The 45,232-nt window shown below is 35.3% G+C and carries 42 protein-coding genes and 1 pseudogene; 14 read left to right on the top strand and 29 right to left on the bottom strand.

Going from position 1 to position 45,232, the window contains the following annotated elements:
* Positions 1 to 529: 529 nt before the first annotated feature.
* From PY093_RS09410 to PY093_RS09385, 6 genes are all read right to left on the bottom strand, one after another.
* Entirely contained in the window at positions 530 to 1,813 is a 1,284-nt protein-coding gene (locus PY093_RS09410) for an IS110 family RNA-guided transposase (protein ID WP_275645258.1), read from the bottom strand.
* Positions 1,814 to 2,008: 195 nt separating this feature from the next.
* Positions 2,009 to 3,442 carry a protoporphyrinogen oxidase gene (hemY, locus tag PY093_RS09405; protein WP_275645632.1) on the bottom strand — a complete coding sequence of 478 codons (1,434 nt, stop codon included), beginning with the start codon at positions 3,440 to 3,442 and terminating at the stop codon, positions 2,009 to 2,011.
* Between the two features lie 126 nt (positions 3,443 to 3,568).
* Complete coding sequence (gene hemH, locus PY093_RS09400; protein ID WP_275645631.1) at positions 3,569 to 4,501, bottom strand: ferrochelatase; 933 nt, start codon at positions 4,499 to 4,501, stop codon at positions 3,569 to 3,571.
* A gap of 31 nt (positions 4,502 to 4,532) precedes the next feature.
* A complete protein-coding gene (gene hemE / locus PY093_RS09395; RefSeq protein WP_275645630.1) occupies positions 4,533 to 5,570 on the bottom strand; it encodes a uroporphyrinogen decarboxylase in 1,038 nt (345 codons plus the stop codon).
* 34 nt (positions 5,571 to 5,604) lie between these two features.
* A complete protein-coding gene (locus PY093_RS09390) occupies positions 5,605 to 5,790 on the bottom strand; it encodes a hypothetical protein (RefSeq protein ID WP_275645629.1) in 186 nt (61 codons plus the stop codon).
* Between the two features lie 18 nt (positions 5,791 to 5,808).
* A complete protein-coding gene (locus PY093_RS09385) occupies positions 5,809 to 7,950 on the bottom strand; it encodes a transglycosylase domain-containing protein (RefSeq protein ID WP_275645628.1) in 2,142 nt (713 codons plus the stop codon).
* Positions 7,951 to 8,106: 156 nt separating this feature from the next.
* Here PY093_RS09385 and PY093_RS09380 point away from each other — a divergent pair, with 156 nt between their 5' ends.
* Together PY093_RS09380 and PY093_RS09375 are read left to right on the top strand one after the other, a co-directional pair.
* Positions 8,107 to 8,619, top strand: coding sequence for an antibiotic biosynthesis monooxygenase family protein (locus PY093_RS09380; RefSeq protein ID WP_275645638.1), 513 nt, complete (start codon positions 8,107 to 8,109; stop codon positions 8,617 to 8,619).
* A 301-nt stretch (positions 8,620 to 8,920) separates the two neighbouring features.
* Positions 8,921 to 9,073, top strand: a complete 153-nt coding sequence (locus tag PY093_RS09375) for a hypothetical protein (protein WP_275645627.1) — start codon at positions 8,921 to 8,923, stop codon at positions 9,071 to 9,073.
* Here the strand turns inward: PY093_RS09375 and PY093_RS09370 are convergent.
* Positions 9,065 to 9,625 carry a peroxiredoxin family protein gene (locus PY093_RS09370; RefSeq protein WP_275645626.1) on the bottom strand — a complete coding sequence of 187 codons (561 nt, stop codon included), beginning with the start codon at positions 9,623 to 9,625 and terminating at the stop codon, positions 9,065 to 9,067. The genes PY093_RS09375 and PY093_RS09370 overlap by 9 nt on opposite strands.
* Before the next feature lie 143 nt (positions 9,626 to 9,768).
* On the opposite strand from PY093_RS09370, the gene PY093_RS09365 reads away from it, so the two are divergent.
* Entirely contained in the window at positions 9,769 to 10,017 is a 249-nt protein-coding gene (locus PY093_RS09365; RefSeq protein ID WP_275645625.1) for a hypothetical protein, read from the top strand.
* A 40-nt stretch (positions 10,018 to 10,057) separates the two neighbouring features.
* Here the strand turns inward: PY093_RS09365 and PY093_RS09360 are convergent.
* A pseudogene (locus PY093_RS09360) lies at positions 10,058 to 10,687 on the bottom strand (LysE family transporter).
* Between the two features lie 142 nt (positions 10,688 to 10,829).
* On the opposite strand from PY093_RS09360, the gene PY093_RS09355 reads away from it, so the two are divergent.
* The gene (locus PY093_RS09355; RefSeq protein WP_275645624.1) at positions 10,830 to 12,188 is read left to right on the top strand and encodes an amino acid permease; all 1,359 of its coding nucleotides are present in this window, start codon (positions 10,830 to 10,832) and stop codon (positions 12,186 to 12,188) included.
* A 200-nt stretch (positions 12,189 to 12,388) separates the two neighbouring features.
* Here the strand turns inward: PY093_RS09355 and PY093_RS09350 are convergent, their stop codons facing one another.
* Positions 12,389 to 12,520, bottom strand: a complete 132-nt coding sequence (locus PY093_RS09350) for a hypothetical protein (RefSeq protein ID WP_275645623.1) — start codon at positions 12,518 to 12,520, stop codon at positions 12,389 to 12,391.
* A 162-nt stretch (positions 12,521 to 12,682) separates the two neighbouring features.
* Between PY093_RS09350 and PY093_RS09345 the strand changes: the two genes are divergently transcribed.
* Complete coding sequence (locus PY093_RS09345) at positions 12,683 to 14,809, top strand: GDYXXLXY domain-containing protein (protein WP_275645622.1); 2,127 nt, start codon at positions 12,683 to 12,685, stop codon at positions 14,807 to 14,809.
* Between the two features lie 899 nt (positions 14,810 to 15,708).
* On the opposite strand, the gene PY093_RS09340 is transcribed toward PY093_RS09345, so the two are convergent.
* Entirely contained in the window at positions 15,709 to 16,389 is a 681-nt protein-coding gene (locus PY093_RS09340) for a phosphatase PAP2 family protein (RefSeq protein WP_275645621.1), read from the bottom strand.
* A 166-nt stretch (positions 16,390 to 16,555) separates the two neighbouring features.
* Between PY093_RS09340 and PY093_RS09335 the strand changes: the two genes are divergently transcribed.
* On the top strand, positions 16,556 to 17,767 hold the full coding sequence (locus PY093_RS09335) for a M20 family metallopeptidase (RefSeq protein ID WP_275645620.1): 1,212 nt from the start codon (positions 16,556 to 16,558) through the stop codon (positions 17,765 to 17,767).
* A gap of 72 nt (positions 17,768 to 17,839) precedes the next feature.
* Here PY093_RS09335 and PY093_RS09330 read toward each other — a convergent pair whose 3' ends face one another.
* The 3 genes from PY093_RS09330 to PY093_RS09320 form a co-directional block, all read right to left on the bottom strand.
* Positions 17,840 to 18,553, bottom strand: coding sequence for an EcsC family protein (locus PY093_RS09330; RefSeq protein WP_275645619.1), 714 nt, complete (start codon positions 18,551 to 18,553; stop codon positions 17,840 to 17,842).
* A gap of 191 nt (positions 18,554 to 18,744) precedes the next feature.
* Positions 18,745 to 19,962, bottom strand: coding sequence for an ABC transporter permease (locus tag PY093_RS09325; protein WP_275645618.1), 1,218 nt, complete (start codon positions 19,960 to 19,962; stop codon positions 18,745 to 18,747).
* Positions 19,955 to 20,695 carry an ABC transporter ATP-binding protein gene (locus tag PY093_RS09320; RefSeq protein WP_275645617.1) on the bottom strand — a complete coding sequence of 247 codons (741 nt, stop codon included), beginning with the start codon at positions 20,693 to 20,695 and terminating at the stop codon, positions 19,955 to 19,957. Before PY093_RS09320 ends, PY093_RS09325 begins: the two co-directional genes overlap by 8 nt.
* Before the next feature lie 731 nt (positions 20,696 to 21,426).
* Here PY093_RS09320 and PY093_RS09315 point away from each other — a divergent pair.
* The 3 genes from PY093_RS09315 to PY093_RS09305 all read left to right on the top strand — a co-directional run bounded on the left by PY093_RS09315 (position 21,427) and on the right by PY093_RS09305 (position 23,798).
* Positions 21,427 to 21,852, top strand: coding sequence for an HIT family protein (locus PY093_RS09315; protein ID WP_275645616.1), 426 nt, complete (start codon positions 21,427 to 21,429; stop codon positions 21,850 to 21,852).
* A gap of 199 nt (positions 21,853 to 22,051) precedes the next feature.
* Positions 22,052 to 23,134: a 3-phosphoserine/phosphohydroxythreonine transaminase gene (serC, locus tag PY093_RS09310; RefSeq protein ID WP_275645615.1), complete on the top strand. Its 1,083-nt coding sequence runs from the start codon at positions 22,052 to 22,054 to the stop codon at positions 23,132 to 23,134.
* A gap of 133 nt (positions 23,135 to 23,267) precedes the next feature.
* Positions 23,268 to 23,798, top strand: a complete 531-nt coding sequence (locus tag PY093_RS09305; protein WP_275645614.1) for a tryptophan transporter — start codon at positions 23,268 to 23,270, stop codon at positions 23,796 to 23,798.
* Between the two features lie 43 nt (positions 23,799 to 23,841).
* Here the strand turns inward: PY093_RS09305 and yhzF are convergent, their stop codons facing one another.
* The gene (gene yhzF, locus PY093_RS09300) at positions 23,842 to 24,036 is read right to left on the bottom strand and encodes a membrane protein YhzF (protein WP_275645613.1); all 195 of its coding nucleotides are present in this window, start codon (positions 24,034 to 24,036) and stop codon (positions 23,842 to 23,844) included.
* Between the two features lie 410 nt (positions 24,037 to 24,446).
* Here yhzF and PY093_RS09295 point away from each other — a divergent pair, with 410 nt between their 5' ends.
* A complete protein-coding gene (locus PY093_RS09295) occupies positions 24,447 to 25,025 on the top strand; it encodes an HTH-type transcriptional regulator Hpr (protein WP_275645612.1) in 579 nt (192 codons plus the stop codon).
* Between the two features lie 4 nt (positions 25,026 to 25,029).
* On the opposite strand, the gene PY093_RS09290 is transcribed toward PY093_RS09295, so the two are convergent.
* Complete coding sequence (locus tag PY093_RS09290) at positions 25,030 to 25,383, bottom strand: DUF1878 family protein (protein WP_345774236.1); 354 nt, start codon at positions 25,381 to 25,383, stop codon at positions 25,030 to 25,032.
* A gap of 483 nt (positions 25,384 to 25,866) precedes the next feature.
* Here PY093_RS09290 and PY093_RS09285 point away from each other — a divergent pair, with 483 nt between their 5' ends.
* Positions 25,867 to 26,406 carry a DUF3267 domain-containing protein gene (locus tag PY093_RS09285; protein WP_275645611.1) on the top strand — a complete coding sequence of 180 codons (540 nt, stop codon included), beginning with the start codon at positions 25,867 to 25,869 and terminating at the stop codon, positions 26,404 to 26,406.
* Positions 26,407 to 26,598: 192 nt separating this feature from the next.
* Positions 26,599 to 26,778 carry a hypothetical protein gene (locus tag PY093_RS09280; RefSeq protein WP_275645610.1) on the top strand — a complete coding sequence of 60 codons (180 nt, stop codon included), beginning with the start codon at positions 26,599 to 26,601 and terminating at the stop codon, positions 26,776 to 26,778.
* Positions 26,779 to 26,997: 219 nt separating this feature from the next.
* Here PY093_RS09280 and PY093_RS09275 read toward each other — a convergent pair whose 3' ends face one another.
* Together PY093_RS09275 and PY093_RS09270 are read right to left on the bottom strand one after the other, a co-directional pair.
* Positions 26,998 to 27,087: a YjcZ family sporulation protein gene (locus PY093_RS09275; protein WP_275645609.1), complete on the bottom strand. Its 90-nt coding sequence runs from the start codon at positions 27,085 to 27,087 to the stop codon at positions 26,998 to 27,000.
* A gap of 66 nt (positions 27,088 to 27,153) precedes the next feature.
* Positions 27,154 to 27,237, bottom strand: a complete 84-nt coding sequence (locus PY093_RS09270) for a YjcZ family sporulation protein (RefSeq protein ID WP_275645636.1) — start codon at positions 27,235 to 27,237, stop codon at positions 27,154 to 27,156.
* Positions 27,238 to 27,568: 331 nt separating this feature from the next.
* On the opposite strand from PY093_RS09270, the gene PY093_RS09265 reads away from it, so the two are divergent.
* A complete protein-coding gene (locus PY093_RS09265) occupies positions 27,569 to 28,432 on the top strand; it encodes a peptidylprolyl isomerase (protein WP_275645608.1) in 864 nt (287 codons plus the stop codon).
* A 312-nt stretch (positions 28,433 to 28,744) separates the two neighbouring features.
* Here the strand turns inward: PY093_RS09265 and PY093_RS09260 are convergent, their stop codons facing one another.
* The 7 genes from PY093_RS09260 to PY093_RS09230 form a co-directional block, all read right to left on the bottom strand.
* Entirely contained in the window at positions 28,745 to 28,942 is a 198-nt protein-coding gene (locus PY093_RS09260; RefSeq protein WP_275645635.1) for a sporulation YhaL family protein, read from the bottom strand.
* 182 nt (positions 28,943 to 29,124) lie between these two features.
* Positions 29,125 to 30,069: a 3'-5' exoribonuclease YhaM gene (yhaM, locus tag PY093_RS09255; protein ID WP_275645607.1), complete on the bottom strand. Its 945-nt coding sequence runs from the start codon at positions 30,067 to 30,069 to the stop codon at positions 29,125 to 29,127.
* Between the two features lie 192 nt (positions 30,070 to 30,261).
* Positions 30,262 to 31,482 (bottom strand): MFS transporter, encoded by a 1,221-nt coding sequence (locus tag PY093_RS09250; RefSeq protein ID WP_275645606.1) that lies wholly within the window; start codon positions 31,480 to 31,482, stop codon positions 30,262 to 30,264.
* 98 nt (positions 31,483 to 31,580) lie between these two features.
* On the bottom strand, positions 31,581 to 34,568 hold the full coding sequence (locus PY093_RS09245; protein ID WP_275645605.1) for an ATP-binding protein: 2,988 nt from the start codon (positions 34,566 to 34,568) through the stop codon (positions 31,581 to 31,583).
* A 27-nt stretch (positions 34,569 to 34,595) separates the two neighbouring features.
* The gene (locus PY093_RS09240; RefSeq protein WP_275645604.1) at positions 34,596 to 35,831 is read right to left on the bottom strand and encodes a metallophosphoesterase family protein; all 1,236 of its coding nucleotides are present in this window, start codon (positions 35,829 to 35,831) and stop codon (positions 34,596 to 34,598) included.
* Between the two features lie 313 nt (positions 35,832 to 36,144).
* The gene (locus PY093_RS09235) at positions 36,145 to 37,398 is read right to left on the bottom strand and encodes an ABC transporter permease (RefSeq protein WP_275645603.1); all 1,254 of its coding nucleotides are present in this window, start codon (positions 37,396 to 37,398) and stop codon (positions 36,145 to 36,147) included.
* The gene (locus PY093_RS09230; protein WP_275645602.1) at positions 37,391 to 38,290 is read right to left on the bottom strand and encodes an ABC transporter ATP-binding protein; all 900 of its coding nucleotides are present in this window, start codon (positions 38,288 to 38,290) and stop codon (positions 37,391 to 37,393) included. The genes PY093_RS09235 and PY093_RS09230 overlap by 8 nt, the downstream gene beginning before the upstream one ends.
* Before the next feature lie 253 nt (positions 38,291 to 38,543).
* Here PY093_RS09230 and PY093_RS09225 point away from each other — a divergent pair, with 253 nt between their 5' ends.
* Entirely contained in the window at positions 38,544 to 38,729 is a 186-nt protein-coding gene (locus PY093_RS09225) for a YhzD family protein (RefSeq protein ID WP_275645601.1), read from the top strand.
* 86 nt (positions 38,730 to 38,815) lie between these two features.
* Here PY093_RS09225 and PY093_RS09220 read toward each other — a convergent pair whose 3' ends face one another.
* The 5 genes from PY093_RS09220 to PY093_RS09200 form a co-directional block, all read right to left on the bottom strand.
* Positions 38,816 to 39,601 carry an enoyl-CoA hydratase gene (locus tag PY093_RS09220; protein ID WP_275645600.1) on the bottom strand — a complete coding sequence of 262 codons (786 nt, stop codon included), beginning with the start codon at positions 39,599 to 39,601 and terminating at the stop codon, positions 38,816 to 38,818.
* A 221-nt stretch (positions 39,602 to 39,822) separates the two neighbouring features.
* Positions 39,823 to 41,442, bottom strand: a complete 1,620-nt coding sequence (locus PY093_RS09215; RefSeq protein ID WP_275645599.1) for a long-chain fatty acid--CoA ligase — start codon at positions 41,440 to 41,442, stop codon at positions 39,823 to 39,825.
* 70 nt (positions 41,443 to 41,512) lie between these two features.
* Positions 41,513 to 42,652, bottom strand: coding sequence for an acyl-CoA dehydrogenase family protein (locus tag PY093_RS09210; RefSeq protein WP_275645598.1), 1,140 nt, complete (start codon positions 42,650 to 42,652; stop codon positions 41,513 to 41,515).
* An 11-nt stretch (positions 42,653 to 42,663) separates the two neighbouring features.
* Positions 42,664 to 44,223: a fatty acid--CoA ligase gene (locus PY093_RS09205; RefSeq protein WP_275645597.1), complete on the bottom strand. Its 1,560-nt coding sequence runs from the start codon at positions 44,221 to 44,223 to the stop codon at positions 42,664 to 42,666.
* A gap of 321 nt (positions 44,224 to 44,544) precedes the next feature.
* Positions 44,545 to 45,048, bottom strand: a complete 504-nt coding sequence (locus tag PY093_RS09200) for a DinB family protein (protein WP_275645596.1) — start codon at positions 45,046 to 45,048, stop codon at positions 44,545 to 44,547.
* Positions 45,049 to 45,232: the final 184 nt, after the last annotated feature.

Genomic DNA, 45,232 nt, shown 5'->3' with positions numbered 1-45,232 from the left:
TTTTATACTCCCTCATTAAAGTAAGGTTTTTCTCTTGTTTTCTCTGTTTTTCTCAGTATTTCAAATTTCAATAAGACTGCACTTTAATGGACTAACAGAACTTTATTTGTATTTTAGAGGAGGAGGACATAGTTAAATAAACCCTCTTCTTCTATTTTTTTACAAAAAAGGATAATATCTAGAAATATGGTCGCTATTGGATCCCACAATGTTCATGGCGGCACACCCTCCCATTTCTCACGGCGTCATATGAAAAATATGCGCATACATTCCTTCGTTCTGCCTATCCATGAAGTGGGGTCGGCGATGCTTTCTTGCGGGGTCATTGCCCAATAGTATAAATGCTTGCCGACTGCTCCTAGCTTCTGTTGTAAGTCTTCTTCAAATTGAAACAACTTTAAAATACTTCGACTACTAAGTGAATAAAAAATGAGAATTAAATATTGTCATCGATACTACTGTTTATGTTATATAAATCTTCGACTATTTTCTGCACCTAACTTCTTTTTGATCACTTTACCCTATCCTTTTAAGCAGCTTCTTGCATACTAAAATGAGGAATATCTTGTAACATTTTAGCTGGTTCAAACTCAATTTGTTTCTTTCCAATCGTAAATAAAATACGAATTAATTTACAACATATAGCGATGATAGACTGCTTCTTTTTTAATGGATTTTCATTTCGTGTAATAAAGTACTGATGTAGTGCCTTAAATGCAGGATTTTGAGCTACAAGAGGCAACACGACTTTAAACAATAGTGCCCTTAATTTAGGACGCCCTCGTTTAGTAATAATTGTTTGCCCTTTCCACTTTCCTGATGTAGCTAGTTTTAAGTTTAATCCTGCTAACTTAACAATTTGGTCGGGATGTGAGTACTTTTGTAAATCACCGACTTCTGCAAAAAAGGAGGCTACTGTAACTTGTCCAATACCTTTAATATCTCCCATCTCTCTCGCCCCTGGAACATCTTGTATGATGTTCTCTACTTCACTCCAGACGCTCTCTAATTGTTCTGAAAGAAGATCGTATTGGTCTAGTAAGCTTTTTAATTTTAACCTAGCTAGACTTCGCCCCTCTTTAATGCCTACTGAACGAAGGGCAACGTTTTTCAACTGAACAACCTTCTTTATTCCCACACCTTTTTTAACTTCTTTACGAATTTCAGCTAGAATTTCCAAGTCTTCACGCTCTAATAACTCATCAGGAAAAAGTCCCATTCTTAGAACTTGTAGAGAAGCTTTTCCATCCCACTTCCCAAAGACCGTTAAATATTCAGGAAAGAAACGGTCGAGCCATTGGTGAACTATATTTTTCACAGCTGTTAGGTCCTGTACCAATTGGTTATATAGGTTCATACCTTCACGTAAATCCGAGTATATACCTTCCGGTAAATTGGGCTCCGAATATCTTCCGCCCTCAATAAGTCTAGAGATAACTCTAGCATCCTTGAAATCATTCTTAGTAGGAGAATTGTCATCTAACTCCTTTGTTTGCTTAACATGAGCTGGATTAACTACAACCACCTTTTTTCCTTTTTCTTTTAGCCAATAAGCCAACGGAAGCCAATAATGTCCAGTAGGTTCCATCCCAATGATGACATCTTCCTTAGACTGTTTAGCTTTGATTTGATTTAACCAGTTTATGAAACCTTCAAAACCCTCATATGTGTTTAAAAATGTATGAGCTTTTCCAAATTGTATACCTCTATAATCTTGTGCTCTTGCGACATGCTTATGTTTAGCAATGTCAACCCCTATAATTAAGGTTTTTTCTGTAAGTTGCAGAATCTTGTCATTTTGTTTATACTTCATTTTATGTCCTCCTTTGGTTATTAAATGTCCTTTGCGCTGATCAGCTTGGACACTTTGTATCATACCAAGGAGGCTTATTTTATTCAAATCTCATTTTGCTTTAATACAGGAATGCTTTCTTATCTTTTTAAAAAAGAGGTTAACATTTAGTTAACCTCTTTAAAAGTCTATATAAACATCAATACAGTGGGGGTCTTACTGCCCGTTAATGCGGGATAAAAATGCTAAAACATTTTTGACTGCTTCCTCACCTTGATCAATACAATCTGGAATCCCTAATCCAGAGTAAGAGCTTCCTGCTAAAAAAACACCGGGTAGCTCTTCCTTCATGTTTTGTTTAATCGCTTCTATTCTATGTTTATGTCCAACCGTATATTGTGGCATTGAATCCTTCCATCTAGTAATGATAGAAAAGTCGGGTTTTGAAGAGATATTCATTGTTTTGCCTAGATCCTTAAGAACCACTTTGATTATTTCATCATCTGATTGTTCAACAATTGCTTCGTCCCCAGCTTTACCAACATAACACCGCAATAATACTTTTCCTTTAGGTGCTGAATGTGACCATTTTTTATGTGTCCAAGTACAAGCTGTAATAACATAGTCATTATTCCTTGAAACGACAAATCCAGTCCCATCAATATCTTTTTTTATAGCTGATTTTGGAAATGCCATGGCTACTGTTGCTACAGACGTAGATGGCATTGCTTTTAAAGAATCAAAAAAGCTGTAGTGTTCTAGCATAGATTGAGTAACATGATGCGGGGTGGCAAGAATAATACTATCAGCATGGATAATTTCACCATTATTAATCATTACCTTAAAACCTTGATCTCTTTTTTCGATTCTACCAACCCGAACACCTTTATAAACTGAACCTTCTACTAGTTTAGCTTCTACTCTTTCAACCAAGGATTGGAGTCCCGTTGTAACTGTTAAAAACATCCCTTTAGGTTTTGCAATACTTTCACTTTTTTTCGGTATAGAAGATGCAGCACGCTTCATACCTCGAATTAAACTTCCATGTTTTTGTTCTACCTGAAAAAATTGTGGAAAGGTTGCCATTAAGCTAAGGTGATCGATATCACCTGCATAAATTCCTGACAGTAATGGCTCTATAAGATTTTCAACGACCTCGTTACCAAGTCTTCTCCTAAAAAATTGGCCTAGTGAGAGATCACCAGCTGCTTTAGTAGGTGGTAACACAAAGTCTGCAGCAGCGCGCATCTTACCCATTGGAGAAAACAGTCCCGTAGAAATAAATGGTGCAATTTGAGTCGGTATTCCCATAATCGAGCCACCCGGCATGGGGTGGAGTCTCCCCTTAACGAGAACATAGGACTTGCCAGAAGAATTATAAACAAGCTTATCTTCTAGCCCTACTTCATGGATCAGTCTTGAAGCACTTTGTTTTCTAGCTAAAAAGGAATCCGGTCCTTTTTCAATGACAAAACCATCGTTTGTAGCGGTCTGAATTTTCCCACCTAGCCGATGACTTGCTTCTATTAATTTAACATCAAGTGAAAGTCCTTTATCCTTTGACTCCTTTTGTAAATAATAGGTTGCTGCTAATCCCGTAATGCCACCACCAATGACGACAACTCGACCTCGACCATTTACATCACTCACTTGTTCATCGCCTTCTTTTCAAGTTATAGATTATCCTTGTATAAAATCCCCCACTAATGTCAATTTAGTGGGGGAACTTTAAGTCAAAGCGATATTTAAGTCGCTTTCCAACAAATGAAATCAATCTTACTGCCCTATTTTTTTCAATACAACCGTAGCCAAGCAGTCGATAAACTCAAGTCTTGCATTAGGCATCCCTGGACGATAATAGTCTGCACCGATTTCGTCTGTAACAATTTTACATTCAGTGTCATTATCATATAATACTTCCAGATGGTCAGAAACAAAGCCTACTGGAATATATACAAATGACGTATATCCTTTTTTCTTATTTAAATCTCTTGTTAAGTCTTGAACATCTGGACCAATCCAAGGCTCAGGAGTGTTTCCTGCACTTTGCCAGCCAATTTCGTAATTCTTTATTCCTGCTTTTTTAGCAATTAAATCGGCTGTTTCCTGTAATTGCTGTGGGTATGGGTCACCAGCTACAATAATTTTCTCAGGTAAGCTATGTGCTGAAACAATTAGAACAGCCTTTTCTCGTTGTTCTTCAGTCATTAGTGAATAAGTATTCTTGACTTGATTTACCCAATAATCGATAAATTTAGGCTCTTGATACCAACTCTCTACGGAATGAATAGTTGGACCACCAAGTTTCTCCGCTTCTTCCTTAGCTCGTCCATTATAAGACTTTACACTAAACGTTGAGAAATGAGGAGCTAAAACAATACTTACTGCTTCTTCAATTCCATCTCTGTGCATATCAGCAACTGCATCCTCAACAAAAGGCTCAATATGCTTTAAGCCTAAATACATTTTAAACTCAATTACATCTTGACTACTATTTAAATGGTGCTCAAGCTTTTCAGCCTGTTCCTTAGTAATTGTAGCTAACGGCGAAATACCTCCAATCGCTTCATAACGATCCTTTAAATCCTGCAGCATCTCAGGCGACGGTTTTCTACCATGTCTAATATGAGTGTAATAACGTTCAAGGTCTTCTTCTTTATATGGTGTACCGTATGCCATTACGAGTAAACCCATCTTTTTCTTTGCCATCTAACACTACACCTCATTACAATTTAATACATTATTTTTTAGCTGTATATTCATGAACAAAAGAAGTTAAACGTTTTAATGTTTCAGGATTAACTTCTGGGAATACACCATGGCCTAAATTAAAGATATAACCTGGTTGTTTTATTCCTTCATCTAAAATTGCTTTTGTACGCTCTTCAATCACTTCCCATGTTGCTAAAAGAATGGCGGGGTCAAGGTTACCCTGAACTGTTTTGACGATACCTTTGTCTCTCGCTTCATTAACTGGTAAGCGCCAATCAAGGCCAACAACATCTAGTGGAAGGTCATGCCACTCTAATGCTAAATGACTTGCACCAACCCCAAACATGATTAAAGGTACGCCTTCCTCACGTAATTCTAAGAAAATTCGATTCATAATAGGTTTAATAAAATAACGATAATCCTCAACGTTAAGGGCACCAACCCATGAATCAAAAATTTGCACTGCTTTAACACCTGCTTTTATTTGTGCTTTCACATATGTAATCGTCATTTCTCCGAGCTTATTCATTAACGTAAACCAAGCTTTAGGTTCAGCATACATAAATGCCTTAGTTTTGTTATAGTTTCTCGACGGTCCACCTTCGATCATATATGATGCTAAAGTAAATGGCGCACCTGCGAAACCGATCAAAGGTACATTTAGTTGCTCTGTAGTTAGTAATTTTATTGTATCTAACACATATGCAACATCATCTTCAGGGTTAATTTCACCCAACTTTTCTACATCTTGGAGTGATTTAATAGGGTTGCTAATCACTGGTCCTATTCCAGACTTTATCTCAACATCTACCCCTAATGATGGTAGTGGAGTCATGATGTCTTTATATAAAATCGCTGCATCTACATTATACTGTTCGACAGGAAGTCTTGTTACATACGCACAAAGCTCTGGCTGATGTGTAATTTCAAATAAGGAGTATTTTTCTTTGATAGCACGATATTCAGGTTGAGAACGACCTGCCTGACGCATGTACCACACAGGTACATGGTTTGTAGCCTCTCCTCTACAGGCTTGTAAAAAAGTATCGTTAAACTGATTGCTCATAAATATCCACCTTTCCCTTATCCACAACAACTAATTATAGTATTCCGTTAATAAAGAAAAACTCGGCTGCACCATATTTCAGTGGTGGCCTAGTTATCTCTTTCATAAAAATCAAATACGCCTGGGTAAAGAATCTCTTGCCCATTTTTGATGTTTTTTTCGCACCTTCAACTATACCGTTTTCTCCTATAGTTGTATAGATAACACGCTCAAATGTCAAAAAATCGCCTCTTTTAATTTAACGCCCCCTTAAAAAAAATTCGGGGCGAGCAATATTTGATTCTATTCCTTCTTGGTCTGTTTGGGTATTATACGGAACCACACATATTGTAGGTAGAGAAAATATATTTACATTTTGAATTTCAAATTCTCCTTGACCTTTGACAGAGCCAATATAATTTAGACCATTAATCTCTTTTTCATAAATGCGGTATTCTACACGACTATCAATAGCAGGGGTCCAGTTTAACTGAATGGTGAATAACCCGAACGGTTTGAAGGTTAAGCTTGCTTGTAAATCAGTAACATCTTTAAGCCTAATTGGCGACTCCAATTCTTCGACATCGGCAGGAGTAGTAAAGGCGGTTGCTGTAGTCAATTCAGACTTTGTTAAGATATCTTTAAAAAGCTTTGTTGAATAGCCACTACCTTGATTTAAATAATGTTCTTCATCTGTGTGGTCATACCCCATCCAAACTGCACCCACAACACTTGGTGTGTAACCGACAAACCAGGCATCTTTTATTGCCCCTTCCTTATGAGGATAGTTAGTGGTACCTGTTTTACCAGCTAAAGCACCACCAAACTCTCCCGATCTCCCAGTTCCACTATTCACTACTGCTTCAAGCATTCTAGTCATATACCACGCAGTTTGCTTAGTAAATACTTCCTTCTCCTTTAGGCTAGGGGTTCCAACTACTTTTCCATTACGATCCACTATTTTACTAATAAAGTGTGGCTCTATCGTTTTCCCAGCAGCGGCAAATGCCCTGTACGCCCTTGCCATGTCTAGTGGCGATATACCTTGTTGTAAACCACCTAATGCAATAGATAAACCGTTATCAGGAATGGTAATACCAGATTTCCCTAAGTATTTCTTGCCTTTATCAATTCCTAATTCATTTAGCGTCCAAACAGCGGCAGCGTTTGCTGATTCAATTACAGCATCATACATTGAGATTTTGTCTTTGTAGATGTTATTATAGTTCCGGGGTTCATATTTTCCATATGATAACTTTTTATCTACAAGTAACGAATAGGGTCCAAATTCTTGTTCATCTAACGCAGGTCCATATACAGCTAGTGGTTTTAGTGTAGAGCCAGGCTGACGTCTAACAATTGATCTGTTTAAGCCTTTTTGAACATAATTACGCCCACCAATGATTGAGATGACACCGCCTGTTTTATTGTCTAGTAATACAAAAGCACCCTCTGCAAACTCATCTGTTCCCGGGAAGTAACTAGACTCTTGAAATAAATCATACGCAGTTTGCTGAACCTTTTTAATTAAAGGGACTGATATTGTATATCCACCCCTTAACAATTCCTCATTTGATAAAGAATAAACATCCTTTGCTTCAGCAAACACCATATCAACATAGGTTAATATAGAGGGGTCCTGTGTAAATTGTTGTACATCTAAAGAAATGGTTTTACCTTGAAAACGTACAGTTTCTTCAGCACTTAAGTACCCTTGTGACTGCATTAAGCTCAGTATCAAATCTCTTCTTTCCTTGCTTTTATCTACGTTTGTAATTGGAGAATACGTTGAAGGGGCTTTCGGTAGTGCTGCAAGCATTGCTCCTTCTTCCACGGTCAATTCAAATATCTCCTTGTTAAAGTACATCTTTGACGCTGTCTGAATACCATAGGCACCATGTCCAAGATAAATCCGATTCAAATACATTTCTAATAATTTTTTCTTACTATAGTTCTTTTCAAGATTAATTGCGATAATAACTTCCTTTGTTTTACGGAGCCACGTTTTATCATTTGTTAAGAATACATTCTTAGCAAGTTGTTGGGTGATTGTACTGCCACCTTCTACCTTTCCACCAGCAATTATGTCTTTATAAAGGGCCCGGAAAATGGATCTGACATCAATTCCATGATGTTTATAAAATCTTGTATCCTCTACTGCTATAAATGCTTGTTGTACATGCTCAGGAATATTATCAATAGAAACTAACTCTCTATTTTCATAATATAACTTGGTCAGTAGATTCCCACTTTTATCAACTAAACTCGTTGCGGAATTCATTACTAATTTTTTATCGTCTACAACATAATCACCAGCATAAAGAATCAGCATATATCCAAAAATCGCAAAAACGAATGTAAAAAGCATTGCTAATAAAGAAAGAATGAACTTTTTTTTCATTACTACAAACACCTCCTGAAATAGGTTGGTTCGATTTGACATATAAGTTAGTATTAATGTTAAAGTTTCACAGTATGTATGATTTGTGTAATATAAGTAAAATTTGTAAAAAAAATTAACTGTATGAATAGAAATAGTTAAAAGAGGTGTTTTATGATGAATGTTTATTTTACATTTGGAACTAGTGAGTACCTTGAATCCATTAAAAAAGCACATTCAAAGGAGGAGTTAGTATTATTTCAAACTGAGGATAATGCTCTACTTGTCCATGAAACTAAAGGAAACTCTATTTTTAATGAACCGAAGAAATATCAGGTCATCTATTCATCTGGACAATTTGAACTTGGAGGCTTCGCTGTTTTAAACAATATTCCCGTTAATGATGAAGGTCGACCTGTTTTTGAATATCGCTTTAAAAATAGTCCAGGATTAGTTGAACATGAACCAGGTTTTGTAGCTAAAAGAGTTTTGCGCCCGTTAAGTAGTGATACCTACGTTATCATGACATTATGGGAAAAAGAACAACACTTTTTGAACTGGCAACAATCGAAATCCTATGTGCAAGCACATAATAAACCTGGTACCTACGAAGGTATGGATCAACAAAAAACGATTTTTCCCCGTCCTTCCTATGTTACTAAATATTTCATACCAAAATTAAAGGAATAACTTTTAGGTAACATGAACCGTCAAAATATGGTGGTTTTTCGTTTTTCTTTCTATTCCCTCGTAAAATATACATTCAAACGGCAAATCTAATATTCTGACAATTTATTGTATATTTCCGTGGAAATAACTAAAAATTTGTCATTTTTTAAACTATTGGTACCACAGGTCGACAAATTACCCGCTCTTAAACTACTATATTTTTCACTACCTTACATGTTTTTCATTTCTTCATATTTTGTATTACATCTTCTGGGTATACGCCTTTCCCAAGTGATGAATTTTATATAGGAGGTTGAACTATATGATAATAGACCTGACTGCACTTCATTGGATATATGTAACTTTTATCTTTTTAATCATTGGATTTAGCAATCGAGGCTGGTGCTGCAACACTAATAAATTAACAACGCTTCCCGTGGTAGGAAGCGTTGTTTTATTAGTTTCTCTAGTCTAGAACTCCAATTAGTTCAACCATCTGTTCTTTTTCCAACGGGCCAATTATTTTTTTACGAACAATTCCATGTTTGTCTATCACATAAGTTGTCGGAATTGTGAGTATTTGGTATGTATCCGCTACATCTCCTTTGTTATCAAGTAAGACCGGGAATGTTAAACCGTACTCTTTTGCGAATACTCCTACGTCATCAGCTTTTTTTTCCGAAGTTGTTATATTTACAGCTACAATTTCTATATTATTATCTTGTTGTTCCTCATAAAATTCTTGCAGATCTGGCATTTCAGCTTTACATGGTGGACACCAAGTTGTCCAGAAATTCAAAAAAACAATCTTACCTAACATATTGGATAATTTCACTTTTTCTCCATCTAATGTTTGTAATGTAAAGTCAGGCGCCCTATTTCCTTCTTGAAGTCCTATTTTTCTGGTAGCAACTGACAAAGTACCTTCTGAATAAACTTCTTTTGCTATGCCATAGGAAGGATTATATTCATAAAATACTCCTGCTATCAATAATAGTGATGCGACTAATAATATATTCTTTTTCACACAAGCCCGCTCCTTAGATTTAATAGCATTCCATCTAAATATAATTAGGATTTTGTTATTTTTCTATGCTCATTATTTATAATCTCTACCTAACAGTGGCACTATACTAATTATCTAGCTATTAAAATTAGGAGGTATGTACTTTGGCAATACATGATGAATTTAAAGAAGCTATCTCTTCTTTGGATATCGCAGAAAGAGAACTTTATGATGCGCAGTCTAAAAATAATCCTGAGGAATTCAACCAGGCTCGGTACAAGTTAAATTTAGCACAATCGCTATTGAATAACCTTGATATAGATGAGCTTACAGATGACCAGCAAATAGCACGAGTAAGGCGGGCAAAAGAACATTTAAAGCATTTACTAGAAGCACAAATTTCAATTCAATAATAATTTTTCTATTATAAAAAGCCCTAACAATAGTCAGAGCTTAACCAAACAATAACTTTAATCCTTGATAACCAAAATAAATTCCGAATCCAATTAACGAAAACCCAGAAATGATAGAAATAATTGCTAAAACACCTGTGGATAGAAACTTTCTAAAACTACTGGATAATGCAGCCATCGATACATCCCAAATAACTAGTCCAAATATGATCGCACTGCTATATAATGCAAGTTGCTCCAAACTTGTTGTTGAAGCCGTTTTGACCAAAACCGAGCCATAAATCCCAAGCCAAAATAGAATTGTTAATGGATTACTTATGGCCATCAGAAAACCGGCAATAAATGATTATTTATAAGACTCTTCATTCTCTCTGTTATTTGTTGAAGAAATTTGGCCTAAGCCTTTTAAGCTTTCAACTCCGGTATATATTAGTACAAATGCACCAAATAGCCAAAGAAAAGTATTGACAAAAGGAATCTCTAACACGTGAATTATCCCTAAATAAACAACCATCATATAAGCAATGTCTGCAACTACAGAGCCTAGTCCTATAAGCCAGGCATTTACAAAACCATACTTAATCCCTCTGTCTAACTGAGCAGCATTAATTGGACCAATTGGGGCTGCCAAGGATATTCCTAGAAAGAAATAACTGATAAGTACACTCATTTGCCCCCACCTTTGTCGATTTGTAATAGTACTTGTACAAGTGTATTCAGCTAGTCCATGACATAACACACTTAATTTACGTTCATAAGTACATAAATAAACTCTACTTCAGGAAAAATACTTATGTTAAGGGGGCTTGCTAATGAGTAATCCTAAAGGTAAAACTTCTGAAAAAAATCTTAAATGGTGGCAATTGTCCTTGTTTGGAGTTGGATGTACAATTGGAACCGGCTTCTTCTTAGGTTCAAGTATTGCGATTATAAAGAGTGGTCCTGCGGTCTTATTCCTTTTTATAATTGCAGCCATAGGTACGTACCTCGTTTTTGATGCTCTTGCACGAATGACAGCTGCCGAACCTTTGGAAGGAGCATTTCGTTCCTATGCAAAAAAAGCCTATGGATCGTGGGCCGGGTTTTGTTCTGGTTGGGTGTATTGGTCTTCTGAAATGCTGATTATGGGGAGTCAGCTAACAGCTCTATCCATTTTCACTCGATTTTGGTTTCCGAATATTCCTTTATGGATTTTTGCATGTGTATATGCTACTTTGGGTTTAATTGTCATATTATTTGGGGCTAAAGGTGTTAATCGTTTTGAGAATATATTTGCTCTAGTAAAAATTTCGGCAATTGTGATGTTTATTGTGATCGCAATAGCAGCTATTATGGGGCTTTTTGATGTTACAAAAAGCATCTATGTACCTAATACAATGGCTAAGATTTTTCCACACAGCAGTATTCAAGTTTGGTCGGCATTAATTTTGGCGTTTTATGCGTTTGGCGGGGTTGAGGTCACAGGCTTAATGGCTGCCCAGCTTAAAAATCCAAAGGAGGCACCAAAGGCTGGAAAAGTGATGGTGTTTTTAATAACAACTATCTATCTGATTTCAATTACTTTAGCGGTTATAATGGTAAAATGGAATAATTTTTCCGTCGAAGAAAGTCCATTTGTTACTGCACTTAAAAACTATCACCTCCCATATGTTGAACATATTTTTAATGCTGCTTTAATAATTGCTGGGTTCTCAACAATGGTAGCTGCATTATATGGAGTAACAACAGTTCTAGTTACACTTGCTAAAGACGGGGATGCACCACCCCTTTTTGCTAAAAAAGGAAAGTTAAAGGTCCCTTTACCAACCTTCATTCTTTCAATTATTGGGTTAATATCGTCAATTGTTCTTGCCCTTATAATGCCTGATACAATTTATGAGTATATAACAACCGCTGCAGGATTAATGCTTTTATATAATTGGTTTTTTATCCTTTTGTCTGCAAAACGTTTACTACCAGGCACACTGTTAAAAAACATTAAATATATCAGTGGAATGGTAATCATTCTATTAGCAATTAGTGGTACATTATTTAGTAGTTCCAGTAGACCTGGTTTTTTTATTAGTATTGGCTTTGTCGGCACTATTGTTTTAGTTCTCTTTATAAAAGGACGTTTTAACAAAAAGGATAAACCTACGTCTGACAATAGCTCGCTATTCAAAAAGATCTAAAAATGTCAAAGTATCCTTCCATCACAAAAGGCTGACTTTAAAAGATAGTCAGCCTAGCTTTTGTTTACATGTCCTAGTCCAATCAAGATGAATTCTATAAGGTTAAAAATACTCAACTCAGGTTTCTGCAGTTGATTATTCTAATTTAATAAAAACTCCAACATACTCACTTGTATCCATATACGACTGTTCTTAATAGATTATTGCAAGGGATAATCCTCAATTCCCTCAGGCTCTACATTATATTTAATGCGAACGTTCTCACCTAGTTCACCCCAGTTACAGCCACTATTAACGAAGAGTAATACCAGAATGGCAATAAATCTATTCATAAAAACCCATCTCCTTTAGTATAGTTTTTTCAATACAATGCACCTAGATTACATGGATAATCATGTATACACTTCACCAGGATTTTTAGGGATAAGAATTCATCAAAATACATACATATATATGAAATTTAGTATATGATTAGAAAAAAGGAGGGAGAAAAAATGACTAGATTGATACCAATAGGTTACCTGGGTTCAATAATCCTTTTTTTATCTAGTATCGTTTACTTTTTTGCTGCAAACTGGGGATACTTTTCAAGATATGAAAAATTATCTTTATCTGTTGGAGCAATGATCCTATTTTATTTAGTTTCTTTTACATCCACAAAGCTTCTTTCACATCAACCGTTTTTAGGAAAGTGGTTTCTCGTTGCGGCAGCTATTTGCTTTGGAGTTAGTGTTGGATTAGTTGGGCAAATTTACAATTCCCATGCAGATAGTTATATGCTGTTTGTAGTATGGCTTTTACCAACTGTACTATTAGCTTTTATTACCAGATATACACCTCTTTGGATACTAAGCTATATACTTTTCCATCTTGCTTATTGGTTTTATATGTATCCATCTTCGTATTTCATTGTCCGCTCTAATTTTGAAGAGTGGGTTATTTACCTTGCGATTGGTGTGATAAATTTATTTTTGTTTGGATTGACCTTCACATCTTCTTATAACATTAAAACAATCAGATATTTATCATATTCTGTTGTACATCTGTCTTTAATAGGAATTAGTTTCTTCGAGCTTTTTGATCCTTATAGTGGCTGGACAAATATTTTATATATCTTTTTTGCTTTTATTTCCTATAGGCTTCTCACTAAAAACAGCGGTGATAAGGGGCTAACAATTATATTATTTACAATGGGAAGCCTCTATGCTTTTGCGAAGATCATCGAATTACCTATATTATTTCTAGACAATTTAGGGTTCTTTGCCATTCAACTAAGCGGTTCGATTGCTTCTATAATTTTAATAATTTGCGGAGTCCTTTTGGCAAGAAAAATAACTAGGAATGCTGGAGATGGTGTTAACAATATTCCAAAAAGAATTTTAATCGTAATTGTTACCATTATTGGTTCAATCATGTTTGCTTCTAGCTTCGGATCATTAATTTTCCTAATTTTCGAATCTGAATATGCAATAGTTACTGTTAGCCTTATCTTCATACTAGTTGGTTTACTTTTTCATAAACTTGAAGCAACTGCAAGACATACATTAATTATCATGGCCTTTTTCTCAGGTATGCTCGCTGCCATTTTCCTAAGTAGCTTTATCACCATACTTTATCTTGTGATTTCCCTTGTTACTTTCCTACTAATAAAAGATGGTGTAGTAAGATTAATAAGTTACACTTCTTTTATGGGATGTACTCTTTCTTTACTTTTAAATGAATTAGAACTTAGTGCCCATCTAGAACTTATATTACTTACATTTGCAATTGGAAATGGAGTTCTCACTTACTTAGCTAAAAACAGAAAAGATGTTTCACGTATAGGACTATTCTATTCTTTACTTTTTCTGTATTCATTAACGTTTTTAAACGAGGGTCTTTTAATTGAAATTTTCTATAGTGTATTATTTTTTGGAGTAGGGACGATCGTACTCCTTGATTATGGAAGAAATGAAAAGTTATTTGAGTTTAGACTTACAGTGGTCTTTTGGCTAGCCTTTCTAATTACAACCTATTACGACTTTGTTTGGTCACTACTTCACAAATCTCTATCATTATTTATTATAGGTTTACTATTTTTACTACTAACTCGTTTCTTTGATAAAAAAGAATCTGGATCATCCTTACGCACTGTATTTTCAAAAAAGCAGTGGTATTTAATTACTTCTGTCGTTCTTTTACAATTAAGTATTTTAGGCTACCAAGTTTTCTCAAATGAACAATTATTAAGTGAAGGTAAAGTGATAACACTTGAATTAGCCCCGGTCGATCCACGCTCACTTATTCAAGGTGACTACGTTCGTTTACAGTATGAAATTGGTGAACTTGAACTACCTGTGGAAAGGAATCAAGGTCGTGCTTATTTATTATTAAAAGAAAATAAGGATGGTATCTATCAAACGATTAAGGTCTTTAACAGGCAAATAGATCCTACTAAAATGAAGTTAGCTGAAGATGAAGTGATTATGACAGGAAAATACAATGGATATGATCAGATTATATTTGGCATTGAGAGCTATTTTGTACCTGAGGGCACTGGCTTAGATGTCGAAAGAAACGCTAAGCTTGCAAAGGTTGCCGTTTCTAAAAAAGGAGATTCAATTTTATTATCGGTTGAGTAGAAAGAAGCAGGGCGATTAACTAAGTAGTTCGGTTATGAAGTAGAAAACTCAATTTAACAAGTTAAATAACCAGCCAATTAACAAAATTTTTTAGAAAACTTAAAACGCAGAGGTTTTAACATTAAACCGTTTCGTTTTGAGGTACATAACGGAAAATTGACACTAGAAATGGCATACGAATCGACGTACGCCATTTTCCTTTTATATAGGGATTTATAATACCTCTTATAGTAAAATAAAACCACTAATGACAAAATAAATTTAAAGGACAATACTTTTTGGACACTCAAAATTAAGTGTCAATTGGGATGTCAATTCTTACACATTTCCATATATACATCAGAAGTCATCTCCTAAATTTAGTAACCAGTGATAGTTAAAATAAGAGGAGATTTTCCGGTTAAACTGCGTAATAAGGCTTGGTTCGGGGTATATAAGCGGAGGTTTTCCGCTTAAGCAATGCAAAATGATCCATTTTGACGTTTTTTGTGTAAATAGTCGGAATCCTTCCGTCTATTTAAGCTATTTTAAGTGCTATTTCGTAATTAAGAGAAATTTCTCCGCTTATTTATTAAACCATGCTGATTCCCTCATCTCTTGGTCCTTGAGGGTTCGCTCTTTCTTTTTATTTATGGGTGTCAAAGAGGTGTCAAATCTGTTGTCAGATTGCACGCCTTTTTCATTGTTTAGGAATTTATTAAATTGTAAGGTTGTGTATAACTTCGTGTCTTGGTCTATCTACGTCTAGCTCCATGCGCCATCGGACCTGAAACCTTATAATATCAGTATAGATAAAAAGACGAATTCATATGCGAATTCGTCTTAAAAATGACCTGTTATTTTTGATTTTCTACCTCTGAACCGAACTACTTAGCGATTAACCCTGCTTTTTTCTTTCATTATTTTTTGTTAGGCCATACCTTTGTTCCACCCTTGTGTAAAAGGACCATAATGACTAAGCCTATAAAACCAATCGCAAATCCTCCTATTACATCAGATGGATAGTGGGCGTTTAGGATAATCCTACTAAATCCAATAAGGAAAATGAATAATGACATTATTATTCCGAAAATTAGTTTACTTTTGCTAGTCCGTAATTTTGTTAAAAGAAAATACGTCAGAAAGCCATAAAACATTAATCCAATCATCGCATGGCCGCTTGGAAAACTGTAACCTTCAGCATAAATTCCTGGGTCGATAAGTGGGCGCTCTCTAGCGAATACCTCTTTAAGCCATTTATTTAACTCATCACTAAGATAGGTTCCTAACGCAAGAACAATTATTGCAACATAGTCTCTGCTCTTCCACCATATTAAGATGATTGAAAGAATCAACAGGGCAATTATTCCTTCTGTTGTAACCATTTCAGTAAACAACGTAAAGACGAATTTACTAAAGGGATTCGTCATTCCTTCAGCAATACGAACTATCATAGTATCTCCAAGTAATGCCTTACCTGCACGCAATTGATTTAGATAAAGAATTAATAATAGCATCGAAGGCACACAAAGGCTAAAAAACAAATAGAATAGAAAATTACTACTTTCCGGATTATTATCTAATTGTGGTTTTAATTCCATTAATTATCACCTCTCCTCCATATATTAGCTCCCATACTTAATAATACTGAACTCGTCTAATAAATAATAACTTTTTTTATTTTAAAGCAAAAGTTTCATCATTTTTTTAGTAACAATGCTATAATTATAGCAATAGTTTGAAAATAATGTATAGGGGGCCAATAAAATGCTGATTGATTTATTTGAATCACTTGAAGAAAAATATACTGAGATGGTTGATATAAGACGTTATTTACATCAACACCCTGAATTATCCTTTAAAGAATATAAAACGGCTGAATACATAGCTAACTTTTATAAAGATCTAGGGATTGAAGTTCGTACGAATGTTGGAGGTAATGGTGTAGTTGCAAAAGTCATTGGTGGGAAACCAGGTCAAACAGTTGCAATACGTGCCGACTTTGATGCCTTACCAATTCATGATGAAAAAGATGTGCCTTATAAATCAACAGTACCTGGTGTAATGCATGCTTGTGGACATGATGGTCATACATCTACGCTATTGGTTTTAGCAAAGGTATTAAATGAGATGAAAGAATCGTTGCCTGGGACAGTTGTATTGATTCACCAGCATGCTGAAGAATATGCACCAGGTGGAGCAATTGCAATGATTGAAGACGGTTGCCTAGATGGAGTCGATGCCATTTTTGGAACACATTTATGGGCAGGTGATCCAACTGGAACAATTCTTTACCGTGAAGGCCCAATCATGGCTGCAGCAGATAGATTTGAGGTTACTATTCAAGGCTCTGGTGGGCATGGGGCAGCACCTCATAAAACAAAAGATGCCATTGTTACTGCATCACAGCTTGTTGTGAATTTACAACAAATTGTTAGTAGAAAGGTTGACCCAGTTCAGTCTGCTGTTGTTTCTGTTGGTTCATTCGTCGCACAGAATGCTTTCAATGTAATTGCTGATACTGCTAAATTGATTGGTACAGTACGAACATTCGATGAGGATGTACGTAATCAAATTGAAGGTGAGATTGAACGTGTGATAAAGGGAACTTGCTATACTTCAGATTCCTCTTATTCTTATACATTTGATCGTGGTTACCCAGCAGTTGTTAACCATAAAGAAGAAACAGAATTCCTTGTTAAGGTTGCAAAGGATGTGCCTGGAATAGTATCAGTCGAAGAATCTGATCCACAAATGGGCGGTGAGGACTTTGCATATTACCTTCAAAAAGTGAAAGGTACCTTCTTCTTTACAGGTGCAAAACCTGAAAATGTCGAGATTCCATATCCTCACCACCATCCAAAGTTTGATATTGATGAAAAAGCAATGCTCATTGCTGCAAAAACGCTAGGCGCTGCAGCTGTTAATTATTTAGTAAATGAAACTAGAAACAAAGAAGAAGAAGTAGTAGAAGCATAAATGACAAAAGCGCTTGGATAATCCAAGTGCTTTTTCTGTAGTTACTATTCAATTCCAGTTGTTATCCTCTGATCAACTATTTTTAAAATGTCGTAATCGAAAGCAGTTAATCGCTGTTTCTCCTAATTGATCAAGTAAATTATAATTTGCATATGCCCCTACAACTGCTCCAATCCCAGGAATAAGTTGGAGCATTTTTATGAAATCGATATAGTCACGGTACTCCTGTTGAAATACTCGCCAATCTACCTCTTCCAGCTCTCTCTTTTTAATATCCCAATCTTCGATATATGACAATGTTTCCATTTTATATTTATCGCTTGAAAACGCCAATTTAAAGATATAAAGAATAAACAATCGTTCATCATATCGCTTTGAGTCATGACCGTAAATTGAAGCAACTTCGAACAAGAACTTCATTTTTATAGATAGTAGTAAGGGAAAATCTGCAAGCGCTAAAAGAAAGCCACCTGCTCCTGTCCCTGCACCCTCCACGGCTGCGGTACGCTTATATACATTTAATCTTTCTATTACTAACTTTTCTTTTGCTTCCAACGATAACCTTGAGACTTCTTTTGGTTTAGTTGTATATTCAGAACCAACTAATGTTGCTTGAACCATCTTTTTAATACTTTCAGTTATAACTTGATGTGCTTTATCAGGTATTAAGCTGTTAATTTTCGTTTGAGCCGTTTTCGAGAACCGATTAAGCATGGTAGATTTTTTTGTAACCCTCTTTCTCCATAGAACCATTTCCTCTTGTACTTTACGTTCATACTCATTCATGTCTTAATCTTCCTTTTTCAAACAATAATTTGTTTACACCTTTGGTTGAATTAACATGTCTACCTAAAGTATACGGATTTCAAACTGTTTAAGTTTCATTTTTCATGTGAAAAAAGATGACTGAAGTCGCAGTGAAAACTTTTTTCTAACCATCAGAAGTAAAAAACCCCCTATTGAACCAATAAGGGGAATTAAATTAACTTATTAATTTTTCCTTTTATATAGAAGAATACAAGTAGATAATTAAACAAGATTGCCGCTATTATTGATAATAGTGAATGCACCAGCATACCACTGGCCAAAACAAATAGTGCATATACAACACTTTGAGTAATCAACAATACAAAGACTAGCCGAAGGAATGATTTTCGCCTTACCTCGCGTGGAACGGGATATAAGTCAATCCATATTTTCGTACTATGTTGTCTCCATAATGTCATTAATTGATACCCTGTTAAATAGATAAATAAAAGGCTAACAAATACTTTTCCGTTATCTAATGGTAAATATAATAGAAGTAGTCCACCAATTACAACCAGGCGAAGATACATTCCAAAATAATCGCTAGAGCGTAAGAAGGTTCTTAAATATAGGTGGCCAAATGCATTGTTTTTTGAGTAAGTAAGCATACGTGTTACCCAGTCAAGCCACCTGCGGCGTTTCACGCGCTCCTTTAATTTCGGTACATCTGTAAATAAATTTGCAATTCTATAAAATGTCATCATACGTCTAGATTCAAGATCAATTAATCGCTCCCATTTAATGCTTTTATTCGTGGTAGCGCGTTGGAAATAAATAAGAAGCAGCATCATGATGACAATCATTCCGACGATAAGAATAAAGGTGGCTTCTTTTATAATGAAGTAAAAAAATAAGAAATTAATGAAATAACGAACGACTTTATCCGCATTTCTTGCCCAAGGTTCATCAAAAAAGTTTACATTCCATGACATTACTAAATTCCAAACCTTTTGTAGCAATAGAACAGCGAATAGAACACCAAAGGCCACAAAGGAATTACCAGATGCCTTAACATAAAGCGGTGCAAGCCCAACTGATAATAGTAATAATTGATAGCTCTGAAAAACAAAGCTTGAGACAAATGCCTTCTGAAAATATGGTGTTAATTTATTTTCCACTTGTAGTAAAAAGACTAAATCAGGTTCCTTCAAAAGAGTTTGGACCTGACTATTTGTTAATGGAATGGCTAGAACAAGTGCAATAATTAGGAAAGCCGGAAAATTAGCCGGAAGTGTTGACAGCCAGCCACTATATACAAATGCGGCTCCTCCTAGTAAAAAAACAAGAGCAATCAATAAATGATCATTTAACATATACTTTAAATATCGTCTAACCTCTTTTACATATTGTGTATAGCGCCGTTTCCATAATTGCTTTGTGTCAATCATTGGATTCTTCCTTTGTAAGCTGGATATAGATATCATCCAGTGTAGCATTTTTCATCACAAATTGAGTTCTTAGTTCTTCAAGAGTTCCCTTTGCACGAACTTCTCCATTATGTAAAATAACAAATGAATCACAATACCTTTCAGCGGTAGCTAAAATATGTGTCGACATTAAAATACCAGCGCCATTTTGCTTCATTTTATTCATTAATTCCAACAATGACTGAATTCCAAGTGGATCTAAACCAACAAAAGGCTCATCTATAATATAAAGCGGAGGTTCCACTAAAAACGCACACATAATCATGACTTTTTGCTTCATCCCCTTTGAGAAATGAGCAGGAAACCACTTTGCCTTTTTTTCCATTCTAAATTCTTTAAGTAACGGTTCTAAACGCAAAGTAAATGTTTCCTTATCTAATCCATAAGCCATTGCTGTAAGCTCTAAATGTTCATACAATGTTAGTTCATCATAAAGAATAGGTGTTTCTGGAATAAAACTAAACTGTGAACGATACTCTTCAAGACCACTTTGTAATGTTCTTTCATTAATTAAAACTTCACCTTTTTTAGGCTCCATTAAACCAATGACATGCTTAATTGTCGTACTTTTGCCTGCTCCATTTAAGCCAATTAAACCAACAATTTCATTCCGATTAACTGTAAATGAAATATCGTTAAGAACAGGATTCTTTGTGTAACCACCAGTCAAATTTTTTATCTCTAAAAGTGACATATCTTATCCCTTCTTTTCTAAAACTTTCTTCTTTCACTATATCAAATTTTTCCATAAAGAGAAACTTCCCTACTCTAGCTTTCAAGCATATAGGTTGGAAAATACCATTAAAAACAAATTACTTTTATTTGCATAAAGAAAACCTCATCGGGCATGATAATATTTGAAGAGGGAGATTGAAAAAGCGATTGATGATTATCATCATACTTTGAGATGAGGTGTCTGTTAAAGACAATTCCTTGTTTTAAACGTTTTGTTTACAACAACTAACTAGGGGATGGTAGTCTTGAATAAAGTGAGTAACCTTTAAACTTGTCAAACTAACTCTTACGAAAATGAGGTGTTTACGGGCCACAATTTAATTTGAAGCTCGTATATAAAAGTCATTTTGTAAAATGAGGTGTTTGTTAAAGATCATCTAACTGCTATATAAGTTGTGAAACTTATAACCTTAAAAAAAGGGGATGGTCATCTTGAACAAAGGATTACAATCACATTTATCACGCTGCATATCATTTTAAATTAAAAATGAGGTGTTTGCTAAAGATACTTTAACCCTGTAAAACTGTTGTTTCAATTCTCCCACACCTTCACTGAGAAGGGTGCACCTTAACGGTCGCATCCTTCTCTTTATTTATTTTAGAAAAATTTAAGATTATCCATATTTTAAATGGATATCTTTGTTATGGTAGTATATTCTTATAGTACATTAATTGAAGGGATGATAACGCATGAGTGATGATTGTATATTTTGTAAAATAAAAAATGGAGAAATTCTTAGTGCTAAAGTATTTGAAAATGAATATGTAGTTGCCTTCTTAGATATTAGTCAGGTTACGAAGGGACATACAATCGTTATTCCGAAAGTACATAAAGAAAACATCTATGAGTTAACCCAAGACATAGCAAAAAATTTCTTTGAAGCTGTTCCGAAAATCGCAAATGCTTTAAAAACCAAATATAACCCTGCAGGCTTAAACCTTTTAAATAATAATGGGGAGCTAGCAGGTCAAACCGTTTTTCATTATCATATGCATATCATCCCCCGCTACGGTAAAGGTGATGGCTTCGGCGCTGTTTGGAAATCACATGCGAATCAATATACAACACAAAATTTACAAGACATTGCAAAAGAAATCTCAGATGCAATACACTGATAAGTACGAGGCAGACCCTGTATAGGTCTGTTTTTCTTTAAAATATTAGATAGTAAAAAAGTTGTATCTAGTTTTGGTGCCTAGCTCCGTGCACCCTTTGCTTTGCTAACAAAATAGTTTAAAAATTTCCTCTATTAATGGCATTTTCATGATAATATATATAATTAAATCGCAACTTCATAATTTAAGGGGGATTTCAATGCAACGCGCTTTTAATTTTAATGCTGGACCTTCTGCCCTTCCTCTAGAGGTACTTCAAATCGCACAAGCAGAATTCCTAAATTACAATGGAACTGGAATGTCAGTTATGGAATTAAGCCATCGTAGCAATGAGTATGACAAAGTCCATCAAAGAGCAAAGACATCATTCAAAGAACTATTACAAATCTCAGATGACTATGAGGTGTTGTTCTTACAAGGTGGAGCTAGCTTACAATTCTCTATGCTTCCATTGAATCTTTTAGCTAAAGACAAAACAGCAGCCTATATCCTAACTGGTGAGTGGTCAGAGAAAGCATTCAAGGAAGCAAAAAAACTTGGTCACGCAAAAGTTATCGCTTCTAGTCAAGAAGAGAACTACACCTATATTCCAAGTCATGCTAATTTATCGCTTTCTAGTCAGACAGCCTACTTACATATTACGTCTAATAATACTATCTATGGAACCCAGTGGCATTCATATCCCGAACTTGTAGATATTCCATTAATAGCAGATATGTCGAGTGACATTTTGAGTAAGAAAGTGAATATCGATCAATTTTCACTAATCTATGCTGGTGCACAAAAAAATTTAGGTCCTGCTGGAGTCACAGTTGTGATTATTAAAAAGGAACTACTAACAAAGATTCCTGAACACATTCCTACATTTTTAAACTATGGTACGCATGTTAAACAAAACAGTTTATATAACACTCCACCAACATTCTCAATTTATATATTGGCACTTGTATTAGATTGGGTTAAAAACCAAGGTGGGTTGGATGGAATTGAAACAAGAAATAAAGAAAAAGCCTCACTGATCTATCAATGTATTGATAAATCAGACGGCTTTTACACTCCCCACGCTAAGCAAGATAGTCGTTCAAATATGAATATCACCTTTACTCTGCCAACTGAGGAATTAACAAACTGCTTTTTATCGCTGGCAAAGGAGAATGGATTTAGTGGATTAAATGGTCACCGTTCGATTGGTGGGTGTCGGGCATCTATTTATAATGCTGTACCCTTGGAATCTTGTCAGGCACTTGTAAAATTCATGGAAAAATTTAGACAAATAAATTAACTAAAAAACTACCTCTATGAAAATAGGAAATGATTTGTTATACTTAGAATAAGTTTTTTCGCAATAGGCAAATAGTGCATTATTGGAGAAAACTTAAAAATTATGAGTATAGTTAGAATAGGAGAGATGAGAAATGAATACAAGAGTACTTGTTTTACTATCATTATTAGTCGGTATGGGAGCTGTGTTGCATGCTATCACACCACCATTACTGTTTGGGATGAAGCCCGATTTAATGCTAACAATGATGTTTTTAGGGATTTTGCTATTCCCAAGTAGAAAAAATGTGCTGTTGCTAGGACTCTTAACTGGTATTATTTCAGCTTTAACTACTGGATTTCCTTCAGGCCAAATTCCTAACTTAATTGACAAACCAATTACAGCTTTTGTTTTTTTAGGAATGTTCCTGCTTATTAGAAGGTTCAATAGTTCATTAGTTGGTGCTGGTGTATTAACAGCAATAGGTACAATTATATCTGGAAGCATATTCCTTGGTTCTGCTTTATTATTCTTTGCACTTCCTGGTGGAGCAGCCTTTTCAAGTTTATTTATTGGAATAGTATTACCAACTGCAGTATTTAATACCGTTGCAATGGTAGTGATTTTTCCAATAGTACAGCAAATCATCAAACGAACAAACCTAGCTTCTGAAATTAAAATTTAACCCTATAATGAAGAAACCCGATCTACTTAACGATCGGGTTTTATTACGTATTAATGATGAAGAAAAGGAGACCTACAATTAAAAAAATCGCCCCACCTGCCCCAAGTACACCTGCTTTTTTGATAAGAATACGTTTTGGAGGATAGACTCCAGCTTTTTGAGATAACAATAAATAGTTCCCCATCCCAATAAATAATAGTAAACTAACCACAAAGATACCAAATATAACACCAGACAACGCAATCATCCCCTCCTATACTTATATTTATGCAAACCTATTACTTCCTATGAAAATTGATCATATATGAAATGGTCTTAGAGCTTTCCAAAAGATCAATTATAATCGTCATAATAATATTGATCTAAAACATGTTTTCTGAAATAAAGCATTATAGGTCAATTAAAGCAAAGGTATTCTCAGCTTGGGTTCATTTAAGAAAGTAAGTAAAAATAAAAAAGTATTCAAAAAGAGCTTTTGGAAATTGCAAATTCACATAAAGAAGTAGGGCAAACTGTCCAAAAAAAAGTGATAATCGGTCGATTTTTATCTTTATTTAAAAATTTTGTTAATTTATATCTTTATTAATTTTTACTTTATTGGCATAATAGTAATAATAGTATTTTAGAAATGTGAAAAGAAGGTGACTTATGAAAAAAGAAGAAACGCAATATTCTATTAAAGAAGCGATGCTCTTTAGCCAAAGAATCGCCCAATTGAGTAAGGCCCTGTGGAAATCGATTGAAAAAGATTGGCAGCAATGGATAAAACCTTTTAATTTAAATATTAATGAACACCACATTTTGTGGATTGCATACCATCTTAAAGGTGCATCAATTTCAGAGATTGCTAAATTTGGAGTTATGCACGTATCTACAGCCTTTAACTTTTCTAAGAAACTAGAAGAACGTGGACTTCTACAATTTTCGAAGAAGGAAAATGACAAGCGAAACACCTATATCAAAATAACAGATAAAGGCGAAGAAGTTTTGCTAAAGTTAATGGAAGATTATGATCCTAGTAAAAATGCTGTCTTTAGTGGCGCATTACCACTAAAAGCATTGTATGGGAAGTTTCCTGATATTTTAGAAATGATGTGTATTATCCGTAATATTTACGGTGAAGATTTTATGGAGATATTTGAAAGATCGTTTGAAAATATTGAAGATGAGTTTATAGAAATTGATGGAAAATTATATAAACGAGTAGAAGAAACCTATTCAAAATAATTTATTATTTTATCGTATTCATGATTTTTTTAAATTCATTCATTAGTGGGACATAAATGCCATGCGTTAAAAGTGATTTGACAGTTTCTTCAGCATCTAAATTAGGGTGTAACATCCCTACAAATTCAGTAAGAAGCGGGGTGAATACTATTAAGCCTTCCGCTTTTTGCTTTTTGTATTGTTCATTCATTTTGTCACATAACGATAAAAATTCCTCAACCTCATTTTTAGTCATTTGAGCTTTTACAATTAACTTGTACAGTGCAATTTTTTCTACATCCAATAACTCAAACAATAAAGCTTGATAATATTCCAATCGTTCTATTCGTGCTTCAAGTGATTCCACTCTTCTAACCACTCCTTCATATCCTCATCTTTATTACATAATTTATCAAAGTATTTAATATTCATTATACTTATGATTTCCCACCATTTTCAGGGAGAATATTATCATCATATCACATATTTTACATATTTATGAAATGAGCACAAAAGCATGTTCAACTAACCTTTATAGCGCTGATTACCATTACCATTTTACTATAGAACACTATGTCAAAAAGTGAAACTTCAATCAGTAAGGCTTAACTGATTGTTAGTTGATCTTAACGTCCTGTGCTTCGTCGGACCTTTACCTTTTATAGGCAGTGGACCCAGCTAAAAAATACTCCTAGTTTAAAGGTGGGGTCTTGCTGCCCCTTAAGCGGGGGATTTAAACAATGCTAACTTTAACACATATATTCCTATTGATTTTTTATAAGAATCATCGTAAAGTAGTTTAGTAAGTTGGTAGGTTATGAAATGTACTATATTTTTATGAAGTTCGGATGGTGATTTTCCTATGACATGTTGGAGAACCATTAATCTTTCTAAAGATTATGGATTCGACCGCATCGTACTTATGTCTTTACTTACGATGTTTTTCGCATTCGTTTTATTTTATTTACCTTTAAATTTATTTAACTCTACAACTAATTTAAATGAAGATGGAGTTTTACTATTCACACTTGGACTTCTTTTTATTTTTCCTATTCACAAGTTCTTACATGCATTACCACTTATCATTTTAAGAAAGAAAGTTAAAATACACCTTACGCAGTTCTTTTTGATTATACCGGTTTTTTCGATACGACCTAAACAGACGCTATCTAAATCTGTGACTATTACTGCAATTACTACACCATTTTTCTTAATCACTTTTTTAATGCTACTAGCAAGTTTGATATTTCCAGGTTATATCCATTACTTTAGTATCCTTGCAGCGATCAATATAGGCTTATGCGTTTCAGATTTCATCTGTTTAACTCAGTTTATTCATGCACCAAAGACATGCTTAATAGAAGAAATTGAAGATGGATATACGATTTTAGTAGAAAACTAAGAAAAGTTGGAAGCCCGAGATAGTTAGTTGAAATGAAGTAGAGATATATCCTTTTAATAACGAAAGAAAGAAATTGGCATTCCAGTTTCTTTCTTTTCATACAATGTTAACCATAGGTATCATGCTATCTTTTTCAACAAATCTTTGGTAAAGTAATTACTAGACATAAAGGATTTAGGGGGGGATTTTAGGGTGGCTATATTTTTTATTCCTTTTGCTATCTTTATCTTGTATTATATAAATCAAATGACAAACAAGCTTTGCATTCAAAAAGAAATACCTGAAGACCGTCAGCCTAAAGTCTTTAGAACAATTAATATCTTAATTACAATTTTACTTATATCTTCTTATGTAGAAAATCTGTATACATAAAGATACTAAGAAAAGCGCAGGGCGCCCGCCTTTCGGCGACAAGCATAAGCCAATCCCTTCCCGAAGGCGTTTTTTGCCTTCGGGAAGGGATTGGCTTATGACCTCAGGTCCGATGGCGCCCGGAGCTAGACACTAAAACTAGGTACACACTTTTATACTTTCTTATCTTTTAAAAAAGTGGTGAAGCATTGGCTCCACCACTTTTTTATGTCCCCTTTATTAGGCCCAAGAAGCACCAATGATGATTAGCAAAATAAACAGCACAACAATTAACGCAAAGCCTCCACCAAAGTATCCAGCATGTGACATAGTTTTTCCTCCTTGTTATCATTCAATTGCAACTTATTTCTACTGCAAAAAATAGCGCTTATTTACTTATAACCAAGCAGCACCAACAATTATTAACAAAATGAACAACACAACGATTAGCGCAAATCCACCCGTGTATGCGTGGCTCATCGTAACACCTCCTTTTTCTAGCTACTTCACCATTGTATGCATTGTAATTTTTGAACGAATGGGCTTTTGTCTTAGATTTTTATAATTTAAATTTTTGAAGTTTTTTTTATTTGAGTCCCCTATTTTTGAAGACTTACAATATACTATTGATTCTATAGAAATTTGACTAAACGAATGTCCCGATTTTACCAACATTTCGTAGAATTGATCTAGTTATAATCTACAGACTATTTGCAGAAAAAATTTCTTTAATATGTAAATATGTGTTATAGTAGTTCATGTAGTTTTGGACAAACTAACAATTAAATTACATAGTAGGAGATGTGCGTAAATGAAAAAAATGATTTTAGCTCTCACAGCTACAGCAAGCATTCTAGCACTTAGCGCGTGCAACAATGCAGATGAATCTGAAGCAATTGTAGAGACAAGTGCTGGAGATATTACAAAAGATGAATTTTATACAGCAATGAAGGACCAGGTTGGTCAACAAATCCTCCGAGACCTTGTACACTCTAAAGTACTTGGGGAGAAATATGAAGTAACAAAAGAAGAGCTTGATGCGAAAATGGAAGAACTTCGTACAGCATATGGAGCTCAATTTGACGCTGCTATTCAACAAAATGGTGAAGAAGCTGTTCGTGATATGCTCAAAGTTGATCTGTTACGTGAAAAAGCTGCTTCTAAAGATATAGAAGTAACTGAGGAAGAAATACAAGCAAAATATGATGAACTAAAAAACAAAAAGCCAGAAATTAAAGCAAGTCATATTTTAGTAGCTGATGAGGCAACTGCAAAAGAAGTTCAAGGAAAACTTGAAAGTGGCGAATCATTCGAAGATCTAGCGAAAGAATACGGTACTGATGGCACTGCAACTCAAGGTGGAGATCTAGGCTATTTTGGTGAGGGACAAATGATACCTGAATTTGAAAAAGCTGCATATGCACTTGAAATTGGAGAAATTAGTGATATCGTTAAAACAGAGTTTGGTTTTCACATAATTAAATTGACCGATAAAAAGGCAACTGAAGTTAAACCGTTAGATGAAATGCGTGAAGAAATTGAAAGTGACTTACGAACGTCAAAACTTGATCCTGCAACTGTTGAGTCTGCAGTCAACGCAGAAATTAAAGCGGCAGAAGTAAAAGTTAATGATACAAAACTTAAAGATACGTTTAAAGCGACTGAAACAAAATAACTAAGAAAAGCGCAGGGCGCCCGGAGCTAGACACTAAAACTTGGTACAAATTTTTATACTTTCTTATCTTTGAACAAAAGCGCAGGGCGCCCGCTTATCGGCGACAAGCATAAGACGAGCCCGGACTGAAGGCGTTTTTTGCCTTCGGGAAGGGATTGGCTTATGACCTCGAGCCGATGGCGCATGGAGCTAGACGTAGATAGACAAAGACACGAAGTTATACACAACCTTACAATTTTTATAAATTCCTTAACTAAATGAAAGGACCGTTCACTTATACGAACGGTCCTTTCTTAAATTATTAAGCGTTGTTTACATTGCCTGATGTTTTTTTACATTCTCTTTTCTCCCTTGTTTTTCACTATTCATCCGCTCAATGTAAACTTGACCCTCTTGCTCAAGGTATGAATTATCAATTTCTCGTTCATTTCTTGCAGTACGAATCGTCATATATGCACTAAAAATTATCCCACTAATCACTAGGTAAACCCACCAAGGAACAGCAAAAATCATATGTTATTTCCCCCTTGTCCATCATTACTTATTATTACTATATGTTTGGATTTCATGAGATATCACTTCTTTGTACAAGCTTATTTAAAAAATGTATGGCGCCCTTGGCTAGACGCTAAATCTGGTTTTCATCAAAAAAAGTAACCATTGTCTGGCTACTTTTGTTAGTTTTAAATTTGTCATTTATGAAAAGTTGGCTTGTAGAAATTACGATTTTCCAGTGCAAATATCCGCTCTGAGAATTCACCAGGTTTTACTCGTTCAAGTGCACGATCTAACATATTCATCTTGGCATCAAGATTATCGATATAATGTAGGATCTCCCCCTCTTTGATCATTGGTGGCTTCGGACTCCCCCATTCAGCCTTTCCATGATGGGATAGGACAAGATGCTGCAGTATTGTCACTTCCTCACCTGCTATACCAAGTTCCTCAGCAGCCTTCCCAATTTCATTAATCATAATTGTTATATGTCCTAATAGGTTCCCTTCAACCGTGTAACTAGTTGATACTGGTCCTGACAATTCAATCACTTTACCCAAATCATGAAGGATAACACCGGCATATAGCAGGTCCGTATCAAGTGAAGGGTAAAGGGTAGAGATTGACTTTGCTAAATCTAACATTGAGACTACATGATAAGCTAACCCTGAGACAAATTCATGATGATTTCTTGTTGCAGCTGGAAATTCAAAAAAAGCCGTATGATGCTTTTTTAAGAGGTGCCTTGTAATCCTTTGAATAGAGGAATTTTTCATATCAAATATGAATTGTGTTACCTTTTCAGCCATATCTTCTTTTTTCATCGGAGCTACCTCAAGTAAATCCGCAACCTGAACAATATCTTTTTCATTTGTAGAACGAATTGTTCTTATTTTTAGCTGAGTTCGACCTCGGTAATTGTTAACATCCCCAACAACATGAACAATTTTTTCAGGAGCATATGCAGACTCATCATCTACTGTGGCATCCCAAAGTTTCGCCTCAATTTCTCCACTTTTATCCTGAAGCATCAATGTCAAAAATGGCTTCCCATTACTTGCGATTGCTTTTGTGGCTGATTTAACTAACAAATAGATTTCAACTGTATCTCCAAATTGATAATTGAGAATACCTTTCCCCATAAAAATGCTCCCACCCTTCTACCCAATTTTCTATAATTATAACATAAAGGTTTATTTACATCAGTGCCCTAATAGACGGCATACAAAGGAAACTCCCTCAAATCTTGGAGGGTCTTACTGCCCGTTAATACAGGATAAACTTTTTTTCAACTGCAAAACACGCTCTTACTATAAGATGATGCTCCTCCTTTATCAAGCTTGCGTCTGTAAGTTTTTTGCTTTCTTAGCAATCCATACCTTAGTTGAGATAAGGCCTATGAGCATTACAAACGCTCCAAAATAGTATGGTATTTGAATATTAACCTCAAATAAAGCACCTGCAAGAATAGGTCCCGCTACATTTCCTAAACTTAAAAAGGAGTTATTTAAACCCATAACCATCCCCTGCCTTTTACCAGCAAGTTTTGAAATAAAAGAATTAAGTGATGGCCGAAGTGCAGAATTCCCAATAAAGAATACAGACGTTGTTAATAAAATGGTCAGAAATGAGTTTGCAAACGTCATTAAAACAAAACCAATCGCACTTATAAGAAGTGATGTAGTCACTACAGGTTCTTCCCCATATCTTCGAGTCAGTCGCCCTACGAAACCTCCTTGAACAATTGTACCAATTAAACCAATAATAAGTATTAGTACACCAACCTCTTGAGGCCCATAACCATATCTCTCCATCGAATAGTAGCCAAAAATTGATTGGAAATTAGCTAGACCTAGGCTCATAATAAAAACAAGTACTAATAAAAACCCAACAGAGCTTTTTAATGCTACTCCCATTTGTGTAAATTGGTTAACTCTCTTTTCACCCACTTCAAGGTGTGCAAGCTCTCTTGCCTCTTTTGGATAGGATTCTGGTAGAATGAGGACTGATAGAACACCTGCAAGTACTGCAGCAATACCTGCGAATAGAAACGGATATGAAAGATCATAGGTTGCAAGCCAGCCACCGATTCCAGGACCAACTACAATACCTAGACCCATTGCTGCACCTAATATTCCCATGCCCTGTCCCCGTTTTTCTTCAGTTGTTACATCAGAAACATAGGCCATAGCAGTTGGCATGAGAGCAGAACCAAAAGTTCCTGCCAATATCCTTGAAATAAACAGCATCCAGAGACCGTTAGCAAATGCAAAGATAAATTCAGCAATAGCAAAGCCAAATAACCCTATTGTAATTAGCGGTTTCCGTCCAATTTTATCAGAAAGTCTGCCCCACACTGGTGCAAATAAAAATTGCATAAACGAAAATACCGCCACTAAAAATCCAAGCATTTGAGCATCAGCCCCAAACATCTCAACATAAAATGGCAATATTGGGATAACAAGCCCGATTCCGACCATGATTATAAAAAGGTTAAAGCTTAGGAGTGCTAAAGGACCCTTACTATTTGTAATTCCATTTTCTTTATTTTTCATAATCTCTATTTTTCCCTTCATCTAGAAAGCGAATCAATTTCATACCTACTTGATTGTAGCTGAAAACGAACTGTAAATCCATTTCAGCTCTGAAAAGACTAGAGATTTACAATCTCCTCTGATTTAAAATGACCTGCTACGTGTTTATGACATGTAAATACCAATATTTGATGATTTAGTGATAAGGTTTTTAAAAGAGTGACAATTTTCTCAAGTCTTCTAGAGTCAAAGTTAACAAAACTATCATCAATGATAAAAGGATAAGCAGTGGATGGGTGCATCGTTTTACCTAAAGCAATCCGAAGTGCAACATATAATTGTTCCGCTGTAGCCTGACTAAGTTCATTTGGTGTAAACCTCACACCATCAACTCTTTCAACGATAAAGCTAGACTGGTCATTCGGTGAATAGATATGAACATACACGCCATCTGTTAACATTCGGAAATGTTCCGCTGCCAAACTCAGTAGCTGCGGAAGTCGAACGGTTCGGTACTTTTCAATCGTTTTATTTAAAATATCCTTTGCAACTGAGTGTACTGCCCATTTTCTAGCATCTTCTTGAAACAGTGACCTTTGTTGTTCAAAGGTATGAAGAAGTTCCGTAAACGTTCCTCCTTCCTCTAGCTCTTTAATACGTAGATTTATTTCAGATAATTGCTGTTGTAAATCTTTCTCCGTCTTTTTAAGGACACCACTTTTCTCGTCTAAAATCTGAAGTCTTATTTTGTAATCTTCATGTTCATGAGTTTCTTTTATTAGGTCTTTGTAACGCCTTAGCTGAGCATTAAGTAATCTGAGCTTGTGAGATAAATTCGCTTTTTCTTCATAATGCTTCCCTTTTAATCTAAATTCATCTTCATTATCTGCATTTGCCATTTCAAAAAGACTTAAACTTTCTTTGTTTAAATGCTCTATTTCTAATTGAAGTTTGGAGTTCTGTTCATTAACATCTTCAATTTTTCTATTATAGTCTTTCCATTTTGCTTCTTTCTCATTTTCAGTTTCTAATGTCTTATCTAACGCCCTAATAACTTTCTCTATATTAGTTTCAGCTATATTACATCCTAAACGTATTCGTTCAACTTCTTCTTCATAGGTATTGATTTTTGATTCCATGCTAGTTAACTGCTTTACTAAACGTTGTTTTTGACGAATATCAGATTTCAATTCCTCTATCATTAGCACGATATCTACTAACCTATCGGCGGAAGTTTTCTCTGGTATAGTATATTCATTTCTAAACCTCTCTATCCTATCCTCAATAGCAAACAACTGATTTTCCCATTTCTCATACTGTGAAACAATCTTTTCGTTTGCTCGTTCTTTCTGGAATAACGTAACATTTTCAATGTCTAGTAGCCTTCTTATTTCTTTATCCTTAATTAATTTTTCTTGTATTTCTTCGAGATCCTCTTTACCTTCATACCTATACAGGATTTTTCCATTAATAAGTGCCAGCTGCTGTTCAAGCTGTGCCTTTTCGCTTTCAAGCTCTTTAATAAAACCATTTAATTCTTGGTTTCTAAAGAATCTCTTAATGAGAGACAAAACTACACCAACTACTATTATTATTCCGAGCAGAAGCCATTGGTTACTTACTAACGACCAAGAAAGGGCAATTAATAGTAAAAAATAGACGAATCCAAACATGACCCGGGTACTTTTATGTTTAGCTTGATCTTGGGATCTGAACATACTGATGTTTCTTTCAATGCCATTAATTGATTCAACCAATCTTCTTTTTTCATTCTCTAACGATTTAATATCTGTAAAAGAGTTTTTCATATTCTCATAATTTTTACGAGACACCTCGGGTAAGAGTTGGACTTGTAAATCCTTTATCTTTTCTTCACTTTCCTCGAGTGTTGCCTTAGAGCGTGTAAACTGTTCATCTAAAAACTGTTTTTGCTGCATTAACCGTTCATATTCGTTAACAGCTGATTTTACTTTTTCCTTTTTAGAGATACTCGTATCCAATTGAAGAATGTCTTCATCCGTTTTAGAAAAACCAATTAATTCTTGCTTATGAAGGATGTCTTCATTTTTCTGATTTATCTCTTTAGAAAATTCGCTTTTTTCATATTTTTGCTTATCATACGTGTGTAGATTACTAATTACATCGCGGATTTCTGATTTCCTTTTCAGTATTTCAACATTAAGGTTTATATTTTCCGCTCGAATTTTCCACTCTTCCTCCTTTTGGGATAGGCTAGAGAGTTGTGCATTGTATGGAAGAAGTTGCGACCTTATATGTTCTAATCTTTTAATACCATCTACTGGAAATGGTTCGCACGGGGGTACATTGTTTAATTCTTCTAAGTAGCTTGTTTGCTCTTTAATTATTGGCTCCAATGATAATAATTGTTCCACTTTTGTAGTTTCATTTGAAATTGTAAGTTTTTCTAGTTCAATAGTATCTAATTCCTGTTGCAGATTCTCTTTTTCTTGGATGAGTGATTTATATGTATTATTTTTTTCTTGTGATTTTCCTAAACGTTGTTGTACTTCTTTTAATTCCTGCATTTGTATGTTTAAAGTTGGTTTCCTTCCAGTTGGTTTGAATAAAGCATCCAGTTCTTTTGATATCCGTTCATTTACTTTTACTAAACCATCGGTACCTACCACCCCGGAAGAAAACAAATAACTTCCCAGTTCTTCTGCGTTCATCTGTTGAACTCCTTGAAGGCCATGGAGACCAAAGGAATATATTCCTTGATAAAACGATTTATCCATTCCCTGAAAAAGCCTATTAAGAATCTCCTCACCACCACGCGAACCATCAGGAAGATAGACCGTCACGTCACCACTAGCTTTTCCTGGAATTCGTTCTACTACAATCGTTCCAAAAAGAGTAGATTCGATTGTAATCCTTCCTCCATACTTTGTTCCGTTTTTTGGTTCATATCGTATTTCTTGCTGCTGCCTTGTTGGAAAACCAAACAAAATACTATGTATAAAGGACATTAATGTAGATTTACCAGCCTCGTTTAAGCCGTAAAAAACTTGAACAGAAGGAGATAAGTTTTCTATTAGTTTATTTTCCAGCTTTCCATAGCCGTAAATTTGAAGATCAGTAATTCTCAATTATCACTCCCCCGATCAGATTTAACCTTAATCATTTAACATCTCATTTAATATTATTGCCTCTGCTTCCTTAACTATATCCCGTTTTTCTTCCATTGATAGACTGTTTAAATACTTTCTAGCCTGTGGATGATTAAATAAGGGTCCTAGCGCATCAATGAATCCATCATATTCATCTATACATGTTATAAGATCCCCGAAAAAGTGAGACTCTTCCTTTAACTTGTCTCGCTCAATCATCATCGTGGTATGAACCCTTATAGTTGTTACTAAAACAAAATTATTCTTATCTTGCTCTGCCTCTATGAGAATACTAAGTAAATCATCCACTAAATTTCTATCGTGCAAATCTTTGTGTAAGGCACCCGATCCGATCAATTCAACTTCTAACAGGACTCCTCCTTGATCATATCTCCGAAAACCCTCAATTGTCTGAAAGCAATAATCTAATAAATGACTGTAGGAGGATATATCCGCAATAGAAACCTGGACATTCTCCCATAGAATATCTGCTGTTTGGTGGAAGGATATTTTAGAGTTATTTTCAGTTAGCTTTACAATATAACAACCTTTTTCACCTGTCTCTTTACGGTGTCTCCCTTGAATATTTCCTGGATACACAATCAATGGTTCTTCGTGCAGTACCTGGCGTTTATGAATATGTCCTAGCGCCCAATAATCAAATTTTTTATCAAGTAATTGTTTTATTGTAAATGGGGCGTAGTTATTATGCTCGAGCAATGAACCTTCAGCACTACCGTGTAAAAGTCCGATATGATATGCTGCGTCACCTTCTTTTTCATAAAGGGGGACCATATTTTTAGTAACAGCTTTTTCCTGATAACTAAATCCGTATAGGTTAGCTAATGGTTTCCCACTCTTTTGAAAGGTCTGTATTTCAACCTCTTGGTTAGTAAAAACATGAACATTTAAAGGCCATTGTATAGCTGTCCAATCCCCTCCAATGTGATCATGATTTCCATGAATAACATAGGCTGAGATTCCTTGTTCATCGAGTCGCTTCATTTCCTTACGAAATCTTACCTGTGCTCGCACACTACGATCTGCTGAATCAAACAAGTCCCCAGAAATAAGAATGAAATCTACATTTTCACGTATTGCCAAATCAATAACCTTAGTAAATGAAGTAAACGTGCTATCTTGAATTCGTTTATAGAGCTCCATTGGAATTCGGCTTTGTAACCCTTGAAAGGGACTATCTAAATGTAAATCAGCTGTATGTAAAAAGGTAAGTGAATTCATTGTAATTAATCCTTTCTTATATATCTGGATTAGTTTTATTTTACCATCTTGTTTAGGCGAATGCACGTTCTTATAAAAAAATTAGGTTTTCTTCATTATTATTTTAACTAATTCTGCAATCTATAAGTTTATATACAGTTTTGACAGTTAGTAGATATGAGATACCTGCTTAAAAAGCTATTATATTCCTGATTGTTGGACTATCTATACCAAACCATCATGTATAGTCTAGCTAACAAGTTTCTATTCTGACCTATAACCGATATACAAAAAGTACATATCAATAAGGGATACGTACTTTTGCAAAGAAAGTCTATTCTTTTTTCGTAAGCTGTAATGCTTTCTTAATATCCTTAAAAGAAGTTGTTTTTCCATACATTAATACACCGCCACGGTATACTCTAGCACCGAATACAGCTAACAGCACAATCGTTACCACAAGCAAACCTAAGCTTAGGGATATCTCCCAAAAAGGGATATTCAGCATTCCAACACGTAAAAACATTATCATCGGAGCGAAGAATGGAATAAAGGAAGTTACGGTAATAAAAGGTGCTTCTGGTTTACCTAAACCAAACATTGCAATCATAAATGCGATAACAATTAGCAACGTCATTGGTGTAATCATTTGTTGAACATCTTCTATTCTACTAACTAAGGAGCCTAGGAATGCAGCTAATGTAGCAAAAAGGAGATATCCGAGAATAAAAAAGACAATCGCATAAATAAATGTTGTTATTGGTACATCTAAAAATCCAAAGAACGAGAAAATACCTTCTCCACCACTAGTAGAGTTTAGTTTTAAAGAAAGATAGCCTAGGGTTAAAATGAAAGCAAACTGAGTAATACTTAATAGTGCAATTCCAAGTATTTTACCAAACATTAGCTTGATTGGTGACACACTTGAAATTAATATTTCCATAACTCTCGAAGACTTCTCTGTCGCTACCTCCATTGCAATCATGCTTGCATACATTATGACGGCAAAGTAAATGACAAATAACAAAATATAGACTAGTCCACGTGCTTGATTTAATTCTTCTTCTGTCTTAGCATCTTCCTCTAATGCTACCTTCTCAAACGTTACCGGTACATACAATTGGTTTACTTGTTCAGTTGTTAAACCAAACTTAGCTGTTGCAAGTGTTACTTTTAACTGTTGTAAGCCCTGCTCAAGCTGTGAATAGCTTTGGGAATCAGTAATTGACTGCGCTGTAAAGACTCCTTTTGGTAGCTGCTCCTGGTCATATGATAATTCCAAAAGACCCGAATACTCACCAACAGATACTTTACTTTTTGCTTCCTCTACTGTCCCAGCAAACTGTTCTACAGCTAATTTATCAGAAAAACTAGTAAAGTGTTGCTTAAATTGTGGATACAACTCCCCAGTTTCATCTATCACTGCTATCTTCTTATCATTATCACCCTTGTCAAACATTTCTATAATCGTTTGAAAATTAGTAAGGCCAATCACTAGGGCAGCTGTGATGAGTGTTGTCACTATGAAAGACTTTGTTTTCAATTTACTGGTATATGTATGGAATAGTATGATCCAAAATTTATTCATAGGAAGCACCTACCTTTTCAATAAAGATATCATTTAATGAAGGCTCCTCAAGTGAAAACTTTCGAACAAAACCTTTTCCAGAAATTTGCTGAAAAACATTTTGCGAAACGTCCTCGTTTTCAATCTGTAGCTGCACTCCTTGAGATGTTTGTTTACATTTAAGCACTCCAGGGACTTCCTGTAAATCACTTAAATCAAAGTCGGCATGAACACTTACATTTTTCTTGCCGAACGAGCGTTTGATATCTTTTAAAGATCCATGAACAATCGGTTTTCCGTGGTGCATGATACAAAGATGCTCACATAGCTCTTCTACATGCTCCATTCGATGACTTGAAAACACAATCGAAGTACCACTATTTTTCAGATCAACGACAGCTTCCTTTAAAAGTTCTACATTTACAGGATCTAAACCACTAAACGGTTCATCTAATATTAATAACTTTGGATTATGTAAAACAGATGCGATGAATTGAATCTTTTGTTGATTCCCTTTTGATAACTCCTCTACCTTTTTATTTAAATACTCAGGAACTTTAAATCTTTCAAGCCAATAATCTAGTTGTTTAAGCACATCTTGCTTTTGCATTCCTTTAAGTTTGCCTAAATATATAAGTTGTTCACGGACCTTCAGCTTTGGGTATAACCCTCGTTCTTCTGGTAAATAGCCGATTATATGACTTGTTTCATAGTTGATTGGGTTACCCTCCCAAGTGATTATTCCTTCTGTTGAATCAAGCAAACCTAAAATCATTCTGAATGTTGTCGTTTTTCCTGCTCCATTGGCACCTAAGAATCCGAACATTTCTCGTTCTGGTATTTCTATTGATAGGTTATCTACAGCAGTAAAATTTCCAAACCTCTTCGTAACATTCTGTAATACTAATGCCATATATACGCCTCCTTTTACACTTTCCAACTGATAATACGTAAAAATTACCAAATAGTTTCAAAAATTTCAGTTCACTTTTGGATAACAATTTTTCCGGATAATCCCCCATATCACTATACCCCTATTTAAAAATGTTCCCTGTGAATATAGTATCATTAAATTCCCCAAGTGAAATTAAACAATTGCAGGAATTTTAAAAGTATGCAAAAATAATAATAAATATTGGAATTATTACATAAAGGGGATTGCAAATATGGGGAATTATAAATTGACAGTCTTTGATAAAAGTGGAGAAACACTATTGGATGAATCGTTTGAAGCAGATTCAGAACAAGAAGCGAAAGTAATCGGTGAACAAATTCTAAAAGAAAAAAATCACCTAGATACTACACATCGTTGTACATCTTCTGCTGGAAAATTGATTTTATTCCATCGCTAAACGTAAAAAGCGGAGGGGGCCTGGTGCTCGACATTTAGTAATATCTCAATCAAAGAAACGGCTACCAAATCGGTAACCGTTTCGATTTATTTCCCTTCAAATTTAGGACTTCTTTTTTCTAAAAAGGCTTGAATACCCTCTTTATGGTCAGCGGTATTTCGCATTTCACTTTGTCCATATTTTTCAAGCTCTAATACCTTTAATAGATTGGGTCTACTCAGTTCGGCCAAAATACCTTTAGTTTTAACCATTGCTTTGACAGGTTTATTAAGCCATTCGCCTACTTTCTTTTCCACAGCGCCTTGAAGGTCATCCTCAACAACGGTATCAACTAATCCCAGTGAAAGAGCTTCATCTGCGGTCATTGGTTTTCCTTCCCAAATGACTTGCTTTGTCTTTAGCTCTCCCAATCTTCGCTCTAGGAAAAAGTGTCCGCCACCATCAGGAATGAGCCCAATTCCAATAAAATTCATTGCAATTTTTGATTGTTTTTCGGCAATAATATAATCTGCTGCAAGCGCAAAGCTAAGTCCTAAACCAGCAGCAGGTCCATGAACGGCACTTATTACCAGTTTTGGTAACGTATAGAGCGTTACCATCATTTCACCAATTGTTTCCATTATTGGTAAAAAGCCTGCCTCTTGTGTATTGCTTAACATTGATTTAATGTCACCACCGGCAGAGAAGCCTCGTCCAGACCCCATTAGTACTAAAACATCTACGCTTTCATTAGCAGCAACTTCCTTAAGCTTATCAGAAATTTCTCCTAACATCTGTTGATCCATTGCATTTAGCACAACAGGTCGGTTTAAAGTTAATGTTGCTACTCTTCCATCAACTTTTAGCAAAACAGTCGCAGTTTGTGTTGTCATAATATTCCTCCTATGTATTCGTTTACACGCTTACTATTAGTATACAATTAAAATAATAGAAATAATTTTCTGAAAAGATAGCCAAAAGTGAAGGTTTGCTCGAGTCTAGGCAAAAGTACTTTTCACCTCTTATGTTAATAAAAGCATGAAAGCCTTGGCTAAATTACATCTAGCAACTCTTCCATGCTTATCTTTTTTTAATCTTTCAACTTTACATTATGTTAAGATAACGTGGAAAGATGCTCCTTTAATTGGTCTCGAAGTGCCATTTTCAAAAACTTTCCAACTGATGTTTTAGGAATTGTATCTAGGAATACAACGTCATCTGGTAACCACCATTTAGCAAACTGAGGACGTAAGAATTCATAAATATCTTCTTTTGTTACATGTCCCTTCGCATAATCCTTTAAAACCACACAGGCTACGGGTCGCTCTTGCCATTGTTCATGCGGGACAGCAACTACAGCCGCTTCAAATATATCTTCATGTGCCATTAAAGCATTTTCTAAATCAACTGAGGATATCCATTCTCCTCCACTCTTTATTAAGTCCTTGGTTCTGTCGACGATCTTAACAATACCTTCCTCATCAACTGTGACTACATCACCTGTACACAACCAGCCATCCTTGAAAGCTTCTAGTGTACGCTCATCTTTATAATATTCGTCTGCAATCCATGGACCACGAAGCAGTAATTCACCCATCTCTTGACCGTTCCACGCAACCTCACCATCTTTACCAACTACTATCATTTCTACCCCTGGGACAAGAGACCCTTGTTTTGCTCTAATATCCAATCTATCCTCTTCTGATAAATCCTGTTGATAGCTTTTTAATCTAGAAAGGACAACTAATGGACTTGTTTCTGTCATACCATACGCATGAATAAATGGTATTTTAAATTTCGTTTCAAAGGCTTTTATCATGCCTTTAGGAGCTGCTGATCCCCCGCATAGAATTCTTGTTACACTACTCGTGTCATAGTTTCCTTGCTCAAGCTCATTTAGTAACCCAAGCCAAATAGTTGGAACACCTGCTGCAAGTGATACTTTTTCTGACTCAATTAATTCAGCAATGATTTTAGGTGTAAAATATGGTCCTGGCATTACTTGTGTCGTTCCAAACCAAACTGCTGCAAATGGAAGACCCCAAGCATTTGCGTGGAACATTGGTACTACTGGCATTGCAATATCACTCTCAGATAGAGCGGAACTATCAGCTAAACCTAGGGCCATGCTATGCAGGACGATTCCACGGTGAGAATAAACAACCCCTTTTGGATTACCAGTTGTTGCCGAGGTATAACACATTCCCGCTGGTTCATTTTCATCAAGATCTTTTACAAATTGATAGGTTGGATCCCCTTCTTTTAGCAGGTCTTCATAATGAAAGGCAGGTTCAAGAGTGGTTTGGGGAAGACTATCTTTTTCAGTCATGATTACAAACGCTTTAACTGTAGATAATTCATCCTTTACACTTTCAACTAGAGGAATTAAATCCTCATCAATTAATAGCACTTGATCTTCTGCATGGTTTACGATGAATGAAATATGATTCGGTGCTAAGCGAATATTGATGGTATGTAATACCGCACCATATCCTGGAATTGCAAAATAGGCTTCTAGATGTCGATGATGATTCCAAGCAAATGTACCAACACGCTCGCCTCGTTTGATTCCGAGCTTTGCTAAGGCACTTGCTAGCCTTCTAGTACGTTCTCCAATCTCTTTATACGTATGTGTTTTAATTCCATCAGCAGTCCTTGAAATGACTTGTTTTTTTGGAAAGTATTTCTCAGCACGCTCGAGCATTGTTGGGACTAATAAAGGTACGTTCATCATAATAATCATCTCCTAATTTTTAATTCTATTTATGGATTAAAAGATTAAGCTTATTTCATTCTTATTACAATCACAATCCCATATTTTTCACAATGATTGTCTTCATGATTTCATTTGTACCAGCGTAGACTGTGGCGACTGGTATATCACGATACCTTCTAGCAATCTCATACTCTTCCATATAGCCGTAGCCTCCATGTAATTGCATGCACTCTGAAGCGACTTTCTTCGCCATATCTGTAAGCCACCATTTTGCCATTGATACTTTTGTAACGACATCTTTTCCAGACATATGTTGTTCAATTAGATCATCTATAAATGTACGGCCAATTTCAATTTCCGTTGCCATTTCCGCTAGTCGGAATTGAACCGTTTGGAATTTACTTACAGTTTGTCCAAATGCCTGCCTTTCTTTAACATAGTTAGCAGCTAATTTAAACATGACTTCTGCAGACGTTTGGGCACATATCCCTACAATTAAACGTTCCTGTTGAAGCTTATCCATTAAGTAATAAAAGCCTTTTCCTTCTTCACCTAAAATATTGGCTGCAGGCACGATTGCATCTTCAAAAATTAGTTCGGCTGTATCCTGGCTATGAAGACCAACTTTTTCAAGTTTTCGTCCTCTAGAAAAACCAGGGGTATCGTTTTCAATTACTAATAGACTGATCCCCTTATGCTTTTCCTTTGGGTTTGTTTTACAAACAACTACTATGAGATCAGCATGTATTCCGTTCGTAATGAACGTTTTTTGTCCATTAACAAGATAATGATCTCCTTCTTTTATTGCACTAGTTTGAATCCCTGCTAAATCAGAACCAGCCCCTGGCTCTGTCATTGCGATTGCTGTAATGAATTCACCCGAGATACACTTTGGTAACCATTTTTTCTTTTGTTCTTCAGTTCCATAGGTTTGAATATAAGGAACAACGATATCACTATGTAAACCCATACCGATCATACTTGAGCCCACTTTTTCAAGTTCTTCATTTATGACGACAGAATATCCAAAATCTGCTTCTAATCCTCCATACTGCTCATCAACCCACGGACATAGGAAACCATTATATCCCATTTTTAACCAAAGATCTCTAGGGATAATCCCTTGTTTTTCCCAATCATTGTAAAATGGGTATGCTTCTTTTTCTAAAAATTTACGGAAGGCATCACGGAAAATGTGATGCTCCTCCTTTAAATAACGTGCTGACATGTTTATCCTCCTTAAGCCTTTTCCTTTTCTGTATGCTGCTGTCGAAGTAAGAATTTCTGTATCTTCCCACTCGCATTTCTTGGAAGCTCACTTGCGAAAATATATTTTCGTGGTCGTTTGTAATCTGCTAGCTTTTCGCTATTTTTACAGAAAGCTTCCAAGTCCTCTTCCGTTAAATTGGGATCTTTCTTCACGATGACAGCGATTACTTTTTCACCCCATTTTTCATCAGGTTCTCCGAGGACTGCGACATCTAATACACCTTCATGTTCGTATAAAATATCCTCAACTTCTCGTGGATAGACATTTTCTCCACCACTAATGACCATGTCATCCACTCGGTCAGCTACGAACAAATAGCCTTCTTCATCAAAATAGCCGAGATCACCTGAGTGATACCAGCCTTTATATAAGGCTTTTTCTGTGGCATCCTCGCGGTTAAAGTATCCTGCCATCATTGAAGGACCTTGAACGATGATTTCTCCAACTTGATAGGATGGTAGAGTATCCTCTGGATTTGATGGGCCATCTTCACATGGTTTTACAACACGAATTTCATGGTTAAAACATGGTTTTCCAGCAGATCCTGCTTTTCTTATTTGCTCATCCTCATAAAGAAAGGTTATTGCGGGACCCATTTCTGTCATTCCGTATGCTTGAATTAGGTTAATTCCTAGTTTTTCTTTACAAGACTTCACAAGTACAGGTGCCATTGGAGCTGCCCCGTATAGACCAAGACGTAACGATGATAAATCATAGTTTTCTAGATTCACTTGTAGTAACATATTCCACATTGTTGGTGCGGCAAAAAAGACTGTAATCTTCTCATCCTGGATAACCTGTAAAACCTGTTCAGGATCAAAGTGATGAATAATAACATTACTTGCTCCTACATGGACTCTTGGAAGGAAACAGCAATGCAATTCAGCACAATGAAACATTGGGGCAGTAACTAATCCCCTATCATTAGGGGTAAGCCTTTTGGCAGCTATACAAGTTAAGCTTTGTTCAAGCATATCGCGATGACGGTGTAAAACACCTTTTGGTTTTCCTGTAGTACCACTTGTATACATAATCGCATATAAATCATTTTCATAAATGGTAGAGTTTGGAGTCTTAGCTGAAGCATGCTCAGTTCTTTCATAGAAGTTTACAGCATAGGATGGGGTGTCACTGTCAGTGTACCAAAAAGAAGTTGTTGGAAAGTCTTTTTCAATACTTGCAATATTTGCTTCTAGGATTTTTTCAAATAGAAATATTTTTGGCTTTGCATCATTGATGATATATGCTACTTCCTGTGGCTTTAATCGGAAATTAATCGGATTAAAAACTGCGCCAATTTTCGCACAAGCAAAATACGCTGATGCTAGTTCACTTGTGTTAAATAGATAGGTAGAAACTCGGTCCCCTTTTTGCACGCCAGAGGAGATTAGTGCATTTGCAAGTTTATTAATTTCTTTGTCCCATTCTAGGTATGTAAATCTAATCCCCTTTGGAACATCAACAAGTGCTTCTTTATTCGGATATTTACTTACCGTTTGTTCAAATAACTTTCCAATCGTATTATACATATTGTACCCCCTTGCAAAATATGAAAACGCTTTCTAATCTCATTATAACCTAATTTGGATTGCTCTAACTTAGTATCTCTTGATGTACAGCTACTAGAATTCTTCTGTTACTTGTTTAAAATATTAAACGATCTATTTTATGAGATTCGATATTAGTTTAATTCCTCATAAAATTATAAATCCCTGTTACATTTTTTAAATTTTTAAATAATGTTTATAAACTTTAATTTAAGTGATTCACATCTATCACTTTTAGAATATTTGTCACATTGTTTCACGTAACCTTGAATACAAAAACAAAGGTGGTATATGATTAAACCTTTAACAGCCCTTATTCGGATTCCATGAACCTTGTGTTTTTCTTATTTGTACAATTTGTCCAAGATGATATGCATTGTGTATATTAATATGGGCAATAATGTCCATCCAAGGATCTTTTGAACTACTTCTTACAGGGCTATATAATTTTGTTTCATCGCAATCATGAATCGAAATACGCCAATCTGACATTGTTGCAAGTAGCTTCACAACTGTAGAAAGCCAATCTAGCTCATTTGCAAGCTTTTCTGGCCCAGCGAAGGTTGAATCATTATCAGTTTGTTCTTCAGACAAAGGTAAGTCTCTAAATCTTTTTAAATACCTATCGTTCCAGAAGGTGAGATGATTAACAATCTCCCATATTGAATTAGTGGATTCGTTCTCTTTCCAAGCGGCCTGCTCTGCAGTTACACCATCCAATGCCTTATGTAATGAAACAAACCAGCCTTCGCAATCATGACATCCTGCAAACTGAGAAAGTAATAAACTCTTTATTCTATCAGACATATAAATTTAACTCCCCCTGACTTGTACAAAAGGCTATTAAAACAGGATCTATTATTACAGTACGTCTGGAATGTCACAAATATGTCATTATGGCTAATCCTTATAATATGCTTTTTATAACCTATTAAACTTCATATTAAGTAATGTAATGTAAAAACTTTTATAAAAAACCTAGAGGACAACA

Source organism: Cytobacillus sp. S13-E01 (assembly GCF_029193815.1).
GTDB lineage: Bacteria > Bacillota > Bacilli > Bacillales > Bacillaceae_L > Bacillus_BV.
This window is presented reverse-complemented; position numbering and strand designations above follow the sequence as displayed.

Coding starts and splice junctions, on each gene's coding strand:
- PY093_RS09410 (WP_275645258.1), bottom strand. CDS start 1,813: ATGAAGTATAAACAAAATGACAAGATTCTGCAACTTACAGAAAAAACC.
- hemH (WP_275645631.1), bottom strand. CDS start 4,501: ATGGCAAAGAAAAAGATGGGTTTACTCGTAATGGCATACGGTACACCA.
- hemE (WP_275645630.1), bottom strand. CDS start 5,570: ATGAGCAATCAGTTTAACGATACTTTTTTACAAGCCTGTAGAGGAGAG.
- PY093_RS09385 (WP_275645628.1), bottom strand. CDS start 7,950: ATGAAAAAAAAGTTCATTCTTTCTTTATTAGCAATGCTTTTTACATTC.
- PY093_RS09380 (WP_275645638.1), top strand. CDS start 8,107: ATGAATGTTTATTTTACATTTGGAACTAGTGAGTACCTTGAATCCATT.
- PY093_RS09375 (WP_275645627.1), top strand. CDS start 8,921: ATGATAATAGACCTGACTGCACTTCATTGGATATATGTAACTTTTATC.
- PY093_RS09355 (WP_275645624.1), top strand. CDS start 10,830: ATGAGTAATCCTAAAGGTAAAACTTCTGAAAAAAATCTTAAATGGTGG.
- PY093_RS09350 (WP_275645623.1), bottom strand. CDS start 12,520: ATGAATAGATTTATTGCCATTCTGGTATTACTCTTCGTTAATAGTGGC.
- PY093_RS09345 (WP_275645622.1), top strand. CDS start 12,683: ATGACTAGATTGATACCAATAGGTTACCTGGGTTCAATAATCCTTTTT.
- PY093_RS09340 (WP_275645621.1), bottom strand. CDS start 16,389: ATGGAATTAAAACCACAATTAGATAATAATCCGGAAAGTAGTAATTTT.
- PY093_RS09335 (WP_275645620.1), top strand. CDS start 16,556: ATGCTGATTGATTTATTTGAATCACTTGAAGAAAAATATACTGAGATG.
- PY093_RS09330 (WP_275645619.1), bottom strand. CDS start 18,553: ATGAATGAGTATGAACGTAAAGTACAAGAGGAAATGGTTCTATGGAGA.
- PY093_RS09325 (WP_275645618.1), bottom strand. CDS start 19,962: ATGATTGACACAAAGCAATTATGGAAACGGCGCTATACACAATATGTA.
- PY093_RS09320 (WP_275645617.1), bottom strand. CDS start 20,695: ATGTCACTTTTAGAGATAAAAAATTTGACTGGTGGTTACACAAAGAAT.
- PY093_RS09315 (WP_275645616.1), top strand. CDS start 21,427: ATGAGTGATGATTGTATATTTTGTAAAATAAAAAATGGAGAAATTCTT.
- serC (WP_275645615.1), top strand. CDS start 22,052: ATGCAACGCGCTTTTAATTTTAATGCTGGACCTTCTGCCCTTCCTCTA.
- PY093_RS09305 (WP_275645614.1), top strand. CDS start 23,268: ATGAATACAAGAGTACTTGTTTTACTATCATTATTAGTCGGTATGGGA.
- PY093_RS09295 (WP_275645612.1), top strand. CDS start 24,447: ATGAAAAAAGAAGAAACGCAATATTCTATTAAAGAAGCGATGCTCTTT.
- PY093_RS09285 (WP_275645611.1), top strand. CDS start 25,867: ATGACATGTTGGAGAACCATTAATCTTTCTAAAGATTATGGATTCGAC.
- PY093_RS09275 (WP_275645609.1), bottom strand. CDS start 27,087: ATGTCACATGCTGGATACTTTGGTGGAGGCTTTGCGTTAATTGTTGTG.
- PY093_RS09270 (WP_275645636.1), bottom strand. CDS start 27,237: ATGAGCCACGCATACACGGGTGGATTTGCGCTAATCGTTGTGTTGTTC.
- PY093_RS09265 (WP_275645608.1), top strand. CDS start 27,569: ATGAAAAAAATGATTTTAGCTCTCACAGCTACAGCAAGCATTCTAGCA.
- yhaM (WP_275645607.1), bottom strand. CDS start 30,069: ATGGGGAAAGGTATTCTCAATTATCAATTTGGAGATACAGTTGAAATC.
- PY093_RS09250 (WP_275645606.1), bottom strand. CDS start 31,482: ATGAAAAATAAAGAAAATGGAATTACAAATAGTAAGGGTCCTTTAGCA.
- PY093_RS09240 (WP_275645604.1), bottom strand. CDS start 35,831: ATGAATTCACTTACCTTTTTACATACAGCTGATTTACATTTAGATAGT.
- PY093_RS09235 (WP_275645603.1), bottom strand. CDS start 37,398: ATGAATAAATTTTGGATCATACTATTCCATACATATACCAGTAAATTG.
- PY093_RS09230 (WP_275645602.1), bottom strand. CDS start 38,290: ATGGCATTAGTATTACAGAATGTTACGAAGAGGTTTGGAAATTTTACT.
- PY093_RS09225 (WP_275645601.1), top strand. CDS start 38,544: ATGGGGAATTATAAATTGACAGTCTTTGATAAAAGTGGAGAAACACTA.
- PY093_RS09220 (WP_275645600.1), bottom strand. CDS start 39,601: ATGACAACACAAACTGCGACTGTTTTGCTAAAAGTTGATGGAAGAGTA.
- PY093_RS09215 (WP_275645599.1), bottom strand. CDS start 41,442: ATGATGAACGTACCTTTATTAGTCCCAACAATGCTCGAGCGTGCTGAG.
- PY093_RS09210 (WP_275645598.1), bottom strand. CDS start 42,652: ATGTCAGCACGTTATTTAAAGGAGGAGCATCACATTTTCCGTGATGCC.
- PY093_RS09205 (WP_275645597.1), bottom strand. CDS start 44,223: ATGTATAATACGATTGGAAAGTTATTTGAACAAACGGTAAGTAAATAT.
- PY093_RS09200 (WP_275645596.1), bottom strand. CDS start 45,048: ATGTCTGATAGAATAAAGAGTTTATTACTTTCTCAGTTTGCAGGATGT.